This window comes from Sphingomonas sp. LaA6.9 (assembly GCF_022601895.1).
Lineage (GTDB): Bacteria > Pseudomonadota > Alphaproteobacteria > Sphingomonadales > Sphingomonadaceae > Sphingobium_A.
The window spans coordinates 1-55,777 of the sequence record NZ_JAKVIO010000029.1; the positions used below are offsets into that span (position 1 = coordinate 1).

General features: G+C 65.0%; 54 protein-coding genes and 1 tRNA gene. 33 read left to right on the top strand and 22 right to left on the bottom strand.

The window, feature by feature from the left end; genetic code table 11:
- Both MKI88_RS14325 and MKI88_RS14330 read right to left on the bottom strand, forming a co-directional pair.
- Positions 1-550 (bottom strand): SLC13 family permease (locus tag MKI88_RS14325; protein WP_281063743.1); only part of this gene is annotated, 550 nt, incomplete at its 3' end.
- Positions 547-2,040: a DUF389 domain-containing protein gene (locus tag MKI88_RS14330; protein WP_241632074.1), complete on the bottom strand. Its 1,494-nt coding sequence runs from the start codon at positions 2,038-2,040 to the stop codon at positions 547-549. The genes MKI88_RS14330 and MKI88_RS14325, both read right to left, overlap by 4 nt.
- 492 nt (positions 2,041-2,532) lie before the next feature.
- Here MKI88_RS14330 and MKI88_RS14335 point away from each other — a divergent pair, with 492 nt between their 5' ends.
- The 9 genes from MKI88_RS14335 to MKI88_RS14375 all read left to right on the top strand — a co-directional run bounded on the left by MKI88_RS14335 (position 2,533) and on the right by MKI88_RS14375 (position 16,463).
- Complete coding sequence (locus MKI88_RS14335) at positions 2,533-3,246, top strand: DUF6118 family protein (RefSeq protein ID WP_241632075.1); 714 nt, start codon at positions 2,533-2,535, stop codon at positions 3,244-3,246.
- A 334-nt stretch (positions 3,247-3,580) separates the two neighbouring features.
- Positions 3,581-3,991 (top strand): very short patch repair endonuclease, encoded by a 411-nt coding sequence (locus MKI88_RS14340; RefSeq protein WP_241632076.1) that lies wholly within the window; start codon positions 3,581-3,583, stop codon positions 3,989-3,991.
- Positions 3,988-5,469: a DNA cytosine methyltransferase gene (locus tag MKI88_RS14345; protein ID WP_281063744.1), complete on the top strand. Its 1,482-nt coding sequence runs from the start codon at positions 3,988-3,990 to the stop codon at positions 5,467-5,469. Before MKI88_RS14340 ends, MKI88_RS14345 begins: the two co-directional genes overlap by 4 nt.
- Positions 5,470-5,570: 101 nt before the next feature.
- Positions 5,571-7,055, top strand: coding sequence for an ATP-binding protein (locus MKI88_RS14350; RefSeq protein ID WP_241632077.1), 1,485 nt, complete (start codon positions 5,571-5,573; stop codon positions 7,053-7,055).
- Positions 7,048-9,804, top strand: a complete 2,757-nt coding sequence (locus tag MKI88_RS14355; RefSeq protein ID WP_241632078.1) for a Z1 domain-containing protein — start codon at positions 7,048-7,050, stop codon at positions 9,802-9,804. Before MKI88_RS14350 ends, MKI88_RS14355 begins: the two co-directional genes overlap by 8 nt.
- Complete coding sequence (locus MKI88_RS14360) at positions 9,801-10,781, top strand: PD-(D/E)XK motif protein (protein WP_241632079.1); 981 nt, start codon at positions 9,801-9,803, stop codon at positions 10,779-10,781. The genes MKI88_RS14355 and MKI88_RS14360 overlap by 4 nt, the downstream gene beginning before the upstream one ends.
- Complete coding sequence (locus MKI88_RS14365) at positions 10,781-12,886, top strand: AIPR family protein (RefSeq protein ID WP_241632080.1); 2,106 nt, start codon at positions 10,781-10,783, stop codon at positions 12,884-12,886. The genes MKI88_RS14360 and MKI88_RS14365 overlap by 1 nt, the downstream gene beginning before the upstream one ends.
- Positions 12,886-13,725 carry a hypothetical protein gene (locus tag MKI88_RS14370; protein WP_241632081.1) on the top strand — a complete coding sequence of 280 codons (840 nt, stop codon included), beginning with the start codon at positions 12,886-12,888 and terminating at the stop codon, positions 13,723-13,725. The genes MKI88_RS14365 and MKI88_RS14370 overlap by 1 nt, the downstream gene beginning before the upstream one ends.
- Entirely contained in the window at positions 13,722-16,463 is a 2,742-nt protein-coding gene (locus tag MKI88_RS14375) for a hypothetical protein (protein WP_241632082.1), read from the top strand. Before MKI88_RS14370 ends, MKI88_RS14375 begins: the two co-directional genes overlap by 4 nt.
- A gap of 65 nt (positions 16,464-16,528) precedes the next feature.
- Here the strand turns inward: MKI88_RS14375 and MKI88_RS14380 are convergent, their stop codons facing one another.
- The 3 genes from MKI88_RS14380 to MKI88_RS14390 form a co-directional block, all read right to left on the bottom strand.
- Complete coding sequence (locus MKI88_RS14380) at positions 16,529-17,824, bottom strand: phage integrase central domain-containing protein (RefSeq protein ID WP_241632083.1); 1,296 nt, start codon at positions 17,822-17,824, stop codon at positions 16,529-16,531.
- 197 nt (positions 17,825-18,021) lie between these two features.
- Positions 18,022-18,096: transfer RNA gene (locus MKI88_RS14385), tRNA-Gln, on the bottom strand.
- Positions 18,097-18,177: 81 nt separating this feature from the next.
- Complete coding sequence (locus MKI88_RS14390; protein WP_241632084.1) at positions 18,178-19,275, bottom strand: branched-chain amino acid aminotransferase; 1,098 nt, start codon at positions 19,273-19,275, stop codon at positions 18,178-18,180.
- Positions 19,276-19,370: 95 nt separating this feature from the next.
- On the opposite strand from MKI88_RS14390, the gene MKI88_RS14395 reads away from it, so the two are divergent.
- Positions 19,371-19,868, top strand: a complete 498-nt coding sequence (locus MKI88_RS14395; protein ID WP_241632085.1) for a MarR family winged helix-turn-helix transcriptional regulator — start codon at positions 19,371-19,373, stop codon at positions 19,866-19,868.
- On the opposite strand, the gene MKI88_RS14400 is transcribed toward MKI88_RS14395, so the two are convergent.
- A complete protein-coding gene (locus MKI88_RS14400) occupies positions 19,865-20,680 on the bottom strand; it encodes a pyrroline-5-carboxylate reductase (protein WP_241632086.1) in 816 nt (271 codons plus the stop codon). The two genes, MKI88_RS14395 and MKI88_RS14400, sit on opposite strands and share 4 nt — an antisense overlap.
- A gap of 47 nt (positions 20,681-20,727) precedes the next feature.
- Positions 20,728-22,275 carry a M23 family metallopeptidase gene (locus tag MKI88_RS14405; protein ID WP_241632087.1) on the bottom strand — a complete coding sequence of 516 codons (1,548 nt, stop codon included), beginning with the start codon at positions 22,273-22,275 and terminating at the stop codon, positions 20,728-20,730.
- A 201-nt stretch (positions 22,276-22,476) separates the two neighbouring features.
- On the opposite strand from MKI88_RS14405, the gene MKI88_RS14410 reads away from it, so the two are divergent.
- The 6 genes from MKI88_RS14410 (at position 22,477) to MKI88_RS14435 (ending at position 28,153) form a co-directional block, all read left to right on the top strand.
- Positions 22,477-24,966, top strand: a complete 2,490-nt coding sequence (locus MKI88_RS14410) for a helicase-related protein (RefSeq protein ID WP_241632088.1) — start codon at positions 22,477-22,479, stop codon at positions 24,964-24,966.
- The gene (locus MKI88_RS14415) at positions 24,956-25,264 is read left to right on the top strand and encodes an RNA-binding S4 domain-containing protein (protein ID WP_241632089.1); all 309 of its coding nucleotides are present in this window, start codon (positions 24,956-24,958) and stop codon (positions 25,262-25,264) included. Before MKI88_RS14410 ends, MKI88_RS14415 begins: the two co-directional genes overlap by 11 nt.
- Positions 25,265-25,314: 50 nt before the next feature.
- On the top strand, positions 25,315-25,653 hold the full coding sequence (gene fdxA, locus MKI88_RS14420) for a ferredoxin FdxA (RefSeq protein ID WP_241632090.1): 339 nt from the start codon (positions 25,315-25,317) through the stop codon (positions 25,651-25,653).
- Between the two features lie 305 nt (positions 25,654-25,958).
- Entirely contained in the window at positions 25,959-26,489 is a 531-nt protein-coding gene (locus MKI88_RS14425; protein WP_241632091.1) for a CarD family transcriptional regulator, read from the top strand.
- A gap of 146 nt (positions 26,490-26,635) precedes the next feature.
- The gene (locus MKI88_RS14430) at positions 26,636-27,385 is read left to right on the top strand and encodes a head GIN domain-containing protein (protein WP_241632092.1); all 750 of its coding nucleotides are present in this window, start codon (positions 26,636-26,638) and stop codon (positions 27,383-27,385) included.
- Positions 27,386-27,451: 66 nt separating this feature from the next.
- Positions 27,452-28,153, top strand: coding sequence for a head GIN domain-containing protein (locus MKI88_RS14435; RefSeq protein ID WP_241632093.1), 702 nt, complete (start codon positions 27,452-27,454; stop codon positions 28,151-28,153).
- Here the strand turns inward: MKI88_RS14435 and MKI88_RS14440 are convergent.
- The 4 genes from MKI88_RS14440 to ppc all read right to left on the bottom strand — a co-directional run bounded on the left by MKI88_RS14440 (position 28,150) and on the right by ppc (position 32,505).
- Entirely contained in the window at positions 28,150-28,518 is a 369-nt protein-coding gene (locus MKI88_RS14440) for a cupin domain-containing protein (RefSeq protein WP_241632094.1), read from the bottom strand. The two genes, MKI88_RS14435 and MKI88_RS14440, sit on opposite strands and share 4 nt — an antisense overlap.
- Positions 28,515-29,237: a GNAT family N-acetyltransferase gene (locus MKI88_RS14445; protein ID WP_241632095.1), complete on the bottom strand. Its 723-nt coding sequence runs from the start codon at positions 29,235-29,237 to the stop codon at positions 28,515-28,517. The genes MKI88_RS14440 and MKI88_RS14445 overlap by 4 nt, the downstream gene beginning before the upstream one ends.
- Positions 29,234-29,731 (bottom strand): MarR family winged helix-turn-helix transcriptional regulator, encoded by a 498-nt coding sequence (locus MKI88_RS14450; protein WP_241632096.1) that lies wholly within the window; start codon positions 29,729-29,731, stop codon positions 29,234-29,236. Before MKI88_RS14450 ends, MKI88_RS14445 begins: the two co-directional genes overlap by 4 nt.
- 98 nt (positions 29,732-29,829) lie before the next feature.
- The gene (ppc, locus tag MKI88_RS14455; RefSeq protein WP_241632097.1) at positions 29,830-32,505 is read right to left on the bottom strand and encodes a phosphoenolpyruvate carboxylase; all 2,676 of its coding nucleotides are present in this window, start codon (positions 32,503-32,505) and stop codon (positions 29,830-29,832) included.
- A gap of 176 nt (positions 32,506-32,681) precedes the next feature.
- On the opposite strand from ppc, the gene MKI88_RS14460 reads away from it, so the two are divergent.
- The gene (locus MKI88_RS14460) at positions 32,682-33,002 is read left to right on the top strand and encodes a multidrug efflux SMR transporter (RefSeq protein WP_241632098.1); all 321 of its coding nucleotides are present in this window, start codon (positions 32,682-32,684) and stop codon (positions 33,000-33,002) included.
- A 4-nt stretch (positions 33,003-33,006) separates the two neighbouring features.
- Here MKI88_RS14460 and MKI88_RS14465 read toward each other — a convergent pair whose 3' ends face one another.
- Complete coding sequence (locus tag MKI88_RS14465) at positions 33,007-33,573, bottom strand: HNH endonuclease (RefSeq protein WP_241632099.1); 567 nt, start codon at positions 33,571-33,573, stop codon at positions 33,007-33,009.
- 112 nt (positions 33,574-33,685) lie between these two features.
- Here MKI88_RS14465 and gluQRS point away from each other — a divergent pair, with 112 nt between their 5' ends.
- The 6 genes from gluQRS (at position 33,686) to MKI88_RS14495 (ending at position 38,249) form a co-directional block, all read left to right on the top strand.
- Positions 33,686-34,588, top strand: a complete 903-nt coding sequence (gene gluQRS / locus MKI88_RS14470; protein WP_241632100.1) for a tRNA glutamyl-Q(34) synthetase GluQRS — start codon at positions 33,686-33,688, stop codon at positions 34,586-34,588.
- Entirely contained in the window at positions 34,585-34,815 is a 231-nt protein-coding gene (locus MKI88_RS14475; RefSeq protein WP_241632101.1) for a twin transmembrane helix small protein, read from the top strand. The genes gluQRS and MKI88_RS14475 overlap by 4 nt, the downstream gene beginning before the upstream one ends.
- A 4-nt stretch (positions 34,816-34,819) precedes the next feature.
- Entirely contained in the window at positions 34,820-35,389 is a 570-nt protein-coding gene (locus MKI88_RS14480; RefSeq protein WP_241632102.1) for a cob(I)yrinic acid a,c-diamide adenosyltransferase, read from the top strand.
- 76 nt (positions 35,390-35,465) lie between these two features.
- On the top strand, positions 35,466-36,731 hold the full coding sequence (egtB, locus tag MKI88_RS14485) for an ergothioneine biosynthesis protein EgtB (RefSeq protein ID WP_241632103.1): 1,266 nt from the start codon (positions 35,466-35,468) through the stop codon (positions 36,729-36,731).
- A 1-nt stretch (position 36,732) separates the two neighbouring features.
- A complete protein-coding gene (gene egtD / locus MKI88_RS14490; RefSeq protein ID WP_241632104.1) occupies positions 36,733-37,716 on the top strand; it encodes an L-histidine N(alpha)-methyltransferase in 984 nt (327 codons plus the stop codon).
- A gap of 305 nt (positions 37,717-38,021) precedes the next feature.
- On the top strand, positions 38,022-38,249 hold the full coding sequence (locus tag MKI88_RS14495) for a hypothetical protein (protein WP_241632105.1): 228 nt from the start codon (positions 38,022-38,024) through the stop codon (positions 38,247-38,249).
- 69 nt (positions 38,250-38,318) lie between these two features.
- On the opposite strand, the gene MKI88_RS14500 is transcribed toward MKI88_RS14495, so the two are convergent.
- A complete protein-coding gene (locus MKI88_RS14500) occupies positions 38,319-39,659 on the bottom strand; it encodes a dicarboxylate/amino acid:cation symporter (protein WP_241632106.1) in 1,341 nt (446 codons plus the stop codon).
- Positions 39,660-39,954: 295 nt separating this feature from the next.
- Here MKI88_RS14500 and MKI88_RS14505 point away from each other — a divergent pair, with 295 nt between their 5' ends.
- A complete protein-coding gene (locus MKI88_RS14505) occupies positions 39,955-40,623 on the top strand; it encodes an MBL fold metallo-hydrolase (protein ID WP_241632107.1) in 669 nt (222 codons plus the stop codon).
- A gap of 4 nt (positions 40,624-40,627) precedes the next feature.
- Here MKI88_RS14505 and MKI88_RS14510 read toward each other — a convergent pair whose 3' ends face one another.
- Complete coding sequence (locus MKI88_RS14510) at positions 40,628-41,050, bottom strand: MAPEG family protein (protein ID WP_241632108.1); 423 nt, start codon at positions 41,048-41,050, stop codon at positions 40,628-40,630.
- A 15-nt stretch (positions 41,051-41,065) separates the two neighbouring features.
- On the bottom strand, positions 41,066-41,491 hold the full coding sequence (locus MKI88_RS14515) for an MAPEG family protein (protein WP_241632109.1): 426 nt from the start codon (positions 41,489-41,491) through the stop codon (positions 41,066-41,068).
- A gap of 218 nt (positions 41,492-41,709) precedes the next feature.
- Here MKI88_RS14515 and rpmF point away from each other — a divergent pair, with 218 nt between their 5' ends.
- The 6 genes from rpmF (at position 41,710) to MKI88_RS14545 (ending at position 45,241) form a co-directional block, all read left to right on the top strand.
- On the top strand, positions 41,710-41,889 hold the full coding sequence (gene rpmF, locus MKI88_RS14520; RefSeq protein ID WP_241632110.1) for a 50S ribosomal protein L32: 180 nt from the start codon (positions 41,710-41,712) through the stop codon (positions 41,887-41,889).
- A gap of 29 nt (positions 41,890-41,918) precedes the next feature.
- On the top strand, positions 41,919-42,968 hold the full coding sequence (gene plsX, locus MKI88_RS14525) for a phosphate acyltransferase PlsX (protein ID WP_241632111.1): 1,050 nt from the start codon (positions 41,919-41,921) through the stop codon (positions 42,966-42,968).
- Positions 42,965-43,936, top strand: coding sequence for a beta-ketoacyl-ACP synthase III (locus MKI88_RS14530; protein WP_241632112.1), 972 nt, complete (start codon positions 42,965-42,967; stop codon positions 43,934-43,936). Before plsX ends, MKI88_RS14530 begins: the two co-directional genes overlap by 4 nt.
- A gap of 69 nt (positions 43,937-44,005) precedes the next feature.
- Positions 44,006-44,305 carry an integration host factor subunit alpha gene (locus tag MKI88_RS14535; protein WP_241632113.1) on the top strand — a complete coding sequence of 100 codons (300 nt, stop codon included), beginning with the start codon at positions 44,006-44,008 and terminating at the stop codon, positions 44,303-44,305.
- An 8-nt stretch (positions 44,306-44,313) separates the two neighbouring features.
- On the top strand, positions 44,314-44,706 hold the full coding sequence (locus MKI88_RS14540; RefSeq protein WP_241632114.1) for a MerR family transcriptional regulator: 393 nt from the start codon (positions 44,314-44,316) through the stop codon (positions 44,704-44,706).
- A 61-nt stretch (positions 44,707-44,767) separates the two neighbouring features.
- Positions 44,768-45,241 (top strand): nuclear transport factor 2 family protein, encoded by a 474-nt coding sequence (locus MKI88_RS14545; protein WP_241632115.1) that lies wholly within the window; start codon positions 44,768-44,770, stop codon positions 45,239-45,241.
- Positions 45,242-45,251: 10 nt separating this feature from the next.
- Here the strand turns inward: MKI88_RS14545 and MKI88_RS14550 are convergent, their stop codons facing one another.
- Together MKI88_RS14550 and MKI88_RS14555 are read right to left on the bottom strand one after the other, a co-directional pair.
- Positions 45,252-45,800, bottom strand: a complete 549-nt coding sequence (locus tag MKI88_RS14550; RefSeq protein ID WP_241632116.1) for a histidine phosphatase family protein — start codon at positions 45,798-45,800, stop codon at positions 45,252-45,254.
- A complete protein-coding gene (locus MKI88_RS14555) occupies positions 45,797-48,523 on the bottom strand; it encodes an ATP-dependent DNA helicase (protein WP_241632117.1) in 2,727 nt (908 codons plus the stop codon). Before MKI88_RS14555 ends, MKI88_RS14550 begins: the two co-directional genes overlap by 4 nt.
- A gap of 38 nt (positions 48,524-48,561) precedes the next feature.
- On the opposite strand from MKI88_RS14555, the gene MKI88_RS14560 reads away from it, so the two are divergent.
- Positions 48,562-50,136, top strand: a complete 1,575-nt coding sequence (locus MKI88_RS14560) for a lysine--tRNA ligase (RefSeq protein ID WP_241632118.1) — start codon at positions 48,562-48,564, stop codon at positions 50,134-50,136.
- Positions 50,133-50,654 (top strand): GNAT family N-acetyltransferase, encoded by a 522-nt coding sequence (locus MKI88_RS14565; RefSeq protein ID WP_241632119.1) that lies wholly within the window; start codon positions 50,133-50,135, stop codon positions 50,652-50,654. The genes MKI88_RS14560 and MKI88_RS14565 overlap by 4 nt, the downstream gene beginning before the upstream one ends.
- Before the next feature lie 8 nt (positions 50,655-50,662).
- Here the strand turns inward: MKI88_RS14565 and MKI88_RS14570 are convergent, their stop codons facing one another.
- The 3 genes from MKI88_RS14570 to MKI88_RS14580 all read right to left on the bottom strand — a co-directional run bounded on the left by MKI88_RS14570 (position 50,663) and on the right by MKI88_RS14580 (position 54,383).
- Positions 50,663-51,778, bottom strand: coding sequence for a S41 family peptidase (locus MKI88_RS14570; RefSeq protein ID WP_241632120.1), 1,116 nt, complete (start codon positions 51,776-51,778; stop codon positions 50,663-50,665).
- 172 nt (positions 51,779-51,950) lie between these two features.
- A complete protein-coding gene (locus MKI88_RS14575) occupies positions 51,951-53,783 on the bottom strand; it encodes a DUF885 family protein (RefSeq protein WP_241632121.1) in 1,833 nt (610 codons plus the stop codon).
- Positions 53,784-53,879: 96 nt separating this feature from the next.
- Complete coding sequence (locus MKI88_RS14580; RefSeq protein ID WP_241632122.1) at positions 53,880-54,383, bottom strand: RcnB family protein; 504 nt, start codon at positions 54,381-54,383, stop codon at positions 53,880-53,882.
- A 170-nt stretch (positions 54,384-54,553) separates the two neighbouring features.
- Here MKI88_RS14580 and MKI88_RS14585 point away from each other — a divergent pair, with 170 nt between their 5' ends.
- Positions 54,554-54,907, top strand: coding sequence for a DUF427 domain-containing protein (locus tag MKI88_RS14585; protein ID WP_241632123.1), 354 nt, complete (start codon positions 54,554-54,556; stop codon positions 54,905-54,907).
- Here MKI88_RS14585 and MKI88_RS14590 read toward each other — a convergent pair.
- Positions 54,904-55,590 (bottom strand): 2OG-Fe(II) oxygenase, encoded by a 687-nt coding sequence (locus MKI88_RS14590; protein ID WP_241632124.1) that lies wholly within the window; start codon positions 55,588-55,590, stop codon positions 54,904-54,906. The genes MKI88_RS14585 and MKI88_RS14590 overlap by 4 nt on opposite strands.
- The coding region (locus MKI88_RS14595; protein WP_241632125.1) for an amidohydrolase family protein at positions 55,587-55,777 on the bottom strand (191 nt) is incomplete at its 5' end. The genes MKI88_RS14595 and MKI88_RS14590, both read right to left, overlap by 4 nt.

Sequence of the window (55,777 nt, forward strand, 5' to 3'; positions counted from 1 at the left end):
CGACGCCTACTGGCGTCATCGCGAAGAAGGAAAAGGGCTCCCCGAGCTGCTCTTCCCGGATCGACGACAGGATTAGATTGGCTGGCGTGCCGATGAGCGTCGTCATGCCGCCCAGAATGGTGGCGAAGGCAAGCGGCATCAGGACCGCGCCGGGCGGCAGCTTGGTGCGGCGGGCGATCTCGGTCGCAAGCGGCATCGTGATCACGAGCGCCGCGATATTGTTCATGAACGCCGAGAGCAATGCCGCCACGGCCATGAGCGTGGCCAGCTGGATCGCGAATGTTGCACGCGCTGGCACCAGCGCACGCATGAGCGCAGCGGCAATCCCCGTCAGTTCCACCGCGCGTCCGACGATGAGCACAGCTGCGACGGCGATGACTGCCGGGTCGGCGAAGCCGAGCAAGGCCTGGTCGGGCGTGACCAGTCCGGTGATGAGGCACGCAAGCAGCGTGGCCACGGCAATCAGATCGTGCCGGACCTTTTCGGAGACGAACAGGACCAGCGCAAACAACAGGATCGCTGCGCTCAGGGCGGCGTCGCCTGGCATCATGGCCCTGTCGGGGCCAACCAGGTCATATGGACCGTGCCGCCCGATCCACTCTCGACAATTCGCGCCTGAACGCCTGCCTCGACGAGCGCCGCCTCGACGGCCTCGGCGTGCGTCCGGTTCGCCGCGCTCACGCCGACCGGCAGGTTCAGCCGCTTCGCGGCCCAGACCGCCGTTTCGATTGCATCAGCGCCCGCCTCGCTGGGGGTGTCGTCGTCAAATTCCACATCGGGTAAATCGGCCGCAGGTGGCACCAGCGTCACGGTCCAGCCCGGCTCGACCGCGGCAACGCGCGCCTCGAGCGTGCGATAGCTCCCGATATCGGCTCCCGGCAGCGCGGCTGAGCGAACCTGGGCACGTTTCCCGACCCGATCGATCAGCACCGCCTCCTGATCGACCCCGGCCACCAGAGCCAATCGCTCCGCCACCCGACCCGCCGCGCGCTCCGCGATCAGCCCTCTTCCTGCCGTGACCTGCATCGCCTCGGTCTCGCTGTCCTCGGTCCGCACCTGATCGATCTCGGCCCGCACCGGGCGGCCGAGCAAACGCTGCAGCCGCGCGGCCAGAATCTGTTCGGCATCCCGACGATAGCGCGGGGTCAGCACGGTGGCGGACACCGCGATCGGTGTCGCCCGATAGTCGATCTCGACTTCGCTGAGCCGCGCATTTCGCCCGAAATGCGATCCGATCGTCTCGCGCGCTTGCCGGAGCGCAACGGTTTCCCATGCAATCTGCCTCAGCGACAGCGCAAGCGGCACGGCGAGCGCGACCAGCGTGATGATCACAATCGTCGCCTGCAGCCGCGTCTGGGTGGGCGACAGATCAGGCGCAAAGCCATAGAGCCGCGCCAGCATTGCGGCGGCGGCGGCGATGGTCATGAGATTCGTGAAGAACAGCAGCGACGATCCGACGAGTGCCGGGGCGTTCATCGTTGCAAGGCCGAATGCCGTGACACCAAGCGGAGGCATTAGCGCCGTTGCGATCGCCACGCCGACGATCGTTCCGTGGCGCCCCCTGATCATCGCATAGGTCCCGGCGAGACCCGAGAAGAGCGCCACGAGCAGGTCGAAAAGATTGGGGCGCGTGCGCGCCGCGATTTCGGGCGTAACGTTCTGCAGCGGCGAGAGCAGCACGAGTAGGGCGCAAAATCCCACGGCAAGCGCAATTCCGCCGGCCAGTGCGCGCAGCGTTCGGCGCATTTCGACTGAATCGAAGGTTGCGAGCGCAAATCCCAGCCCGATGATGGGACCCATCAATGGCGAGATCAGCATCGCACCGATGACGACGGCGGGTGAGGACAGGAGCAGCCCAAGCACCGCTATCCCCGCCGACATCAGCGTCATGAACGCAAAATGGGGCGACCACCGTGCATCCTCTCGAACCTTTTCGACCACCGCGCGATGATCGATGCCGATGAGGACATGGTTCGCCCACCAACGGCGAAGGAGCACCTGCGCGGAGCCAACGCGTCGGATCGGAATCCTGCTCGTCATTTCTTCGTTCAAGCAAAGCCTCCCGTTGGATGACTGCGATCCAACCGGGTCATAGCGCAATGCCGCCTTCCTCTGCCAATCAAGAGCTAAAAGCGATCGATGAATGCGTCGTTTCGAGCTTGATCAGAGTCCACGGTCAGTAGCGGACATCAATGGTCAGATGAACAGACGTCAACTATTGGGGCACTAAATGGCGCGTCGAACGTCCGAGATGTCGGCGGATGCCGAAGTTTGGCCGGTCTCAGATTCGGCCGTCTGGAGCAACGGGAATTTCAAGTACGTCTCCCAAGCCAGCTGCCCAAGCCTTGTTCGCAATCTCATTTTCCCATTTCAGAAACCAAGCGCGCTTTTCCGCCTCCGGACACAAATCGGTACACAAGAGGCGTCTAATCGGGTCGAATTGAGGCCAACCCGGTCCAACTGTCTGTGCTCGTGATTTCCGGGATCGAGAGGCGACGCGACCGTGGCCTTAGCCGATAAGGAGAAACGATCATGAATGTGAGCGTGCCAGTGCTTCAACCCGAATCCGACCCGGCGGCGCTGGCTTTCACGCGGCTTGGCGAAAAGGTGGATCTGCTCGAGGCCGCCATCACAGGCCTAGCCGCCAAAAGAGAGGCCACCCCCGATTACAGCGAAACCCTGGGGGAGATGGCAGGCCGCCTCGACAGGGTATACAAGGCCATCAACATACTGGGCGACAGACCGGCCATGAGGCTCACGCCTGCGGAGATGGCCAAACAGATCGAAGCGGCTGGGGCGATGGCGCGTACAGCAGATGGCACTACGATCCAACAGGCACGGAATCAGATCGACCACGCGGCGCAGCGCATGAATGCGCTTGCCGGGACAATTGCCACGATCCGCGAGCAGCACGATCACCTAAAATGGACCGCGTGCGGTGGCCTGCTGGCGGGGATGCTGATCTGGTCATTCCTGCCAGGCGTAATCCTGCGTACCATGCCTCAGGGCTGGTATCTGCCTGAGCGCATGGCGGGCCATATGATCGGGGCGCCGACAATGTGGGAGGCCGGAACACGGCTTCTACGCGCGGGCAGCCCGAAGGACTGGAATGCGTTTGTCGAGGCCACCGCGTTGCTGCGCGATAATCGCGAAAAAATCGCGGAATGCGAAAAGGAGGCGCAAGAGGCAAAGAAGCCGGTTCCATGTGCCATCAGGATCGGGTCTAGCGCTGAGCCTGCGAGCTGAATGATTGGGCAGCCTCGTCGAGTATTAGCGACAGCTAATCGGGTGTCGGCACTCGACTGGCGGGTTCAACTGGTCATCGCAACACCTTCTAATCATGCTGATGAACGAGGTGTCCTATGGTGACGTCGCGGATTTGGTTCACGTCAGCGCAGAAGGCAGAGCTATGGGAGCGCGCGGCAAACGACTAACCTTTAATGGGCAACCTCCATTCTCTCGTCAGAAGAAGGGAGTTTCGTACATCTTCAGGTAGATACTTTGATCAAACTAACAACGGGAGGCTAGCGCGACCGCCGCGATGCAGATAGAGCTTCACGGAGCGCCAGGAGAACATGCAATGGACAGTTTGACCAGAGAGCGACGCTCAGAGGTCATGTCCCGAATTCGAGGACGTAATACTAAGCCGGAGATGCTTGTCAGGCGGACTGCCCATGCGCTCGGTCTACGTTTCCGCCTGCATCGCAAAGATCTTCCCGGCACACCGGACTTGGCCTTTCCTGCCAGGAAGACCGCGCTGTTCGTTCATGGGTGCTTTTGGCATCGCCACTACGGATGTAAATTTGCCTACATTCCGAAGTCGAACGAGGTATTCTGGTCGCGGAAGTTCGCTCGGAATGTCGCACGCGACCAGGAGGCGATGAACGGGCTGCGCCGCGCGGGCTGGCGGCCGATCGTGATCTGGGAATGCGAAACAAAGCAGGCGGATCTCGCCGCACGCATCGACCGGCTGCTAAAGGAAGTGGCATGAGCCTGACGATCCGCCGCGCCAAGCTGGAGCGTCTCCGGCTGGGCAATGCACCCCGCGTGCTTGAACTCTGTTCGGGCTGCGGCGGTATGTCGCTTGGGCTGCACGCCGCCGGCTTCGAACTTGTCGGCCATGTCGAAAATGACCCTGTGGCGGCAGAGAGCTATGCGCTGAACTTTTCCTCCCCCGAAGGTGTTGATCGGGAACGTTGGGCGCTTCCGCGCGATATGGTCGAATGCAGCGCGGCCGACCTCGCCGCCGATCTGGATCTTGCGGAAGCCTCGGGCGCATTCGATGTGCTCGCTGCCGGTCTGCCATGTCAGGCCTTCGCTCGGATCGGCCGATCTAAGCTGCGATCGGTCACGGGCGACGACGACGCCTTCCGGAACGATCCGCGGGCCAAGCTCTACCGACGTTTTCTCGAGTATGTCGAAGCAGTCCAGCCGATCGCTATGATCATCGAGAACGTCCCGGACATCCTGAACTTCGGCGGTCACAACATCCCCGAGGAGATCTGCGAGACGCTCGATGCGCTGGGCTATGAGACCAGCTATACGTTGCTCAATGCCGCTTTTTATGGCGTGCCCCAGATGCGCGAGCGGCTGTTCTTGATCGCCTATGACAGGTCGCTCGGGTTGCGGCCAACCTTTCCCGACCCGACGCATGCCGCCGAGCTGCCGTCGGGATATGAAGGTGCGCGCACGGTCGCTCTCAAGTACATCCCGTCGGAAGGCTCTCATTTCCACCCCATCCCCGCACCGGGAACCGATCTTCCGGGAGCCGTGGCGGTCAGGGCGGCCCTCTCGGATCTCCCGTTCATCTCGGAGCATTTCCGCGACCCGAGGACGATGCGGCGACGCAAGCTGACCGAGCAGTTGCCCTATCGCACCAACAATGACCTGTCCGCCTATGCGCGTCGCATGCGCGAATGGGAGGGGTTCGCGACCCGCCGATCAACCGACGGTCACCTAGTGCGCCTCACGCCGCGCGACTTCGCGATCTTCCGGCGCATGCGGGTCGGCGCCGATTATCCGCGCGCCCTGCAGATCGCGGAGGAAATATTCTCCGAGCGCCTCGCCGAGCATCATCCACGGCCCCGCAAGGGCAGCAGAGCGTGGGAGGAAATCCGTAAGAGCTGCGTGCCGCCGTATGACCCCGGCAAGTTCCCGAACAAATGGTGGAAGCTGGAACCGACCTCCCCGTCGCGCACGTTAACCGCGCATCTCGGCAAGGACAGTTACTCGCACATCCACTGGGACAGCCGGCAGCAGCGGATGATCTCCGTGCGTGAGGCCGCCCGGCTTCAATCCTTTCCGGACGGCTTCCGTTTCGCGGGCGCGATGAACGCCGGCTTCCGGCAGATCGGGAATGCCGTCCCGCCGCTGCTTGCGCTGGCAATCGGCAGACATCTGCGGGGCGAGCTGGGTCAGGCACTGATGCGGGATCGACGAGATAATCGGGAGCAGAACGAGGCCGCCTGATCCGAGCACGGCGACCGGCGCGAACAACCAAACGATAGCATCTTGGTTTATTCAGGAGCGGTTCCCGTGCGATGCCGCTTTCCGAGGAGGGGGCGTAAGAGTTGAAGACGATCGAGATCGCGCCCTATGCCGGCGCCTTGCTGAAGTCCCTCCGTGGCTTCGGCTACTCTCCCGAAACCGCGCTGGCCGATCTGGTGGACAATTCCATTTCTGCCGGTGCCGATCACATCGATCTCAGTATCGACTGGAACGAGGGTGAACCCCGCATTGCGGTGCGCGACGACGGGCCGGGCATGTCCCACGATGCCCTTCTCGAGGGCATGCGTTTCGGCGGTGACGAGAACCAAGAGCGCGGCCCGGACGATCTGGGCCGCTTCGGACTCGGCATGAAGACGGCGTCGCTCTCTCAATGCCGGCGGCTCACCGTCGTTAGCCATCATGCCGGCAGCACCAGCAGCATGTGCTGGGACGTCGAGAAGGTGCTGAAGGCGAAGAACTGGTGTGTCGAGACCGGGACTTTCCCGGATCCGTTCGAGCATGTCGCCATTCCGACCGAGACCGAAGGCACACTGATCGCGCTCGAAAAGATGGATGAGCTCGGAGGCCTGTTCGGGCTCGACAAGGAAGCGTTCTTCTCGAAGATAAAGGATGCGCGAGACCATTTCGCCATGGTATTTCATCGCTTCCTCGACGGCGATGCCCGCCGCATCCGGATCACGATCAACGGCCGCGCCGTGGATGGCTGGGATCCCATGCTGCGCACGCATCCGGCAACCCGACCGCTCGGCGCGGGCCGCATCGGAATTGGGGCGCAGGCCGTGCAGGTCACTCCATTCGTTCTGCCCCATCGCGACCGGTTCGCAAACGAGGCGGAGTTCAATGCAGCAGGTGGCCCCGGTGGCTGGGCCGAACGTCAGGGGTTCTACGTCTATCGGGCCAAGCGGCTCGTGGTTGCTGGAAGCTGGCTCGGGCTTGGCGGCCACCGCGAATGGACCAAGGACGAGAGCAGCCGGCTCGCCCGCATCACGATCGATCTGCCTCAAAGCGCTGACGCCCTGTGGCGCATCGACGTGCGGAAGGCTCGCGCCCGCCCGCCTGCCGCACTGCGCGGACGTCTGTCCGCGATGGGAGGTCAGTGCCGCGACCGCGCTCGCGAAGTGTTCGCTTGGCGCGGTGGACAGATCCGCACGATGAAACCCGGGCAGGAGCCGCCGGCACCAGTCTGGAATGAGGAGCATCGATCTGGAAAGCGGAGCTACCGGATCAACCGCGAGCACCCGGTCATTGCCCAGCTGCTCGGGGGTGACGCCTCGACACGTCGCCTCGCCCGCGCCGCCATCAGTTTGATCGAGCGTTCGGTGCCGGTCGAAAGGATCTGGCTGGACATCTCGGAAAATGTCGAAGCTGCGGTCGACCTCGAGGCGGTCGACGGCTTCCTGGTCGATGATCTCGTTGCAGCGATCGGCGCTTCGAAGGCAGGTGCGAGCCCCGAGGAGGCGCTCGATGGACTACTGCGAAGCATTCGGCTGGAAGCACCCGCGCTGCGCAAGGCCGTGCTGAAAAAGCTGGGAAAGAGCGATGAGTGATACCGCCGTCCAGACTCTGACCAACATGGCGCGTCAGCTCCTGACATCGACCGACGAGCGTCCGGAAGACCGGGCCGCGATCCGGGATGCCGTGGATTCCGTCATCCCAATCGTCGCGCGACGGACGGACCATACCTTCACCGAAGACGAGATCGAACAAGCGGTCCGCGTGCTGGAGACTGCCTATGTGGTTCAGCAGGGGCACGCGGTCGCAATCATCGACCGCGAAGTCCCGCTCGAATGGTATGTGGGCGAGCGACGCAGACCCGGCCCGTTTATGGCTCGATATCTGCAGAAGCTGCAGGAGGACGACTGGCCGGTCCGCTCGGTTGAGGAGCTGCGCGACAGCACGGCGCGTGTCGTCGAACTGCTCGACGATCCTCGACGCGACGGCCCTTGGAACTGGCGCGGTCTGGTGGTCGGCGATGTCCAATCGGGCAAAACCGCGCATTATGCGGGCGTGATCAACCGCAGCGTCGACGCAGGCTACAGGGTGATCATCGTTCTCGCAGGCATGCACAATTTGCTGCGGCTACAGACACAAATGCGGCTCGAGCTCGACTTTCTCGGCTATGATACGAAGCCGGATCAGCAAGACGCCGGACGGCTGAAGGCGATAGGCGTCGGCCTCATCCCTCCGGCACTGCCCGCTGGCAGCCTGACGCTCGCTTCGCCAACAGGCGACTTCAACGTCGCGTTCGCGCGTCAGGCCAATTTCGCTCCGCTCGACCAACCATGCCTGTTCGTGGTCAAGAAGAACGCGACCATCATGCGCAACCTCAACGGATGGATTGGAAAACTGCCGGAGGAGTTCCGGCGTGCGCCGCTGCTGCTGATCGATGACGAGGCCGATCAGGCGTCGATCGATACCAAGGATCAGCCGACGCTGCCGGACGGCAGTTTCGACGGAGATTATGACCCGACTCGCATCAACGGCGAGATCCGCAGGATGCTGGGTGCGTTCAAGCGATCAGCCTATGTCGCGTATACCGCGACGCCGTTCGCCAACATCCTGATCCACGACGAACGGGCGGCAGAGAAATACGGGTCCGATCTCTTCCCTTCGACCTTCATCTTCGCGCTGACGCCCCCGGACGACTATTTCGGCCCAGCGGCGGTGTTCGGCACCAACAACGACATGGGCAGTGTCGGACTGCCGCTGACCCGCCATGTCGATCAGGGCACCGAAGGTTGGATCCCCGACCCGCACGACAGGTATCTACGCCCACGCTACCAAGGGGAGGCCGAACTTCCGCCCTCGCTCAAGGAAGCGGTGCGAGCCTTCCTGCTTGCATGCGCTGCACGGGCGGCGCGCGGGCGGCCATCGGCTCACTGCTCCATGCTCATCCACGTCTCCCGTTTCGTCGATGTCCATGATCAGGTGCATTCTCAGGTGGAGCGCTATCTTGACGACATCCGCGCCCGCATCTCCGGAGGCGACGCCGAAACGCTCGCCGAGCTCGAGACACTGTGGCGCGAGGACTTCGTGCCGACGACCGCCGACATCCGCGGCACGGTTTTCGACCGGGGAATGATATCCGTGGGCTGGCCCGAGATCCGGGCCCTCCTGTCCGATTCGAGCGACAAGATCCAGGTCATTGTCGCCAACGGCCGGTCCAAGGCCGCGCTCGACTATGACCGCTATCGTGAGACCGGCCTGTCGGTGATTGCGATCGGCGGTGACAAGCTGTCCCGAGGGCTGACACTCGAGGGCCTGATGGTCAGCTATTTCCTCCGCATCGCCAAACAGTATGACAGCCTGCTGCAGATGGGCCGTTGGTTCGGCTACCGCCGCGGCTTTGCGGACCTCTGCAGGCTCTACACCACGCCGGACATGGAGGACTGGTTCCGACACGTAGCGACCGCCAGTCAGGAACTGCGCGCAGAGCTCGTTCACATGCGACTGATGCTCCAGACCCCCAAGGACTACGGCCTCAAGGTCGAATCACACAGCGTCATGAACGTGACCGCACCCAACAAACAGAGGCATGCGGTGGAACGACCCACGAGCTTCGCAGGCGAAGGCAAGATCCAGACGGTCATGTACGCTGAGCGCGGCCTTCTTGAGCAGAACGCCACGGCCACCGACACCTTCCTCGAATCCCTGGACGCTCCGGAAACAGGCTTCCAGCGCCCCGGCGGCGCTGGAACCGCGGCGGGGCTCGTCTGGCGGAATGTTCCCGGTGATCGGGTTGCCTCCTATCTCCGGACACTTAGCTTCCCGCCCGAAAACCGCGAAATCGAGGCTCCTCGGCTTGCGGGCTATGTCGAGGAACAGCTGCGGCAGCCTACCTCCGAACTGACGACATGGACCGTATTCGTTCCGTCGGGCGACGGCCGCGATGTTCAGATCGCCGGGCAACGGCTCAGAAGCACCATCCGTCGGCCACTCGCGACGCGTCAGGTCGCCGGCCGCTACATCGTGCGATCGATTCTCAACCCACCCGACGAGGCGCTCGACCTCACAGATGCCGAATATGCTGAGGCTCTGGCCGAAACCAACCGCATCCGCGATTTTGTTGGTCAGGGGCCGTCGGACCGCCCGGCGGGCCCGGACATCCGCCGCATCCGTGGTCGCCGCCCGGAGCACGGCATGCTCATTCTTTATCCGCTCGACCCGGCTACGCCGGGAACGGTCGAGACCGAAGGGCCCGTGATCGGGGTGATGATCAGCTTTCCGGAGAGCCCCACCGCGACGCTCAGATATTATGTTGAGAATACCGTGCTGCAGAAGGATCGGCTGCGGTGACCGTCACCCAGGCCGACCTTGCATCACTTTGGTCCCGGCTTGCTGGGGCGGGAGCAGGGCAGCGACGGTTCGTGAGTCTGCGTGTCGATGGTGCGGGAATGCTCGATGTCCATGCGGCGCTGCGCACGGCCGACCACAGTCCTTGCCTCCTGTTCGACGCGCGCGACGGCCTGCCTGACGATGTCGAATTCGAGGTAGGCGGCATGCGCTGCGCACGCGCGGCGACCGATACCGGCCAGAGCTTGGTGTTGTCGCTCGAGGATTCCGGACGGCGCGACCTTTTCGCGACACTCGGCGCCGACGTGATCGGATACGCCGCCAACGTATCGGGGCCGAAGGCGCTGCCCGCCGTGCTGACGCGGCTGGATGCTTGGCGCCTGTTCCTGCGCTCCATCGGCGACGGTATGACCCGAAGCGAAATCATCGGCCTCATCGGCGAGCTTCGGATCCTCAACGATCTTCTCACCGACGATCCATCGCTGCTCACCACCTGGAAGGCACCGGATGACGGGATTCACGACTTCGAACATCTTGGCCAAGCGCTTGAAGTAAAGGCGACGACAGGCCCTGGATCACGCGTGACGATCTCCAGGCTCGATCAGCTAGACGATGGCGGACTCGACCGGCTCGACCTGGTTCATGTCCGCCTCTATGAAACGCCGCAGGGGGAAAGCGTGGACGATCTCGTGGAGCGGATAACGGCGGCGCTGCCGGATGTAGAGGCGAAACGGCAGCTTTCCAATGCACTGCTTCGGCGCGGACTGAGCCCGGACGACCGCCGGGCGCGTTCGGGTCTCCGCACGTCGCTGCAGCAGATCGTCGTCTATCGCGTCGACACAGGCGTTCCACGCATCCGGCGGGGCGACGTGCCGCCCGCCATTCTCGACGTCAGCTATGTGCTGGATCTCGGTCAGCTGGGATCCGCCGCGGAGCCATGGTCCTCGGTGATGGTTTCGCTGGCACGGAGGGGCCACTGATGGACGACCCACTTCACGGCTTTGCCGAGGCATTCGCTGCAGACATTGAGGAGGCCGTTTCCAGCCCGGACGCTCCGACGCTCTTTTCGGGAGAGATGTTCACCAAGCTGGTCCTGGAACGGCTGGAGGACGCCGAACGCCTGGAACAGGCTTTCGATCTCTATCAGGAAGGCCATACCGGCCGCGCCAGCTATCGCATCGACGGCTACGCCATCGATGATGAGCGCGGAGCGCTTGAGCTGTTTACAACGATCCACACCGGAGAGATTCCGCCGGTACGCCTGCCGACGGCCGACATCAGAAGCGCCTACGACCGCGCGCTTCGCTTCGCTCGCGCATCGATGGAAGGTCTCGCCGACAAGCTCGAACCCTCGAACACTGATGCCAGCGACCTCGCGAGACGGATCGAGCGCGAAGCCGACCGCATCAGCTCGATCAGGCTGATTTTGCTCACCGACCAGCTCACTGGCCCAACCCTGCCGGCAGACGGAGAATGGTCGGGGCGGACCATCGAGCATGACGCCTTCGACATGGTCCGTCTTCATCGGATCCTCGGCGAGGGTGAGACCCGCTCGGACATCGCGGTGGACCTGCGACAGCTCGCTGGCGCAGCGCTCCCGTGTCTTCCGGTTCGCCCGCACGCTGGCGGCTACGAAGCCTATCTGACCGTCATGCCGGGCGACATGCTCTCGAAAATCTATCAGCGTTATGGCGTCCGTCTCCTCGAACTCAACGTGCGCGCCTTTCTCGGAATTCAGGGAAGAAAGAGCGTCAACGCGGAGCTCCGGCGGACAATCGCCGACCAGCCCGCGATGTTCCTGGCATACAACAACGGCATCGTCGCGACGGTCGACGAGATCGAGTTCGACGATGACGGAGCCGGCCGGTCGCTCATCACGGGGCTGCGAGGTCTTCAGATCGTCAACGGTGGCCAGACCACGGCTTCACTTCACCGCGCCCGTTTCAAGGATCGTCTATCGCTCGACGGCGTCGAGGTTCCGGTCAAGATCATCCGCGTCACCAGCGGGGACCTTGCCGAGATGGTCGGCTCCGTCTCCCGTGCCGCAAACCGTCAGAACACGGTGCAGCAGGCCGACTTTTCGTCCAACGACCCGTTCCATCAGGAAGTCGAGGCGCTGGCAAATAACTGCTGGATCGATAGCGGTCGCGGCCGCTGGTTCTATGAGCGCGCGCGGGGCTCCTACCTCGCAGCCGAGCAGAAAGCGTCCTACCGCGCCAAGGATGAGCAGGCATTCCGGGTGCAGACCCCACGCACCCGCCGTCTGAGTAAGCTCGATCTCGCCCGATATCTCAATGCGTGGAACGGCCTGCCTTACCGAGTGTGCCTGGGCGGGCAGAAGAACTTCCAGCATTTCATGCAACGCCTGAAGGACCAGCCCCCGCCGCCGCCGGACGAGGCGTGGTTCCGGCGCCTGATTGCCACCGCCATCCTCTACCGCGCGGCGGAACGCATCATTCGTCAGATGGCCTTTCCGGCGTTCCGGTCCCAGATCGTCGCCTATCTCGTCGCAGGTCTCTCGCAGCGGACAGGCGGCCGGATCGACTTCGAGGGAATCTGGCGGCGCCAAGCGATCTCTTCGGAGCTGGAGGATCTCCTTCGAAGCTGGGCACCGAGAATCGACGAGGTCCTGCGTGCGACCGCAGGCCAGCGCAATCCCGGTGAATGGTTCAAGCGGGAAGAATGCTGGAAGGCGGTCCGGGAAGACCTCCCGGATCTTTGCGATCCCCTGCCTTTCGAGCTCGCGAACGCAGCCGCCCGGCCTGCCGGGGATGGCGTCGCAGAGAAGCACGCCGGACCTGCGCTTTCCGTCGAAGATTTCGAGCGCATCCGTCGGTGCATGGAGGTCGACAGCGCAACCTGGATGCAGGCCGCGGAACTTGGTCAGCGTAGCAAGACAATTCACTGGAAGACAGCAGGCATTCTTCGCACGCTTGCGGGATATGCCGCGGGTGGCTGGGACAAACGTCCTTCGACCAAGCAGGCGAAGCCGGCGCTCGACGCTCTGCAGGCTGTCCGGCATGCCGGTCTCCTCGGCTCGGAAGACGAGACGCCGCAATTCGACGCGGATGGAGAGCCCGGCTGATGGCGGGACGCGGCGGAAGGCCGACTTGGCCTGGCGGCATGCGACGGCGCGAAGGAGTCAACTATGACCGGCAGTTGATTCTCCGCTCGGCCCCGGGAGGCCTGCCGGCCGCTCTGCCGCTGGTGCATGTCACGGCTGCATGGCCGGCGAAGGAGATCGTCCGCAGCGGGAAACTAATCACGAAACGCTGCGACGTGTTCGAGGCCGAGCTTCTCTATTTGTTCGTCCTGCGTCCTGCCTATCGTTCGAAATTCGGGGACACGGAATCGCACCAGCTGTCCCGCTTTCCTGTCGTTTTCATTCTGCGGCCGGAAGCTGTTGCCGATCCCCGGCACGTATACCCCTTCGATACCGGCGGCGCGGCAAAGGGGGCCTTTGCCAAGCAGGCCGATCCCTACGTTCCGCTGGAGGACTATGCGGTCGCGCCCAGCCATGCCGGCGCTGTGGGCCATGTCGGATGGGCATTTGGATCCCTTGACGCCTATTTCGAGGGACGTCTCCGAGAAGGGCTGCAAGATGAGGTTCCCGCCGGCGAGAGCGTCACGAGAGGCTTCATCGATGTCGCGCGGATGGGTGTCGAAGGGAGCAACGAGCACGACAAGCGGGCCTCGACGATCGAACTGGCGGCGAGCCACAACATCGATCTGCCGGGCAATGTTGAACTCGTGATCCTGCCAAAGCAGTATCTCGAAGGAAATGTGACCCTGCTCGACGAGATCAAGGCGTTCGGCGCGGATGTTGAACTCTATGACTGGCAGCCGAACCGCGCGCCCGACGAATTCCAGAAGGACATCTTGCGCATCAGCCGAGACTGGTATCAGCACAAGGGCATCATGTGACGGACGAACTGGACGAATTCGAAGACATGCGGCTGTCAGGCTATGTGAAACTGACAGAACAGGGCTTCGCGCTTCCAGCTTACGTCGCCCGGCCGGGAGCGAACGCTTGGTACGCCGCTCTTCCTGCCGTGGAAGGTGATCACGCATCCACCATCGCCAGCTTCGAACTGCTGGACGATGAAGACATAATCCCGCTGCCTGATACCACCATCATCGTCAGTCCGGGGGCACCCTGGCAGGATGTATTCCTCTGGGGAGGACGCGTTTTCGCTGGAACGCCTAGTCAGCTATTCGACGCGTTGGCATTGTACCAGGATCAGCTTCGCGCTCTCGCTCCTCTTTCTTATCTCGATCTGGCGGTCGCCGCGGAATCTCCCGTGTCAGCGGATCTCGCGGCAGGCGCGCTCGCCTTTCTCGAGGGAAAGCTCGGCGGCGCCGCCGGCGCTGCTTCGTTCCGGGAGCTGGTCCTTCGGCCCGGCGTTCTGATCGAACTTCAACGTCAGTATCGAAAGTTTGGACCAGACCGGCTGCCGAGTCCGCTGCGTGACTTCATCCTGCGGGAACATGAACCGGGACGGTTCGAAGTCGAGCTGGTGCCTGGCACCGCGGTCGCGATCGGGGGCGGGCCCGCCGCTGTCGAGCTGCGTGCCTCGATCACCCGGTTCGGTGATATTGTCGGACTGCCACTGCGGACCGCAGGGCTTGACGAGCGCGAGCCCTCGCCGGTGCTTCCCGAGCCTCCGGCCGAGGAGCCATCGCCGCTGCTGGATTATCAGACGGTCGGGCGCAGACCATCAGCCGAGCCTTTTCGGAGCGTTCTGATCATCGCAGCGGATCGGCGCGCGGCGCAGATCGCGCGATATCTCGAGCCTCCGCTTGAGGTTAGTTTCGGTGCACGATCGATATGGGGCGCCCAAACCTACCGCATCGAGCACCTGAGAGAATTCAACGACATCCCCCGAGTCTCGCGTGACGCTGTCATCAGTGTCGTCGGGACCATCGAGCCGGATATGCCGCTGGATGACTTTGCGCTGGTGGTCTGGCTGGCCGGCAACGAAGCACTCCGCGACGATCGCGCCAATGCTGTCCTGGCCGCCGTCCGCTCGCTGAAGCCCGACACACCCTTTCTGATCGCACCGGCGCCGCCGTCCGATGGTCCATCAGTCCTCATGGAGGAGCGTGACAATTCCGAACAGCTCCTGCGGAGGTGCAATGCGATTATCGACACCACCCTTGCTCGCTCGCCGTTTTGGGCCGGCCAACCGCGTCGTTCGGTAGACCGGCGCATGGCGGATATCGTCGCGACCGTAAGCGTGGTCGCAGCGCTGGACAGCAAGCTGCGAGCTCCGCTGAGAGATGCTCGCGGTTCAAAGCAGCCCCGTGCTCTCTCTTTCCTCGGCGGACACGGCAGGTTTGATGTCGAACGAGCCACGGCCTCAGAGCTCAACGCGGCCGGCCTCGCACGCCAGCCGTACGACGAGATCCATGCGCGGGTCGGATTCGAGATGCGCGAACGGTCCAGCAAACGAATCCAGAACGCTTTCCTGGATCTTCAGCCACTTCGACCCGATTTCGAGCAATTTGCCGAGGCGGCGGTGGTCGAGGCCCTCGATCCGGGGAGACCATGGCAAGGGGCGCTCTCGGCAGGACGCGACGTTCCTGCTTCCATTCTCCGGACCATGGATCATCCCGATCTGGCCATAGTCGTTCAACCATCGGACCGGACCGGTCAGCCGATCGTCGTCACGGCGGAAGCGCCGGACCTGCGGACCTTGCGCGAAGCGGAACGCAAGGGAGCATCGGTAGTCCGATACACCGATGTCGATTCGCTGCAGGCATTGGCGGGACGAGATCGCCACATTCCGCTCCCGCGAGAGATGCGACTGCCGACGCTCCATCGCTACCCGAGGAACCGGGGCCTCGCGGCACGTGGTGTCGATACGCGGGACGTGTTCCGGTTGCCCGAAACGCAGTGGATGGAGCTCGTCGCGGCTCATCCCGCTACCGAACTGGAAGGACAGGTCAGACGGTATCTCGCGGCGATCGACACCCGTAGCGCCGAACCGGAGATTGCCTTGCCGGGGCCGGCGGTCTGGAACGCCGCCAATGCGGGCGATACCCTCGCCGAGGAACTGACTGGCAGGCTTGCGTGCTTGAGAAGCGATCGCGCGCTTTCAGGAAAACGGACCGGAGATCTGATCGCCGCGTGGTCACGGCCGGCAGATGGTGCTCGCCGCTGGGTTCTGGAAGATGGTCGCCTGCCTGTGGAAATGACCGCGCTGGATCCCAACGCGGTGCCTGCTCAGCGCCTGTTCTTCATCGACGGCGACGGCGCCGTCCCTGCGTTTCTTCTTTCCCGGCTGTTCGAAGTCTGGGCACGGGCTCTGCTTCCCAGCGCCACCAGCTGGGCCTCACGATTTCAGGTCGGCAAGACTTTTGACGCGTTCCCGTTTCCGTGGAGCTTCGCGATCCGCCCCTCCGAGAACGGCAGCCCTGCTCACCTTCGTTTTTCAGAGAAGAACCGGACTGGAGCAAAGCTTGCGGAACTGGTTGGGCGAAATGCACGCCATGTCGCTGAGGTGTCGGAAGAGTTCGGGCGGGACAAGCGTGGATTGCGCGATCATCCATTGATGCGAGAGGTGGACATGCTGCTACTTGAGGACTTCCATCTTCCGGCGGACGCCAGTGACCTAGACATCATCGAACTACTAGTCGAGCGTAATCAGGAGCGCATGTAGCTGGTCTTTCCTCAAACCTAACCCGGCAAATCAATGGCAATAACCGGTCAGGATGCGGGACCCGGTTAATCATCCCATGGAAGTAGCACCGTCGATTGTGGCTGGCGGGGCCGCGTAATCGCCATAGCTGGAAGCGCCTTGCCCTCAAGGCCGGCTTTTTCGGCCGTGTCGAGATAGTCCGCCCACCACTGCATCATGGGCCGACGGTGCTGAAGGTACAGCGCTGAGTTATAAGCGGCCCTGACGCCGCGTGGCTGATGGGCAAGTTGGTGTTCGATCCAGTCATCTTTGAACAGGCCTGTCTCGTTGAGGACCGTGCTCGCAAGACCTCGAAATCCATGGACGGTGGCTTTTCCCCGCAACCCAAGCCGATACATGATGTGGTGCATTCGATTTTCGCTGATGACCAGTGATTGAGCGCCCGCAACAGGAAAGAGAAAACGGCCGAGCCGCATATTGCCCGCCTTGCGGAAGATGTTGAGCCCATGGATTTCACGGAGCAATGTGACTGCCTGGTGCGACAGTGGCACGAGATGCTCGGAGCGCATCTTCATGCGTTCAGGGGGAATTCTCCACAAGGGTTCGGCACCATCAAGATCCTCGAATTCGGACCATTCAGCAAAGCGCGTTTCCTGGCTGCGCACCATCGTGACCATGGTCCAGCGCAGAGCCAGATGGCTGAGTCGCGAGCCCCCATCGGTACCCAGCCGCTGGAAGAATTCGGGAAGTTCGCGGGCGCTCACCTTTGGGCGGTGCTGCACTGGTTTTGGCTTGGTCATCGCTGCCGACAGATCTCGGCAGGGGTCACTCTCGCAGCGCCCATCGGGTATCGCGAAGCGGAAGATCTCGCTTACATGGTTCTTCACGCGGTGCGCCATTTCCACAGCCCCCCGCGCCTCGATCCTGCGGATCACCTCAAGGATCGTTCTGGGTGTGATCGCGCTGATCTCGGTCTTGCCGATAAAAGGAAAAACGTCGGCCTCGAGCCGGCCAACAACGAGCGCCGCATAGCGCGGTGACCAGCCAAGGGTGCGCGTCTCAAGCCATTCGCGCGCGACATCCTCGAAGCCGTTCGAAACGGGTGCCCGGAGCAGTTCCTTGTCAGCCTTGCGCTCGGCTGATGGGTCGAGCCCTCGCGCGAGTTGTTGTTTCGCCGCATCTCGCCAGGTTCGTGCGGCCTTCAGACCGACCCGGGGATAACGCCCCCCGGAAAGAAGCTTCTGCTTGCCCCCGAAACGGTAGCTGAGGCGCCAGAATTTCTTGCCATCGCATTGGACAAGGATGAAGAGTCCGCCCCCATCGGATTTCTTATAGGGTTTGTCTGCGGGCTTGAGGGCCCTGAGCGCGATGTCGGTCAGCATGGTATCCAGCTTCGAATCCCGCTGGTGGCGGGTGTGTTGGTAGGCGCTGAAATTCTACCAACAAATTGCCATTACTGTAGCTGCGCTGCAAGGGGGTGAGACGAAACGTCATGAGACGTAACTCACCTAAAACTAGCGTTTTTGAGTAGCTAGTTGGGGCCATTTGGGCGGATTTGAAACCGCCTGAAATGGCGCATTGGCTGGGGCGGCAGGATTCGAACCTGCGAATGCCGGTACCAAAAACCGGTGCCTTACCACTTGGCGACGCCCCAGCAGGATGCGAGCCGCGCTTATAGCGACGCGGACGCCGGTGGGAAGGGGGGACCGCGATTTGTGTCCGCCCCTTGTTTCGATCAGGCCACCTGCTCGACCCAGCCGTGCGGATCGGGCGCGTTGCCGCGCTGGATGTCGACGAGTGCTGTGCGCAGTCGCTGGGTAATCGGTCCCGCCGACTGGCCGCCGATCGTGAACTGGCCCTCGGCGCTCTTGACGCTGCCGATCGGCGTCACCACCGCGGCGGTCCCGCAGGCGAAGGCCTCGGTCAGCCGGCCGCTTTCCGCATCGGCGCGCCACTGTTCGATCGAATAGGGTTCCTCGCGCACGGTAATCCCCATGTCGCGTGCGAGCGTCAGCAGCGAATCGCGCGTGATGCCGGGCAGGATCGTGCCCGTGAGCGGGGGTGTCACCATCGTCCCGTCATCGAATACGAAAAAGATGTTCATGCCGCCCAGCTCCTCTACCCAGCGGCGCTCGACCGCATCGAGGAAGACGACCTGATCGCAGCCATTGCGCGTCGCTTCGGCCTGCGCGATCAGGCTGGTGGCGTAGTTGCCGCCGCACTTGGCCGCGCCGGTTCCGCCGGGTGCCGCACGCGTATATTCGCGCGTCACCCAGAGCGAGACGCTGGGTGCACCGCCCTTGAAATAGGCGCCGACCGACGAGGCGATGACCATGTAGAGATATTCGGCCGAGGGCTTCACGCCGAGGAAGACCTCGCTCGCGAACATGAAGGGGCGCAGATAGAGCGCGCCGTCCTCATTGTCGGGAATCCACGCCTTTTCGGTGCGCACCAGCGCGCGGATCGATTCGAGGAACAGTTCCTCGGGCAGATCGGGCATCGCCATGCGCCGCGCCGAGGCGTTGAAGCGACGCGCATTGGCATCGGGGCGAAAGAGTGCAGCACCGCCTTCCGGGCGGCGATAGGCCTTCAGCCCCTCGAATATCTCCTGCGCATAGTGCAGCACCGAGGAAGCGGGATCCATGGCGACGGGCTCGCGCGCGGTAATCTTCGCATCGTGCCAGCCCTTTTCCTCGCTGTAGCGAATCAGCGCCATATGATCGGTGAACACGCGACCGAAGCCGGGGTTCACCAGGCGCTTTGCCCGTTCGTCCGCGGCAACGATATGTGCGCTGGGTTCAAAGGCGAAGGTCGGGGTGGCACCGGATGACATCTGCTTCCTCTCGTCTGGACGCCGCGACTGGCTGCCCGAAAGGACGGTGTCGAACGGCTTGCGTCGGACTAGGGGCTGCGGCTAGATACGTCAATATGGCTGTCCAACCTGCAAGCGCCGCTTCCCCGCTTTTCCTGCGTGGCCCCGAAATCCGTCGCGGCGTCGAGCTGCTCTATTTCGGCTACAGCCATCTGACGCGCTCGATCGACGAACGACTTGCGCAACAGGGGCTTGGCCGCGCGCATCACCGCGCGCTCTATTTCATCGCGCGACAACCCGATCTGAGCGTGAGCGAGCTGCTGCGCTTCCTCGCGATCACGAAACAGTCGCTGGGACGTGTGCTCAATGAACTGACCGCGCGCGGGCTGGTCGAGCAGCGGCCGGGTGTCAACGACCGGCGCCAGCGCCTGCTGCGGCTGACCGAAGAGGGCGCCGCGCTCGAAGCCAGGCTGTTCGAGGCGCTGCGCGAAAAGCTGTCGGCCGCCTATGCGCAGGCGGGTCAGGGCGCAGTCGCCGGATTCTGGCAGGTGCTCGAGGGGCTTATCCCTCCGCGCGAGCGCGAGCGCGTCGCCTCGCTTCACCGCGAATGCTAGCCCTTCCGCGCCTCGGCGGCGAGTTCGACTGCGCGGTCGGCGGCTGCCTTCAATGTGCGGTGGACGAGATCGAAGATCGCGGCCTCGGCGTCGAGCACGTCGAGGCCCGCGCGCGTCGTGCCCCTGGGGCTCGCGACGCGATCGGCGAGCACCGCAGGGCTTTCGTTCGACCGCACCGCGAGCGCGGTTGCGCCTTCGACCGTCGCCAGCGCCAGCCGCGCGGCATCCTCGGATGAGAAGCCCAGCCTTGCGGCTCCGGCGGCCATCGCGTCGATGAAGCGATAGACGAAGGCCGGACCCGATCCCGAAACTGCGGTGCCCGCGTCAATGAGCGCTTCGTCATCAACCCACAGCGCGAGACCGAGGGGGGCCGCCAGCGCATCGACGCGCACGCGGGCTTTCACCGGGCCGAACAGCAGCGCAACGCCCTTGCCCAGCGCGACCGGCAGATTGGGCATCAATCGCACGACCCCGCCTGCATCGGGAAAGGCCTGCGAAAGCGTTGCGGCATCGACGCCTGCCATGATCGAGACGACCATGGTCTGCGGGCCCGTCAGCGCGGCCAGTTGTGGTGCGATCGCGGGAAATGTCTGGGGCTTGGTTCCGAGCAGAAGCGCAGCCGGGGGTGCTTCGCCTGTCGGCGGCGCAGCGAGCAGGCGAATGCCCGCGGGCGCCTCGGCACGATGCGGATCGACGATCGTGACGGCGGCGGGATCGAGCCCGGTTTCGAGCCAGCGCGAAAGCATGGCGCCCGCCATGTTGCCGCAGCCGATCAGCCAGAGCGGTCGTGAAGCATCGAAAGGATAGGTCATGCCAGCCGCTTAGGCCAAAATGAAAGCCCGCGCAAAATGCGGTGCGCTCAGCGCGCCGTTGTGTTCTGCGCCGTCCCGCCCGTGACGGCCGGCGTGGATGTGGCTGCCGTCTTCGCGCCGAGCTTCACGCTCAGCAACTGGGTCAGCCTCGTGCGGAAGCGCGCAAGCTCAGCGCCGGCGAGCTGCGACGTCTGGACGAAGGAGATCGACCTCGGGTTGATCGCGACGCCATTCCTGTAGACCTCGTAATGGAGGTGCGGTCCGGTCGAGAGACCGGTCGAACCGACATAGCCGATCACCTGGCCCTGACGCACGCGCGCACCGCCCGGCACCGCGATCCGGCTCATATGCGCATAGCCCGTGCCGATACCGCCGGAATGATTGATGCGGACATAGTTGCCATGGCCGCCATGTCTTCCGGCGAAGGCGACGATGCCATCGGTCGCCGCGTAGATCGGCGCACCATGGGGGGCACCGAAATCGACCCCCTTGTGCAGCCGCGAATAGCCGAGCAGCGGGTGGCGCCGCATACCGAATCCCGAAGTCATCCGGCCGCTGACGGGCTGCGCCATCACACCGCGCTTCTGGCCGACCCCGGCGGCATCGAACCATTCGGTGCGCCCGTCGATCGTCCACTGGATCATGCGCAGCTGTCGGCGTCCCTGATCGAGCCCCGCATAAAGCAGCTTTCCGGTCTTCGTCTCGCCCGTCTCCGCGCGCGCATGCTCGATAATCAGGTCGAACCGGTCATTGGCGCCGAGATCGTTCATCGAGATCTTGCCGCCGATCGCCTTCAGATAGGCCTCGATCGCGTGCGCGGGGACGCCTGCCGCGCGCGCCGAGGTGACGAAGCTAGCGCCGCGCACGCCCTGGATACGCAGCGGCGTGTTGTCGACCGCGATCGGAATTTGCTTCAGCGTGAGCACGCCATTGATGCGCTCGACCTGAAGGCGCAGGTCGAAACGCGCGCGAAAGGCCAGGAAATCGAGCGGGCGCGCCACGTTTCGATTGGGACGACGCCCCAGCGTCACGTCCATGCGCGTGCCGGACACGATATCGCCGGGCGAGACCACGCCCGCAACCAGGGTGGCAACCTTCGCAGCCTCGCTGTCGGCGACGCCGGCGCGCGTCAGAACGCGGGCGAAGCCGTCGCCGCGGCCGAGCGTCGCGACAAGATCGATCGAAGGGCGCTCGGGCGTGTCGGCCAGTGGCGCAACCGCATCGGTCGCTGCCATGCGACGTCCGGTATCAGCGCCCAGCGCGAGCGGCGCGATCGACAGTGCGCGCGCCTCGCTCCAGGCGTCCTCTGCCATGGCCGGCGGGCTGGCGGCGACGATGGGGTCGAAGCCGGGCGCAAGCGCCCAGGCGGCGGAGATCAGCACGGTGCAGGTGGCGAGGCCGCGGAACCATTCGCGCGATCCGATGCGCGCGCCAAGATCGGGAACGAGTTCGACATCTGCGAGCCGCGCCTCGAGCCGCTGCCATGCGCCCGGGCGCACGATCTTGCGTCCAAAGCCCGCCGGAAGCGCCTGGTCGAGCGACAGCGCGGCCGTACCGACGCCATTGCCGAATCCCTGATCGCTGCGCTGATACAAGGCTGCGCGCCCCCGAAGCCGTGTTTACCCCTCGATCCTCCATAGGACCGACCCGAGCGCCTGTCTGTGGAGCATCATGGTTAAAGTCAAATTAAGAGAGTTAACACGCCCGGCTTTCTGCGGCGAACCGTGCCTGTGGCCGTGTGAACGGCCGCGCAATCGCCGCTTGCGCTCGGCCGCATCATTTCCGATCTAGGACGTATGAGCCGTTTCGCGCGTTCGCCGGTCACCGCCATTCTGGGGCCCACCAACACCGGCAAGACCCATCTCGCCGTCGAGCGGATGTGCGCGCATTCGAGCGGCATAATCGGCTTTCCGCTGCGCCTGCTGGCGCGCGAGGTCTATGAACGCGTCGTCGCGCTCAAGGGGCCGGGCGAAGTCGCGCTGATCACGGGTGAGGAAAAGATCCTGCCCGACAAGGCGCGCTGGTTTCTCTGCACCGCCGAAAGCATGCCGCTCGACCGCGACGTCGCCTTCATGGCCATCGACGAGGCGCAACTCGGCGCCGATCCCGAACGCGGTCACGTCTTCACCGACCGGTTGCTGCGCGCACGCGGGCGCGAGGAAACGATGATCCTCGGTTCGGAAAGCCTGAAGCCGATGGTGCGCACGCTCGTGCCCGATGCCGAGATCATCGGGCGGCCGCGCTTTTCGACGCTCAGCTATGCGGGCGCGAAGAAGCTCTCGCGCCTGCCCAAGCGCTCGGCGATCGTCGCCTTCTCGGCCGAGGAGGTCTATGCGGTGGCCGAGATGCTGCGGCGGCTTCGCGGCGGCGCCGCGGTGGTGATGGGCGCACTCTCCCCGCGGACGCGCAACGCGCAGGTGGCGATGTTCCAGGCGGGCGAAGTCGACTATCTCGTCGCAACCGACGCGATCGGCATGGGACTGAACATGGATGTCGCGCATGTTGCCTTCGCGGGCTTGAGGAAATTCGACGGCCGGCGCAGGCGTCGTCTTACGCTGGCCGAAATGGCGCAGATCGCGGGTCGCGCCGGCCGCCACCAGCGCGACGGAACCTTCGGCACGCTGGGCGCCGATGATGGTGGCATCAGCTTCACGCCCGAAGAAATCGAGCGGATCGAAAACCATCGCTTCCCGCCGCTCGATCATCTCTTCTGGCGTGACGGGGCGCCTGATCTGTCGAGCCTCGACGGTCTGGTCGCCGCGCTCGAGGCGCGGCCCGGTTCGCCCGTGCTGCGCGCCGCTCCGCAGGCGGTCGACCTCGCGGTGCTGAAGCGGCTCGCCGAGGAAGGCTGGGTACGCGAGCGTACGGTGCGGCCGCAGATGGTCGCGCGGCTTTGGGCGGCGTGCGGATTGCCTGATTTCCGCAAGACGGGGGCCGAGCATCATGCGCGGCTGGTCGGCCGTGTCTTCAGGCATCTGAGCGAGGGACAGGGCCATGTCGCCGTCCACTGGTTCGCCGACGAGATCGCGCGGCTCGATACGGTGCAGGGCGATGTCGAGACGCTCTCGGGGCGGATCGCCTCGGTCCGGACCTGGGCCTATATCGCGCACCGTGCCGACTGGCTTGCCGACCCGCAACACTGGGCCGAGCGGACGCGCGCAATCGAGGAACGGCTCTCCGACGCGCTCCATGCCGCGCTGACGCAGCGCTTTGTCGATCGGCGCACGACATTGTTGATGCGCGAGATCGGCGCCGACGCGCACGCGATGCCCGTCACGATTGCGGAGGACGGCGCGGTGTCCGTCGATGACGAGATGATCGGGCGGCTCGATGGCTTCCGTTTCGAAGTCGCACCCGATGCGCGCCATGCCGATCGCAAGAAGCTGCTCGCCATGGCCGAGCGGCGGCTGGGCAGCGAACTCAGGCGGCGCGGCGAGGCGCTGGCGGCGGCCGAGGACGCGGCGTTCGCGCTGGTGACCGAACCGGGCGCGCCGGTGCGTCTGTGCTGGCAAGCCGCGGCCATCGGCACGCTGGCCGGCGGACGCACGCTGCTCAGCCCGCGCTTCGTGCCTGATCGCGCGCTGGCGACGCTCGACGAACGCACGCGCAGGGCCATCGAGACGCGTGCTCAGGCCTGGCTCGATACGCGGATCGCGCGGGTGCTGAAGCCACTGGCCGCTATCGCCGCGGCGGCGGGCAACCCCGCGACGCCGCCGCCATTGCGCGCGCTGCTCGTGCCGCTCGCCGAGGCCGGGGGCGTGATCGGGCGGAGCGCGGTCGATGCGCCGCTCGCCGCGCTTGACAAGGACGCGCGGCATCAGGCCCGCCGGCTGGGGCTGACGATCGGCACGCTCGACATCTTCCACCCGCTGCTGATCAAGCCCGAGGCGATGCGCTGGCGTGCCGCGCTGGTCGCGGTTCGCGCCGGCGGACTGGTGCCCGCGCTGCCCGTCCCCGGCGCGGCGATGCTGACGCACGCGTCGGCAATTCCCGATTTCCGCACGCTTGAAGGTCAGGCGCTGCGCGTCGATCTGGTCGAACGCATTGCCAGGGCGGCGCATGAAGCGCGCGACGGCCGCCGGCCGTTCACGCCCGATCCATCGCTCGCGATCTCACTGGGGCTGAGCGGTGACGCGCTCGCGCGGCTGATGCGGCTCCTCGGCTTTGAAGCCAGGGCCGATGCCTGGGCGTGGCGCGGGCGCGTACGCCGGCGTGAGCCGGCGGCGACACGGACCGATGGCCATTTTGCAGGACTTGCCGAACTGGTCCTGGCGCATGGCCGCTGACAGCCCGGATTCGCAGTCCGGGCAGCGGATCGATCGCTTCCTGTGGTTCGCGCGGCTGGCGAAGACGCGCAGCATTGCCCAGACGATGTGCGAACAGGGCTTCATCCGGCTCGACGGACGACGGATCGACCGCGCACATGCGCTGGTCCGGCCGGGGAATGTGCTGAGCCTTGTCGCGCACGGGTGCGTTCGGGTGTTGCGGGTAGAGGCGCTTCCCGCGCGCAGGGGCCCCGCAAGCGAGGCGGCGACGCTATACCGCGAGCTTACTCCCGCGCGCCCCGCCGAAACGGACGATTGACGCCGGCGAAACGCGGGAATAGCAGGGCCGGTACAGGAGGATTGATCCCAATGACCTATGTCGTCACCGATGCCTGCATCCGCTGCAAATACATGGATTGCGTAGAGGTGTGCCCCGTCGACTGTTTCTACGAGGGCGAGAACATGCTGGTGATCAATCCGAGCGAGTGCATCGACTGCGGTGTTTGCGAGCCCGAATGCCCCGCCGAGGCGATCCTGCCCGACACCGAGAGCGGTCTGGAAAAGTGGCTCGAGCTCAACAACACATTTTCCGCGCAGTGGCCCAATATCACGCGCAAGCGTGAGGCGCCCGAAGATGCCGACACGCACAAGGGCGAAGACGGCAAGTACGACAAGTATTTCTCGCCGGAACCCGGTCAGGGCGATTGAGGCGCAAATCCCGGACACAGTGTAAAAAAAAGTCACGCGTTGCGGCGTCCGCGGCGCGCTGACTACGTAATTTCCCCCGGATTCCGGAGGTTGCGGGCAGTCCGGACAGGCACTCGCAAGAAAAGACTGCGGGCTGGCATTTTTGTTGCGAATCTGTTAAAAGACGGCCGTCGCAAGCGCGTGCGCCGCACGCTGCTATAGGAGAATCTCACCCGCTGATCGCCGCTATGGGCCGTGCCGCCTTGCCTCGTCAGGAACGCATATCCATATTTCGGTGATCTCCCCATGGAAAGGGCCACATCAACATGGCATCCAAGGCTTTGTCCTTCGACGTCGGCGATTATGTCGTATACCCTAAGCATGGCGTTGGTCGCGTCATCGAGCTGCAGAGCACCGATATCGCGGGCATGCAGCTTGAGCTCTATGTGCTGCGCTTCGAAAAGGAGCGGATGACGCTCCGCGTTCCGACCAACAAGGCCGAGAGCGTCGGCATGCGCAAGCTGTCTTCGGACAAGACGCTCAAGGAAGCCATGGACACGCTCAAGGGCAAGCCCAAGGTCAAGCGCACCATGTGGTCGCGTCGTGCCCAGGAATATGAAGCCAAGATCAATTCGGGTGACCTGGTCTCGATCGCCGAAGTGGTGCGCGACCTGTTCCGCGCCGATGATCAGCCCGAACAGAGCTATTCCGAACGTCAGATCTTCGAAGCGGCCACCAGCCGCCTCGCGCGTGAACTCGCCGCGATGGAAGAGACCGACGAGGCGGGCGCGCAGGTGAAGATCCTCGAGGTCCTCAACAAGGCCGCGCCGCTCCACGCCAGGGACAAGTCCGAGTAAGCGGTTTTACCGGCTATGCTCCAACACCGGAAAGGGCGGTCCGAAAGGGCCGCCCTTTTCCTTTGGGCCGATCGCTGATCGGTTCAGGGGCTGGACGGCACGCGTGTTTCACTGTATTGCTGTTGCAACACAGTAGGAGTCCGACGATGCGCATGCTTTTCCTGCTTCCCCCGCTTCTCCTTGCCACCGCCTGTTCCGCCGAGGCCGACAATGGCACCCCGCTGAGCGGCGTTAAGGGCAGCCGCGCCTTTGCCGCCACCGGCTTCGATTCGGTTTCGCTGCGTGGCCCCGACAATGTCGTCGTGAAGGTCGGCGGCGCGGAGTCGGTCACCGCGGCGGGAGATCAGGCGATCCTCGACCGGCTCGAAATCGAGGTTGTTGACGGCACGCTGCGCGTCGACCGCAAGAAGAAATACGGAATGAGCTGGGGCGGAGAAAAGGGCGCGGCGACCGTCACCGTGACGCTCCCCATGCTCAAGGGAGCCAGCGTCGCGGGATCGGGCGACATGGATGTCGACCGCGTCGAATCGCCCAAATTCGATGCCTCGGTTGCGGGTTCGGGCTCGCTCAACATTGGCTCGCTCGCCGCGAGCGCGTTGGACCTTTCGATCGCGGGCTCCGGCAACGCCAACATCGCGGGCGGCAAGACCGAAGCGGTCGATGTCTCGATCGCGGGCTCGGGCAATTTTGACGCACCGGGACTGACCGCGCGCACCGCCGACATCTCGATTGCGGGGTCGGGCGGGGTCAAGGCGAACGTCTCCGAAACCGCGGATGTTTCGATCATCGGATCGGGCGATGTCGAGCTTTACGGCAATCCCAAATGCAATGTGTCGAAGATCGGATCGGGCGACGCGCGCTGCATGCCCGTCCAGTCCGCGAGCACGAAAGAGTAGTCGTCCGGCCATTGCCGCCGGCGACCTGCGATGTCACAATCCCCGGCATCTGAGGGGAGGATGGTCATGGCGCGTCTTCGGCATTGGTTGGCAGTGGCGGTGATGCTGGGAATGACCCCGGCGGCGCACGCAACCGAACGCGGCTTCACCGTCACCGATTTCGACCGCATCCGGATCGACGGACCCTATCAGATCGAGATCACGACGGGACGGAGCACCACGGCGAAGGCCAGCGGCGACAGGGACGCGGTCGAACGCGTCTCGCTCCAGGTCCAGGGCAGGACGTTGATGATCCGGCCCGATCGCAGCATCTGGGGCGCCAATGGCGCTGCCTCAGCCGGCCCTGTCACGATCCGTCTGTCGATGGGCGAACTGCGTACGCTGATGCTCTATGGCAGCGGCAGCGTGCGAATCGATCGCGCGCGCGGGCCCCGGCTCGAGCTCATGATCCAGGGATCGGGGCGGCTCGAGATCGGCGAGGTTGCGACCGATCGGCTCGACATCGGCATGACCGGATCGGGCGCCGCAAAGCTGGCGGGGCATGTAAAGTTGCTCAATGCCGTGGTGCGCGGTTCGGCCGCGCTCGACGGGGGCGCGCTGCTCGCCAACGATCTCGTGCTCAACACCGAGACCGCGAGCGAGGTGACGCTCGGCGCGCGGACCAGCGCCAAGATCCAGTCCACTGGCGCGGGCAATACCAGCATCATCGGCAGGGCTGCCTGCACGGTAACCGCAACCGGCGCAGGCGGGGTCAGCTGCGGCGATTAGTCGGCCAGACGCGCAAGCCTTGTCACCGTGCGATCGCTCGTCACATTGCCGGTGTTGATGGTCGTATTGGGCTCGAGCAGCATGACGTGGCACTCGTCATCCAGCGCTTCGGGCCGATGCTCGACGCCGCGCGGCACGATGATGAATTCGCCGGGATCGAGGTCGACATCGCGATCGCGGAATCCCATGCGCATCCGGCCCGCGATCACGAGGAACAGCTCGTCCTCGATATCGTGGTGATGCCATTCAAAGGCGCCCTTGAGCTTCACGAGCTTGACCTGGCAGTCGTTCAGGTCGCCCGCGATCTTCGGGCTCCAGTAATCGGAGAACCGCGCGAAGGCGTCGGTGAGGTTGACCTTGTTCATGCTGCTTCTCCGCGCTCGCAACCCGGTATCTGCATTCCGTCCTGTGCGCGTAAAACAGTCACGACCACCTCGCTGCGTACCGCAAAGCCCAGCGCTTCATAGAGCCCGATCGCGGCGGTGTTGGCGGCATAGGCGTGCAGAAACGGCACCTCGCCGCGCGCGAAGATACGGGCTGCGGCGGCCGCAGACAATGCCCGGGCATAGCCGCGCCCGCGCGCATCGGGATGCGTGCAGACCCCGCTGACCTCGGTGAATCCGGGCAGCCGCAGCCGCTCGCCCGCCATGGCGACAAGGCGGCCATTCTCCCGCACCCCCCAGAATCCGCCGAGCAGGTGCGTGCGCTGCTCGAAGGGTCCCGGCGCGGTCAGCCGGGCGAGCGCAAGCATTTCGGCTGCGTCGGCTTCACCAAGCGGGACCATCGGCAGATCGGGAACGGACGTGATCGGCGTGTATGCCACCATCTGGACCCCAGCCGCCGTCTTTTCCACGATCGTTCCCGCGGGCGCGGCGCTTTCGCCGGCCTGAAGCAGAAGCGCATTGCCGTGGCGGGTGACGAGCCCGGCGAGCGCGGTGAGCGATTCGGGCGTTTCGTCGCGCGCGGCCGCCAGCGGCGCAATGTCGGGCGCAAAGCTTCGGGCAAGCGCGCTCCCCACGGACAGAGGCGCCTGCAAGGTGTCGAGCGCATGCCAGACCGGGCGGTCGAGCGGATGGGGCATCATCGGTCGCCTGCAGCGTGCATATGGCGACCAGCGCGTCGGTGGAGCGGCACCGCGTCGAGCGCAGTCTCCATCGCGTCGAGCTGCGCCAGCATCGGTCCCGAATGGCCCGCGCACAGCTCCTCGACAGCGGCTTCGATCGACGGCCAGAGATCACGCTTGGAGCGTTCGATCGCCTGCTGTCCCAAGGCGGTCAGTCGTGCGGTCTTGTGCCGCTGATCGCGATGCGCATGGTTCATCTCGACCAGCCCCATGTCCACCAGCCGCGACAGCGCGCGCGTGACGCCGGGCTGGCTGATGCCGACGGCTCCGACCAGCGCGTTGACCGTCAGCGGGCCGGAACGATCGAGCGCCGCCAGCAACGGATACTGGCCGGGCTGAATCGTCAGCCCCGCACTTTCGGTGAGGCGCTGGACATCGCTCTGCAGCCGCTCGCCCAGTCGGCGCAGGCGCGTACCGAGGCAAAGATAGCCGAGCTGCCTGACGATATCGTCCATAATGATCCTTTCATCACGGTTATATATCCGGTTATGTAATCGCGCAAGCCAACGCGTTATGGCGGCGCATTGCAGTGCAGCCGATTTGCGGGGCTGGCTTATCCGCTGTTGCGCAGTGCGGTCGCGATCGCGTTGATCGAAAGCTGGATACCCTCGGCGATGCGCGGATCGCCTTCGCCCGCACGGTGACGCTTCAACAGCTCGATCTGCAGCAGGTTGAGCGGCTCGATATAGGGAAGGCGCAGCCGGATCGACTGATCGAGCGCTGGGTTCTTCTCGAGCAGCCGCGCCTCGCCGGTCGCGGCGAGCAGTCCGTCATGCGCGCGCTGCCAGCCCTCGCGGATACGCCCGAAAATTGCATCGGCGGCGTCGCGATCGGCCACCAGTCCCGCATATTGCGCGGCGATCGCCATGTCCGACTTGGCGAGCACCATCTCCATATTGGCAAGCGTCGCCGTGAGGAAAGGCCAGCTCTGCGCCATTTCGCGGAGCAGCCCCTGATCGTTGAAGCCCGTCAGCGCCTGGCCGACGCCATACCAGCCGGGCAGCATGACGCGCGCCTGCGCCCAGGAAAAGACCCAGGGGATCGCGCGCAGATCCTCGATCGCGTCGGTCTTCTTGCGGCTCGACGGGCGCGAGCCGATCTTGAGCGTCGCGATCTCCGCGATCGGGGTCATCTGGCGGAAAAAGGCCCGGAAACCATCGGTCTCATAGACCAGCCCGCGATAGGCGCGAAAGGCGTCGGCCGAGAGCGTGTCCATCGCCGCGCCGAAGCGTTGCCGGTCCTTTTCCGCAATCGCCTCGGGCGCGAGCGAGGCGAGCAGCGTCGCCGAGGCCATCGCCTCGAGATTGGCCGCGGCGCTTTCGCGCGTGCCATATTTGGCGGCGATCACCTCGCCCTGCTCGGTGATCCGGATGCGCCCGTGCACGGTGCCGCGCGGCTGCGCAAGGATCGCGGCGAAGGACGAGCCGCCCCCGCGCCCGACCGCGCCGCCGCGCCCATGGAACAGCTGCATCGCAACCCCCGCTTCGGCGAAGACGGGCGCGAGCGCGCGGCTCGCGCGGTCGAGGCTCCAGGTCGAGGTCAGATAGCCGCCATCCTTGTTGGAATCGGAATAGCCGATCATGACTTCCTGATGCCCGCGCGCGCGCGCGATCGCCGCAACGCCCGGATCGGAGAACCACCGGGCCATGACGCCGGGCGCATTCTCGAGGTCGCCGATCGTCTCGAACAGCGGCACCGCCATGATATCGGCCTGCGGCGTGTCGCCGGGCCGATACAGGCCGGCTTCCTTGAGCAGGATGTGAACCTCGAGCAGATCCGACACGTCCTGCGTCATCGAGACGATATAGTTCTGGATGCAGTCGCGCCCGAAACGCCGATGCGCCTCGGCGGCCGCGCGCACGATCGCGAGTTCGCCCGCGGTCTCCTCCGAATAGGCGAAGTGCGGGCTCGAGAGTGGCCGCGGCGTCGTCAGTTCGCGGCGCAGCAAGGCGACGCGCGCCTCCTCTCCGAGCGCCGCATAATCGGCTTCGACCCCCGCCACGCGCAGGAGTTCGGCGACGACGCGCTCATGCACCGCGCTGTTCTGGCGCATGTCGAGCGTGGCAAGATGGAAGCCGAAGGTGCCGACCGCGCGGATCAGCCGGCCAAGCGCACCGCCCGAGGAGAGCGCACCGTGGCCGCCTGCGGCAAGGCCGTGCGCCAGCGCCTTCAGATCGGCGCAGAGCGCGTCGGGGCCGTCATAGGGCTGGGCCGCGAGCGCGGCGGGCCGTGGCGGCTGCTTGCCCGTCAGCGCGACATGCGTCGCCGACAGCCGCGCATAGATGCCCGTGATCGCACGCCGATAGGGCTCGTCCTGGCGGCTCGGCGCGGTGTCGCGGCTTGCGTCTGCCAGCGCTGTCACTTCGGGCGTTGCATCGGCGAGTTCGGTCGAGATCGAAAGCTCGGCCCCAAGCATGTGAAGCGCGTCGAGATACCAGGCGATCACGGTTTCCGCCGACCGCGTGATCGCGAGGCTGAGCGAGTCCGCGGTGACGAAGGGGTTGCCGTCGCGATCACCGCCGATCCAGCTTCCCGGGCGCAGGAAGCTTTTGGGGCGATGCCCGAGCGCGCGTTCCCACCGGGCATAGAGCGCGGGGAGCACGGGCAGAAAGGTGTCGCGCAGATAGGCGAGCGCGGTCTCGACCTCGTCCGCGACATAGAGCCGTTCGCGGCGAAGCGTCCGCGTCTGCCAGAGCAGCGCGATCTGGCGATAGATCGCCTCGTCGATCAGGTCGCCTTCGGGGGTCTCGCGCGCGCCGGCGTCCTTCAGCTTCATCAGTTCGGCGATGCGGTTGCGGTGGTCGATCATCGACTTGCGGCGCACCTCGGTCGGATGCGCGGTCAGCACGGGCGCGACGAGCGCGTGCCCAAGCAGATCGAGAACCTTCCCGCTTTCGATTCCCTCCGCCTTCAGCCGTTCGAGCGCGTGCGCGACATCTGCCCCCGGCTCGGTCGCGACACCCTGACGGTCCTCCGCCAGATTGGCGAGCATCGAAAAGAGCATGAAGCCGCGCACGAACTGGAGCGTCTCGTCGAGGCTGAGCGCACCGAGCCCGCTGTCGATCGCATCGGCGCTCGCGACACCGCGGTGCCGGTCGACCGAAGAGGCGCGGATATATTCGGTGCGCCGGAACAGCGTCTCGCCGCCATAGGCGCGAATGACGTCGCCGAGGAGCTTGCCGAGATAGCGGATATCGGGGTTCTGCGTGATGGAGGGTGCGCTGGCCATAGGAAGCGATTGCTGCACCGCAGCGAGAGTTTCGTCAACCGCGCAATTCAGGTAATTTAATTGCGCACACTTGTTCCGCAGCAGGGCGTGTCCCATATGGCTGCGGCGAGGACGACCTCCCCCATTTTCCGGGCTGAAACCGTCGGGACGACCCGGCGTTTTGCAGGAGCCGCATCATGGCATGGGTCTATCTTGTCTTCGCCGGAATCCTCGAAATCGTCTGGGCCTTCGCGATGAAACAGTCGGATGGCTTCACGCGCGCTGGCGCGAGCGCGGTTACGATCGTCGCCATGATCGCCAGCTTCGCTTTGCTCTCCATGTCGATGCGCTCGCTGCCGCTCGGCACCGCCTATACGATTTGGACCGGCATCGGCGCGGTGGGCGCTTTTGTGCTGGGCGTCGTGGCGCTCGGCGAACAGGCGACGCCGCTGCGCATATTCGCGGCCGTGCTGATCGTCGCGGGGCTGGTGCTGATGAAGCTGAGCGCGGGCGAATGAACCTTCAGGCGAGCAGTTCGATGTCCCAGTAGAGCCAGTCGCGCCATGTATCGTGGAGATAGTTGGGCGGGAAGCTGCGGCCATGTTCCTGAAGGAACCAGCTCGTCGGGCGGATCGGGGTGATGTGGAGCTGCATGCCGGCCTGTTTGGGCGTGCGCCCGCCCTTTTTGAGGTTGCACGGCGCGCAGGCGGTGGCGACATTCTCCCAGGTCGTACGCCCGCCTTGCGCGCGGGGGATAACATGGTCGAAGGTGAGATCGCGCGAGACCCCGCAATACTGGCACTGGAAGCGGTCGCGCAGGAAGAGATTGAAGCGGGTGAAGGCGGGATATTCGGAAGGGCGGACATATTGCTTCAGCGCGATGACCGAGGGGAGCTTCATCGCGCTGTTGGGACTTCGAATCTCGCGCTGGTAATGATCGACGATCGTCACCCGGTCGAGGAACACCGCCTTGACCGCGGTCTGCCAGGGCCACAGGCTCAGCGGATAATAGCTCAACGGCTTGAAATCCGCGTTGAGCACGAGCGCGGGGCAACTGTCCGGATGGCGGATCAGATCGGGATGATACATGGCGTCACGCGGCCTCCCTTTGCCACACTCCCCTTGCGGAAAATGATGACATGGTCATGACACCATATGTCGCGACTCGTGGTCAACCCTTGTTTTCGGATTGCAGCGCGGAATGACCGAGATCGCCACCCGCTTCGCGCCGAGCCCGACGGGCAGGCTGCATCTCGGCCATGCCTGGTCGGCGCTGCAGGCGCATGATTTCGCGACCGAAAGGCACGGCCACTTCCTGCTGCGCATCGAGGACATCGATCCGGGCCGCGCGCGCGACGAACATGTTTCGGGAATCCTCGAAGACCTGATCTGGCTTGGCCTCGCATGGGAGGGCGAGATCGTCTTCCAGTCGCAGCGCCTCGCGCTCTACGCGATGGCGCTCGAGGATCTGAAGGAACGCGGCCTCGTCTATCCCTGCTTTTGCACGCGCGCGGAAATCGCGAGGGAGATCGCGGCCAGCGCGTCGGCGCCGCACGGCCCCGACGGGCCGCACTATCCGGGGACCTGTCGTGGCATTCCCGCCACGGTCGCGGACGCGCGCGCGGCGCATGAAGCGCATTGCTGGCGGCTCGACGTGGCGAAGGCCCGCGCCGCGGCAGGGCCGCTTACATGGACGGACGGCAATGGCATGGCACAGCGTGCGCGCCCCGAAATGCACGGCGACGTCGTGCTCGCGCGCAAGGATGCGCCCGTCAGCTATCATCTCGCGGTCACGATCGACGATGCCGAACAGGCGATCAGCCATGTCGTGCGCGGAGTCGATCTCTGGCACGCGACGCATGTCCACCGGCTGCTCCAGGCGCTGCTCGACCTGCCCACGCCCGTCTATATCCACCACGCGCTGATCGGCACGGCATCGGGCGAGCGTCTCGCCAAGCGCAACGGCGCCCCCGCGATCGCCGACCTGCGCGCCGCGGGCGCCGATCCCGGTGAACTGATAGAAGCGATGCGCGCCGGGCGCTTCCCCAACGGCTATCGCTTGTTGGATTTGCCCGATGATGCGCCTAGACAGGGCACGTCATGAGCACCGTCCTAACCATCCTCATCATCGTCGCGATGATCGCCACCATCGTCGCGCTCGTGCGCGGCGTCATCGCATTCCTGCGGACCACCGAAGCGGACCTGAAGGGTACCGGCCCCAGCGCCTCGAGCCTGAAGCAGAACAAGGCGATGCAGATGCGCATCCTGTTCCAGGCGATCGCGATCATCCTCGTCGTGCTGCTCCTGCTCCTTTACAGCGGCGGAAACTGAACGCTTGGTCAGGCTCAACAAGATCTACACGCGGACCGGCGATGACGGGACGACGGGGCTGGTCGACGGGTCGCGCACGGCCAAGCACGATCCGCGCATGCAGGCGATCGGCGATGTCGATGAGGCCAACAGCGCGATCGGCGTCGCGGTCACCGCGATCGGCGCGGGCGATCATGCAACGATGCTCCGGCGCATCCAGAACGACCTGTTCGACCTCGGCGCCGATCTCGCGACGCCCGGAGAGGACTTCACGCCCGGCGAAATGACGCTGCGCATCGTGCCCGCGCAGGTCGCGCGGCTCGAAGCGGAGATCGATGCGATGAACGCCGGTCTTGAACCGCTGCGCAGCTTCATCCTGCCCGGCGGCAATCCGGGCGCGGCCGCGCTGCACCTTGCGCGCGCCATAACGCGCCGCGCCGAACGGACCGCGGTCGCCGCGGCGCAGAGCGTGTCGTTCAATCCGCAGGCGCTCGCCTATCTCAACCGGCTGTCCGACCATCTGTTCGTGATGTGCCGGGCGTTAAACGCGGCGGGCGAAGGCGACATACTTTGGGTGCCCGGCGCATCGCGCTGAACCGTTTTACTGCTGACACGTATTGACACTGGGCATCCTTGACCCGGCACAAGATATCGCGATGCTGGAGAACATTATGGCAACACGGCTGAACCCGACCGCGCCCGATGCGCTTCCCAAGCTGTTCCGCGATGTCCGTGCGCTCAGCGAGGCGCTGGTCGCGCCGCTTTCGGATGCCGACGCCACGGTGCAGGCGATGGACGACGCTTCGCCTGCAAAATGGCACCTGGCGCACACGACATGGTTCTTCGAAACCTTCGTGCTGCGCGACCATGTGGCGGGCTACAGGCTTTACGACGATCGCTGGCCCTTCCTGTTCAACAGCTATTATGAGGCCGAAGGGCCCCGTTACGCGCGTCCGCGCCGCGGGATGATCACGCGCCCGTCGCTCGACGAGGTGCGCGGCTGGCGCGCGCACGTGAACAGCGCGCTGGCCGATGCGCTGCCCGCGCTGGGGCCGGAGGCGCGCGCGCTCGTCGAACTGGGCTGTCATCATGAGCAGCAGCATCAGGAACTGTTGCTGACCGACATATTGAGCCTGTTCGCGCTCAACCCGCTCGCCCCCGCTATCTGGGATACACCACGCGACGCCCCGGCTCCGGCGCCCGAGCCGATCCAATGGATCGAGGGCGCGCACGGCATCGTCGAGATCGGGCATGACGGAGCCAGCTTCGGCTTCGACTGCGAAGGGCCGCGCCACCCCGTGCTGCTCGCGCGCCACGCGCTCGCCGATCGCCCCGTCACCAATGCAGAGTGGCAGGATTTTATCCACGATGGCGGCTATCAGCGGCCCGATTTCTGGCTCTCGGACGGCTGGACCTGGGTCCAGCACGAAGGCGTGGAGGCACCGCTATACTGGCAGCGGCAGGACGGCGATTGGGCGCAGTTCGCGCTCGACGGGCTGCACCCCGTCCGCCCCGCCGCGCCGGTCACGCATATCAGCTATTACGAGGCCGACGCCTTTGCGCGCTGGGCCGGGGCACGGCTTCCGACCGAGGCCGAATGGGAAAGCGCCGCCGCCGCGCTCGATCCGCTGGGCGGCAACCAGCTCGATGCCGCCGGCCCCGTGCGCCCGCGCGCGGCGCGCGATGGCTCGGGGCTCAGGCAGATGTTCGGCGATGTCTGGGAATGGACCGCGAGCGCCTATCTCGCATATCCCGGCTTCCGCCCCGCCACGGGCGCGGTCGGCGAATATAACGGCAAGTTCATGAGCGGGCAGTTCGTGCTCAGGGGCGCGAGCTGCGCCACACCGCGCGGCCATGCGCGCGCCAGCTACCGCAACTTCTTCTATCCGCATCAGCGCTGGCAATTCACCGGGCTGAGGCTGGCAAAGGACATTTGAGATGCTGCTTGAGCAGGACGCCCCCGCGCTCCCCGCCGAAAAGGCCGATCCCGCGTTCCGCGCCGATGTGCTGAAGGGGTTTGCCGATACGCGCAGGCGTGCCATCCCCGCGCGATGGTTCTACGACAAGGCGGGTTCGGAGCTGTTCGAGGAGATCACCGGGCTCCCCGAATATTATCCGACGCGCGTCGAGACCGCGCTGCTGGCAAAGCACTCGGTCGAGGTCGGCGAGATTGCGGGCCCCGGTCGCGCGGTGGTCGAGTTCGGATCGGGCTCCTCGGTCAAGACGCCGCACCTTCTCCGGTCGGTGAACCCTGCGGTCTATGTGCCGATCGACATTTCGGGCGATTTCCTGCGCGAATCCGCCGCCGCGCTCGCCGCGGACTTTCCGGGCCTGAAGGTCGAGCCGGTCGAGGCCGATTTCATGCACCCGATCGACCTGCCCTTGAGCGTCGGCGCGCTCCCCAAGCTCGGTTTCTTCCCCGGCTCGACGATTGGCAACATGATCGCGCGCACCTCGGTCGACCTCTTGCGCGCGATGCGCGAATCGCTCGGCGTCGGATCGCTGCTGCTCATCGGGATGGACCGCGTGAAGGATCCCGAGATTCTCGAGCGCGCCTATGACGACGCCGCCGGCGTCACCGCGCGATTCAACCTCAACCTGCTCCACCGCATCAATCGCGAACTGGGCGGCACGATCCCCGTCGAAGCCTTCCGCCACAGGGCGATCTGGAACGATCTCTACGCGCGGATCGAGATGCACCTCGAGGCGATCCGCGACGTGACCTTCACGATCGAGGGCGCGAGTTTCTCGATGGCGCGCGGCGAGACGATCCACACCGAGAACAGTCACAAATACGGCCAGCGCGACGCGCGCCTGCTGCTCCGCGCGGGCGGCTGGACGCCGCTTCGCGAATGGACCGACCCCGACGACATGTTCGCGCTGATCCTCGCGGGCGCGCACCCGCTCAGGACGGCGCCGTAGGGGTGTTCGAGAGGCCGCTGTTGAGTCATTCCCCTCCCTTCAAGGGAGGGATTAGGGGTGGGTGTCGCCGTCAGGCGATCAAAACACGGGCTTTGAATGGCTCGCTCCGCTCGCTACCCACCCCCAGTCCCTCCCTAAAAGGGAGGGGAGGAACTCCGCTCCCCTCCGGCAAATCGCATCATTCGCTAAACAATGCACCATGAGCCAAAGCCATCAGTCGGAACACAACGCGGTTGCAGATATAGACGCTGGCATTCATTGTGAGCGGGATGGAAGCAATTGAGAACGCAGATTGGGGACGCCGAGTGGCATTTGCTGTCGCGTTGGTCAGTCTGTTGCTGTCGATCCTCACGCTTTATGTGAAGCTATATTTTTGGGGCGGGACAGAGTACGCGCCGTTCTATGTCAAAGCCGGTTTTTGGTTTTTGGTTGCCGCTGGTCCGTTAGCACTGTGGCAATCCGTGAAGCGGCCTTTCGTGTCGCTCGCTGTCGTCGTCCTTCAGCTGGGCCTGATCGGCGTCGCTTCGATCTAGCAGCACCTTAGAGGCCAAGGTCTGCTAAACACGAAATTCCGGATATCATCCCAGCGCCCCGGCCCCACCTCACTCCGCCGCCACAATCCCCTTCGGCAGATCCTCCACCCGAGGCATCTTGCCCGCGAGCGCCGCGTCGAACTGCGGCTTGTCGAGCGCGCCCTCCCATTTCGACACCACCACCGTCGCCACCGCATTGCCGATGAAGTTGGTGAGGCTGCGGCATTCGGACATGAAGCGGTCGATGCCGAGGATCAGCGCCATCCCTGCCACCGGGATCGAGGGCACGATGGAGAGCGTTGCGGCGAGCGTGATGAAGCCCGCGCCCGTCACCCCCGCCGCGCCCTTGGACGAGATCATCGCGACGCCGAGCAGCAGCAGTTGCTGGCCGATGGTGAGCTCGACATTGCACGCCTGCGCGATGAACAGCGCGGCGAGCGTCATGTAGATATTGGTCCCGTCGAGGTTGAAGCTGTAGCCCGTGGGCACGACGAGCCCGACGATCGACTTGGGGCAGCCCGCGCGCTCCATCTTCTCGATCAGGCTCGGCAGCGCGCTTTCCGACGAGGAGGTGCCCAGCACGAGCAGCAGCTCGGCCTTGAGATACGCGATCAGCCTGAAGATCGAGAAGCCGCACAGCTTCGCGACGAGCCCGAGCACGACGATCACGAACAGCAGCGAGGTGAGGTAGAAGGTGCCGACCAGCGCCGCGAGATTGGCGAGCGTGCCGACGCCGTATTTGCCGATCGTGAAGGCCATCGCGCCGAACGCGCCGATCGGCGCGACCCGCATCACGATCGCGACGAGCTTGAAGAAGGCGATCGAGACATCCTCGAGCAGGTCGAGCAGCTTTGCACCGCGATCGCCGATGAGCGCGAGGCTGATCCCGAACAGGATCGACACGAACAGCACCTGGAGCAGGTTGCCGCCGGTGATCGCCGCCAGAAAGGTGTCGGGGATGATCGCGCTCAGGAAGCCGGTGACCGTGCTGTCATGCGCCTTGGCCGCGAACTCGCTGACCTTTGAGGTGTCGAGCGTTGCGGGGTCGATGTTGAGCCCCGCGCCCGGGCGCACGACATTGCCGACGATCAGGCCGATGATCAGCGCCAGGGTCGAGAAGAACAGGAAATAGGCAAAGGCCTTGCCCGCGACACGCCCGATCGCGGCGAGGTCGCGCATCCCCGCGATCCCCGTGACGATCGTCAGGAAGATGACGGGCGCGATCACCATCTTGACCAGCTTGATGAAGGCGTCGCCGAGCGGTTTGAGCGCCTCGCCCGTCGCGGGTGCGAAATGGCCGAGCAGCACCCCCGCGGCGATCGCGACCAGCACCTGCAGATAAAGCTGCGCATACCATGGCTTGCGGGCCGGAGGCGGTGGCAGAACCTCCGCATCGGGAGCGATGATCATGTGCGTGTGCCTTTCATCCTCATCGTCGTTCCCCGGAGCATCCTACGCTGCATGAGACCCGCTCATCCTGAGGAGCCGTTGAGCCTGGCGAAACGGCATCTCGAAGGATCCTTCGAGACGGGCCTTCGCCTTCGCTCAGCCCCTCCTCAGGATGAGCGGAGAGCATTGCCGATCTCGCGCACAACGCTCTAGCCAGCGCTGCGCCGTTCGAAAAGCGGCCAATCGGCGATGCCTCGCCCACACCTCGCCGCGCCGGGCTTGCATCTGCCCGTCCGCGCCGCCATGTCCTGCCTCCATGGACAAGCCCACGCCCCCACTGAAGGCCGCGATCATCCCGGTCACGCCGCTCCAGCAGAATTGCACGCTGCTCTGGTGCACCGAGACCAACAAGGGTGCCTTTGTCGATCCCGGCGGCGACCTCGACAAGCTGAAGGACGCACTGAAACAGACCGGGGTCGAGATCGAGAAGATCCTGATCACCCACGGCCATATCGATCACTGCGGGCAGGCGGGAACGCTGGCCAAGGAGCTGGGCGTGCCGATCGAGGGGCCGCACGAGGCCGATCGCTTCTGGATCGCGCGGCTCGAGGATGACGGGCGCAAATATGGCGTCGACGGCCGCGTGTTCGAGCCCGACCGCTGGCTCGACGATGGCGACACCGTCACCGTCGGCAATCGCACCTTCGACGTGATTCATTGCCCCGGTCACACCCCCGGCCATGTCGTCTTCCACCATCCCGAATCGAAGCTCGCGATCGTGGGCGACGTGCTCTTCCAGGGCTCGATCGGGCGGACCGACTTCCCGATGGGCAATCATCAGGATCTGCTCGACGCGATCACGGGCAAGCTCTGGCCGCTGGGCGGCGACACCGCCTTCGTCCCCGGCCACGGACCGATGAGCAATTTCGCGCACGAGCGTCGTACCAACCCGTTCGTCAGCGATTCGGCGATGGCGCGCGCCTGAGAGATCAGGCGAAACGCGGATCGATCGGTGCCCCTGAAGGCTGGAAGACCACATAGATCGCCCAGAGGATCAGCGCGATCGTGACGAGATAGGTGACGAGGATCCCCCCGGCGCGTAGCGCATTGGGTGCGGGGCGCTCCATGCCGAAGGGATGCGCCAGCCGCGCGAGCGCGAGCAGCCCGCCGAGAACCCACAGTCCCAGCGCCGGGCCGGCATGAAATTCGATCAACGCCATCAGGATGAGTGCCAGCGGCACATATTCGTTGAAATTGGCGTGCGCGCGCATCCGCGCGCGCAGCAGTTCGTTGCCGCCGTCGCCGATCATGATCTTGTCGCTGACGCGCACCTTGCCCGCGCGCCACGACAGCCAGAGATTGATGATGCCGAGAATCGCGGCGTAGAGCAGCGTGACCTTGAGCATGGGCATGGTGCGTCCTTTCGTTCAGCCGACCGCCTGGATGTCCGTGACCACGGGGTCGGTGCCCCCCGCGAGATAGGGAATCGCGATCGCGTAGAGCCCGAGCCCCAGCAGCGTGAGAAAGGTGACAAGCGTGCCGACCATCCGCGCCTTGCCGACGCCGTCCATGCCAAAGGCGTGCGCGACGCGCGCCAGTATATAAAGTGCGCCGACTCCCCACAGCCAGAGCGTGGTGCCGTTGGCGAACTCGATCAGGCCGATCAGGATCAGCACGAAGGGCGTATATTCGACGAAGTTTGCGTGCGCGCGCATCCGCGCGGTGAGCTGCGGGTTGCCGCCATCGCCGATCGACACCTTCTCCGCGGTGCGCACCCGCCCCACGCGCATCGCCAGCCAGATATTGACGACCGCGGCGGCCCCCGCGATCGTAAGCGTGATCGGCAAAATCATGACGTCCCCCCTGAGTTTCGTTGCGGCTGGAAACTGTCATGCTTGCCCGTCCCAAGCAACGGCCTTGCAACTCCGCGGAGAATCGCTATACGCCCGGCTTCGCTCGCGATGAGCCCGGCCGCGATGGTCCGCGGCCTTACTAGGCTGTCGGTTGCCAGCAAGGCATCAAGGGCGTAACCGCAGATTTGTATTTTTGAAGAACTGGAACAGGTGCCGGAATGGCTGTCCCCAAGAGAAAAACCTCGCCGTCCAAGCGCGGCATGCGTCGTAGCCATGATGCGCTCAGCGTCGAGAGCTTTCAGGAATGCCCGAACTGCGGCGAACTGAAGCGCCCGCACAATCTGTGCCCGTCTTGTGGCCATTATAACGGCCGCGAGATCGTTTCGGCCGAAGGCTGACACAAACGCTTTCCGAGGAGTCGGTACCGGTGGGCAGTTCGCCGCGGATCGCAGTCGACGCGATGGGCGGCGATGAGGGCCTGGCGGTCATGCTGGCTGGCGTCGCGCGTGCGCGGCGCCAGAATGACGGCATGCGCTTCCTGCTCGTCGGCGACGAGGCACAGATCAGGGCGGGGCTCGAAAAACACCCCAATCTGAGTGCGGCCTCCGAAATCCTGCACGCGCCCGAGGTGGTAGCCGCCACCGACAAGCCGAGCCAGGCGATCAGGCGCGCCAAGACGACCTCGATGGGGCTCGCGATCGACGCGGTGAAACGCGGCGATGCGGGCGCTGCCGTGTCTTCGGGCAATACGGGCGCGCTGATGGCGATGTCCAAGCTCTCGCTCAGGACGATGCCCGGCATCGACCGGCCCGCGCTCGCGGCCTTGCTCCCCAGCCTTGGCGAAAATGACTTCGTCATGCTCGACCTCGGCGCCAATACCGAGTGCGATGCGCAGAACCTCATCCAGTTCGCGGTGATGGGCGCTGCCTATGCGCGCACCGTGCTCGAACTCGAACGCCCGCGCGTCGCGCTGCTCAACATCGGCACCGAGGAGCTGAAGGGCACCGACGAAATCCGCGATGCTTCGTCGGCGTTGCGCGAGGCGACCTATCTGCCGATGCAGTTCAACGGCTTCATCGAGGGCGACCGGCTCTCGCGCGGCGAAGTCGACGTGATCGTCTGCGACGGCTTTTCGGGCAATATCGCCCTGAAGACCGCCGAAGGCACCGCGCGCTTCGTCGGCGACCTTCTCAAGCGTGCCTTCACCAGCTCGCTGCGCTCCAAGATCGGCTTCCTGATCTCACGCCCCGCGACCGAGCTGCTCAAACACCATCTCGATCCCAACAACCATAATGGCGCGGTGTTCCTTGGCCTCAACGGCCTGATCGTGAAGAGCCATGGCAGCGCCAATGAAATTGGCGTCGCGAACGCGATCAACGTCGCGGCCAAGCTGGTGCGCGACGAGCTGACGCGCCGAATCACCGACGATCTTGACAATTTCAGAGCCCATTTGCGGCCAGAGGTAATACAGGCATGACGCGGCGCGCGGCGATTTCGGGTACAGGTTCGGCGCTCCCGGCGCGGCGGGTGTCCAATCAGGAACTGGCCGAGCAGGTCGACACCTCCGACGAATGGATCGTCGAACGCACCGGCATCCGCTTCCGCCATATCGCGGGCCCCGACGAGACGACCTCGACCCTCGCCACCGCCGCCGCGCAGCACGCGCTCGACGCCGCGGGGATGGAAGCGGGCCAGATCGACCTGATCGTGCTGGCCACCGCGACTCCCGACCAGACCTTCCCCGCGACTGCCACGCGCGTCCAGGCCGCGCTTGGCATCGACGACTGCGTCGCCTTTGACGTCCAGGCGGTCTGTTCGGGCTTTCTTTATGCGGTCTCGGTCGCTGACAGCATGATCCGCGCGGGTGCCGCGACCAACGCGCTCGTGATCGGCGCCGAAACCTTCAGCCGCATCCTCGACTGGGAGGATCGCAACACCTGCGTGCTGTTCGGCGACGGTGCGGGCGCGGTCGTGCTCACCGCCGAAGAGGGGGGCGAGCAGACCGGGCGCGGCGTGCTTGCAACCAAGCTGCACGCCGATGGCCGGCACAACGAGCTGCTCTATGTCGATGGCGGCCCGTCGACCACAGGCACCGTCGGCAAGGTGCGCATGAAGGGCCGCGAGGTCTTCAGGCACGCGGTCGTTAATCTGGCAAATGTCCTGGGCGAGTCGCTTTCGGCCGCGGGGCTCGCGCCCGAGGACATCGACTGGCTTGTCCCGCATCAGGCCAATGCGCGCATTCTCGACGCCACCGCGCGCAAGCTCGGGCTCGACCCGTCCAAGGTCGTCGTGACGGTCGACCAGCACGCAAACACCTCTGCGGCATCGGTGCCGCTGGCGCTTGACCAAGCCGTCCGCGACGGGCGGATCAAAAAGAACGACATAGTGGTGCTCGAAGCCATGGGCGGCGGCTTTACGTGGGGAGCCGCGGTGTTACGCTATTGATCTCCGTCAATTGAATCTTCGGTCACGAAACGATAGAGTGTTTTCAAAGCCGTAGAGAAGGGGATGAATATGGCTTCCGCACCGACATTGACGCGCGCCGATCTGGCAGATTCGGTCCATCGGGAGATCGGCCTTTCTCGCGCCGAATCTTCCAAGCTCGTCGAGCAGATTCTGGACCATATGTGTAACGCTCTGGCCGGGGGGCAGAACGTCAAGATCTCGGGCTTCGGCAGCTTCGTTCTGCGCGACAAGGGCGAGCGGATCGGCCGCAACCCCAAGACGGGCGTCGAGGTTCCGATCGCGCCCAGACGCGTGCTGACCTTCCGCGCCAGCCAGATGTTGCGCGATCGTATCGTCAAGGCGGGCTGATCGCGGGCATGGCGGACAAGGCCGAGGGCGCGTTTCTGACGATCGGCGAACTCGCCGACGAACTCGGCCTGCCGCAGCATATCCTGCGCTATTGGGAAAGCCGTTTTCCCCAGTTGCGCCCGCTGCAGCGCGCGGGCAAGCGGCGCTATTACCGACCCGATGACGTGGCGCTCGTACGCCGGATCAACCAGCTGCTCAACCATGAGGGCTATACCATCAAGGGCGTGCAGAAACTCCTGAGCGCGCGTGCACCCGATCAGTTCGATGCTGCGCCTGTGGTCCCTGCCGAGCGCACGCCAACCCCGGTGACGCCGATCACCGCGACGCCGATGACGCCCGAGATACTCGCCGAGCTGACCCATATGCGCGCCAGTCTTGCGCGGGCGCTCGCTGCGGCCTGACACCTGCTTCCGGTGCCGGGAGCCCCGGCCTCGCTCGCCCCCCGCCAAAGGAAGGTAGCCCGTGCGTTTTCTCATACCCCTGTTGACTGCAATGCTTCTCGTCGCGCCCGCGCGTGCCGCGGCCGATCTGGACACCGCCACCGTGCAGGCGATTGAGGCGGCTGCACGAGATTATATCGACGGCCAGCTTGATGGCGACGCGGCACGCGTAAAGCGTGGACTGCACCCCGACATGGCCAAGCGCGCAATTCGGCCCGAAAGCGCCGAGGAGAAGTTCGCGCTGCGGCGGATGACGACCGACGAGCTCGTCGAGCTCACGCAGCAGGGCGCGCTCAAGACGCCGCGCGAGCAATGGGATCGCACCATCCGGATCCTCGATGTTGCAGGCAATATTGCGACGGTGCGTGTCGAGGCGCCTTGGTTTATAGACCATCTTCAGCTGGGCAATTTCAATGGTCGCTGGATGGTGGTGAACGCGCTCTATTATCCCAAGCCCAACCGGCCGGCGCTGTCCGCGGCACCGACGCAGCGCTGAATCGGCTGAGCTAGTGACCGTGGGGCACGGGCCCCAGTTCGGCATCGAGATCGCGCGGGCGCACGAAGCGGAGCAGCCTGCCGCCATTGCTCGCGACATCGCTCCAATGTTCGACGTCGAAAGCGATCTCGGCGAGCGCGGCGGTCGGGAACTTCTCCTCGACCGCGTCGCGCAGCGCGTCACCCTGCCGGTCGGGTACGAGCATCAGCGCCAGATCCTCGAAGCCGGGATTGTGCCCGCACATCAGCAGCGCCTCCGCCCGGTCGGGCGCATCATGGACGACATCGAGCAATGTCGCCGCCGAAGCGAGATAGATGCGCCGATCCCAACTCGGCGTCATGCTGCGGCCCATGCCCTCCCACAGATAGTCGAGCGTCTCGGTGCAACGGATCGCGGGTGACGAGAGGAGATGGTCAAAGACAAGGCCTTCGTCGCGCAGATAGCGACCCATTCGCTTCGCACCCCGGATTCCGCGCGCATTGAGCGGCCGATCGAAATCGCGCGCTACGGGATCGTCCCAGCTCGATTTCGCGTGGCGCAGCAATGTCAGCGTCTTCATGCCTTCTCCGTTGGTGCGGTACCTGCGGTCTCCTGCCCCGATAGGATGACAGGGCCAAGACGGTCTTTAACGTGCGCGACCGCTTCGTCCAGCGTGACGCGGTGGATGGGCGTCCCGGGCGGAAAGGCCGAGAGCAGCCGCGAGGGCATCGCTGCCGACAGCATGACGAAAAGCCCCCGGTCATCGGCGCGCCGGATCAGCCGGCCGAACGCCTGTGCGAGTCGCGCGCGGATGATCTGGTCGTCATAGGCACTGCCCCCACCCGCAAGCCGGCGCGCCGCATGGAGCACGGTGGGCTTGGGCCAGGGCACGCCCTCCATCAGCACGAGGCGCAGCGAATGGCCGGGGACGTCGACGCCGTCTCTCAGCGCATCGGTGCCGAGCAGCGAAGCGCGCGGATCGTCGCGGAAGATGTCGACGAGCGTGCCGGTATCCATCGGGTCGACATGCTGCGCGTAGAGCGGAAGCCCCTCGCGCGCCAGGCGGTCGGCGATCCGCGCATGGACCGCGCGCAGCCGCCTTATCGCGGTGAACAGGCCGAGGGTGCCGCCTTCCGCGGCCATCACCAGTCGGCCATAAGCGCCCGCAAGCGCAGCGATGTCCCCCTTCTTGACATCGGTGACGATCAGCACCTCGGCCTGGGCGGCATAGTCGAACGGGCTCGGCGCCTCGAAGCGTGTCGCGGGCTGCGCCAGATGGAGCGCGCCGCTGCGCGCCTCGGCCACCTGCCAGTCACCGCCCCCCTTGAGTGTCGCCGACGTTACAAGCACGCCGTGTGCGGGCTTGAGCACGACCTCGGCCACGGGACGTGTCGGATCGAGCCAGTGGCGGTGGAGTCCAACATCATAGTCGCGCCCCTCGATCCGATCGACCGCGAGCCAGTCGACGAAATCGGGATCGGCGGGCCCGCCGATGCGCGAAAGCAGCGACAGCCAGCCCGAGAGCGCATCGGTGCGCCAGCCAAGGCTCGCGATCGCGCCCTCGACGCGCGCGCGCGCCTGTCCGTCGAGCCAGTCAGGGCCGTCCTCGACCAGCGCTTCCAGCCGACGGCCCAGGCGGACAAGTGGGCGCAGCAGCGCGTCGAGCGCCTCGGCCGCGGGCTGCGCTGCGGAGACGAGCGCGCCGTCGAGCTCGGCCATCTCGGTCTCGAGGCCATAGCCCGCATCTTCGCCGGCGCCGCGCGCATAGGTGGTGCCGCGCACCGCTGCGAGCAACGCCTCGATCGGCCCGAACGGAGCGCCCTCGGCAAGCCTCTGGAGCCAGCCGTCGGAGGGCAGTGCCTGCGCGGCATTGGTCGCCTCGGCGATCGCCTGACCGCCCTCCGTGTCGTAGCTCGCGACGTCGGACAATCGCGCCGAAAGCCCGCGTCGGCGCCCGCGCGACTTGCCCTCAGGGCCCGTCACCCAGCGACGGAGCTCGATCGCCTCCTGACCCGTCAGCGCGGTCGCGAACATTGAATCGGCCGCGTCGAACAGGTGATGCCCCTCGTCGAACACCAGCCGCGTCGGCCGATTGGCCGCCTCGCGTCCCCGCGCGGCATTGACCATGACGAGCGCGTGGTTTGCGATGACGATATCGGCATCGGCGCTGGCGCGGCTCGCGCGCTCGATGAAGCATTTGCGGTAATGCGGGCAGCCCGCATAGATGCACTCGCCGCGCCGGTCGGTGAGCGCGGTCGCGCCCGCACGACGGAACAGCGTGGGGAGCCAGCCGGGCAGGTCACCCCCCACCATGTCGCCATCGGCACTATAGGCCGCCCAGCGCGCGACCAGTTGCGCGAGGATCGCGGCGCGCCCGGCAAAGCCGCCCTGCAGCGCATCCTCGAGGTTGAGCAGGCAGAGATAATTTTCGCGCCCCTTGCGCAGCACGACTTTTTTGCGTCGCACGCGCGGATCGGGAAAGAGCCGTTCGCTTTCCCTGGCGAGCTGGCGCTGGAGCGTCTTGGTATAGGTCGAGATCCAGACGGGCCCGTCGGCGCGCTCGGCCCAGAGCGAGGCGGGCGCGAGATACCCCAGCGTCTTGCCGATGCCCGTTCCCGCCTCGGCGAGGATCAGTTGCGGTTCGTCCTTGCGCACGCGCGGCGTGAATGCCTGCGCCGCCGCCGCGGCGTAATCCTGCTGGCCGGGGCGGATCTCGGCGCCATGGCCGGTGAGATCGTCGAGCCGCTCGGCCACGTCTGCAGGTTCGAGCACGACCGTGCGTGGCGGCGTGCGCGGCGGTGCGTCCTCCCATTCGGGGAGCCGGGAAAACAGCCAGCGTTCGGCGCGCGCGGGTGCTTCGAGACGTTCGGCGATCACCGCGGCCCAGGGCCAGCGCATCCGAACAAGCGTCTGCGCCGCGGTCCAGGCGCCCTCGCGCTCGGTCCAGTGCGGATCGTCGCTGCGTTCCAACAGGGCTTCTGCGGCGTTGCGCAGGAAATCCGCGACCGCCGAATCGGTCTGGGGTGGCGCCAGCCCGATCGCTCGTGCGAGTCCTTTGGGCGTCGGCACCGCGAAGCGCGCGGGATGAATGAAGGCGAACAGTTCGAGCAGGTCGAGCCCCGACAGTTCGGGATAGCCCAGCCGCTGCCCGACCAGCGGCGCGTTGAGCACGATCAGCGGGGTTTCGGCGGCCAGCGCGATCGCCTCTCCACGCCCGACACCGCGCGTTTCTCCATCGGGCGTGGCGATCCAGATGCCGCCATGGCTTGCATAGAGCGCGGGATAGGGCAAAGAGGCCGCCATCCCTCCCGTTAAGCCTACACGGAACGAAAGAGCAACAGATGAGCGACCTGCGTGCAACCGCGATGGAATCAAAGGCCTGGCCTTTCGAGGAAGCGCGCAAGCTGCTCAAACGCTATGCAAACGGCGCGCCCGACAAGGGGCATGTGCTGTTCGAGACGGGCTATGGCCCCTCGGGCCTGCCGCATATCGGCACGTTCAACGAGGTGCTGCGCACGACGATGGTGCGTCAGGCCTTCGAGGCGCTGTCGGATATCCCGACGCGGCTGATCGCCTTTTCGGACGACATGGACGGCTTGCGCAAGGTGCCCGACAATGTTCCCAACAAGGATATGCTGGCAGAGCATCTGGGCAAGCCGCTGACGCGCATCCCCGATCCCTTTGGCAAGTTCGAGAGCTTCGCGCACCACAACAACGCCATCCTGCGCGACTTTCTCGACCGCTACGGTTTCGAATATGAATTCCTGTCGGCGACCGAATGCTACGCCTCGGGGCGTTTCGACGACGCACTGAAGCTCGTTCTCGGGCATTATGACGACATCATGGGGATCATGCTGCCGACGCTCCGCAAGGAGCGGCAGGCGACCTATTCGCCCGTGCTGCCGATCTCGAAAAAGTCGGGGATCGTGCTGCAGGTGCCCGTCACCGTGGTCGACGCCGGTGCCGGCATCGTGCGCTTCGAGGATGAGGGCGAGACCGTAGAGCAGTCGATCCTGTCGGGCGCGGCCAAGCTGCAATGGAAGGTCGACTGGGCGATGCGCTGGGTCGCGCTGGGCGTCGACTACGAGATGTCGGGCAAGGACCTGATCGATTCGGTGACGCAGTCTTCGCGGATCTGCCGCGCGCTCGGCGCCCGCCCGCCCGAGGGCTTCAACTACGAGATGTTCCTCGACGAAAAGGGCGAGAAGATCTCCAAGTCGAAGGGCAACGGCCTGTCGATGGAGCAGTGGCTCACCTATGGCCCCGAGGAAAGCCTCGCCTTCTACGCCTATCGCGAGCCCAAAAAGGCCAAGTCGCTCCACATGGGCGTGATCCCGCGCGCGATCGACGAATATTGGCAGTTCCGCGGCAACTGGAAGGATCAGGCGCTCAAGGAGAAGCTTGGTAATCCCGTCCACCATATCCATAACGGCCAGGTGCCCGAGGAAGCGCTCCCCGTGACCTTCGGGCTGCTGCTCAACCTCGTCGGCGTGATGGGCGAGGCGCGCAAGGAACAGGTCTGGGGCTATCTCGCCAATTACGTGGCCGACGCTGACCCTGCCAAATATCCCGCGCTCGATCGGCTGATCGACTATGCGCTCGCCTATCACCGCGACTTCATCGCACCGACGCTCAAGCGCCGTGCGCCGACCGCAAGTGAGACCGAGGCGCTGAAGGATCTCGACGCGCGCCTCGCTGCGCTGCCGGGCGATGCCGATGCCGAGACCATCCAGAACGAAGTCTACGCTGTCGGCAAGGTCGAGGGCTATGGCTTCGAATCCTTACGCGACTGGTTCAAGGCGCTTTACGAGACGCTGCTGGGGCAGGAACAGGGGCCGCGCATGGGCAGCTTCATCGCGCTCTACGGGATCGAGAACAGCCGCCGGCTGATTGCCGAGGCGCTGGCGGCGGCATGACGATCCGCGTCGCGCGCATCGACGCCGACGCACTCGACGCGCACGCCCCCGCGCTTGGGGCGATATTGCTCGATTGCGTGGCGGGCGGCGCGTCGGTCAGCTTCATGGCCGATCTGACGCGCGAACGCGCGGAAGCGTTCTGGCGTGCCAAGGCACGGCCAATCGGCGATGACGCCATCCGCCTGCTCGTCGCCGAGGCGGATGGCGAAATGCTCGGGACGGTGACCGTCGCGCGCGCAGGCGCCGACAATCAACCTCACCGTGGCGATGTGGCCAAGATGCTCGTCCATAGCCGCGCGCGCCGGCGCGGCATCGCGCGGTTACTGATGGAAGCGGCCGAGCACGAGGCGCGCGCGATGGGGCTGAGCGTGCTCGTGCTCGACACGGTGACGGGAAGCGCCGCGGAAAGCCTGTATGTAGGGCTGGGCTGGCAGCGCGTCGGCGAGATACCCGATTTCGCGCTCTATCCCGACGGCGCGCTGTGCCCGACCACCTTCTTCTACAAGCGGATCGCCTGAGCAGCCTTTCAGCGTGCCGCGGCGCGGACGCGGCGGTGCATCCGACCCTGAGGCGCGAGTTGGGCGGACAGCCGCTCTGCGTCAGCGGATGCGACGCCGGCGCGCTTCAGTGCCTCGATCAGCGCCTGCTCGGGGGCCACGGCGATATCGGGCGCAACGCCCGGACCTTCCCAGCCCTGGCCGGTGTCGGGATCATAGGTGCGTCCGACGGGAATGAATGCACTAAAGCCGGCGGGCAGCGGCACCATACCGCCAAAATGCCCCGCGCCCGCGGTCGGTTCGCCGATCAGCGTTGCGCGATGCGTGCGCTTCATCGTCAGCGCAAAATGCTCGGCGGCCGACGCGCTGCCGCCCGAGGTCAACACGTAGATTTTGGCGGAGGCCAGGGGGCTCGCCGGGCTCGTGGGCAATGCCCAGTGATCCTCGCGGACGACTTCAGGCGCGGATGCGACGCGTTTGAGCGTTGCGCGATCGTCCAGCGGCTCGTTGCCAGCCGCAACCACCGCTGCGCGCGTCTCCATAGCGACGAGCTGGGTCGGTTGCGCGAACAGCAGCGGGAACATCACGTCCATTTCGTCGAGGCCGCCGCCGCGATGCGTCCGGACGTCGATGATGAGCGTCTTCGCCGCCGCATAGTCACGGACAAATTGCCGGGTCGCGGCGACCGATTCCGGCGAGCCTGGAAAGCCATTGAAGCGGACAAACGCGACGCCGGGCGCAACCCAGCGCCCTTTTTCGACGGCGGGCGACTGAGCGGGAGCCGGCGTGGCGCCCGGCTGCGAAGCAGGGCGTGGACGATCAGGCGCGCTCGCAAAGACCCGAAGATGACCATCGGGCGCAATCGCCTGGACATCGTCGGTCATCATTTCGGCCAGCGCCTCGCGGCTCGCGAGCTTGTCATATCCCCCCGCCGCCGCTTTGGCGCGAAGCGCTGCGGCATAGCGCTTGCCCGTTTCCGGAAAGACGAAGTTTGCCTCGAGCTTCGCGGCGAATTCCTCGGCGAGCTTGCGCGCCTCAGCCGCAGTCGGCGCGGGGGCGGGTGTCTCGGCCGGCGCGACCTGCGCAACGAGCGAGGTGCCGGAGAGCGCGGCGAAGGACAGGACAAGTGGCAGGGCGAAGCGCATCAATTATTCCCCAACAGGTTGGTTACATGTTACCTATCTGCTCTGGCGCAGGGCGGCGCGCGTCCCCATCCTTTTTCCATAAACGATCAACGCGCTTCGACGAGCGGCAATCCGTCGTCGCCAGCCGTGCGGGCCGCGGGGCAACTTGCTGCCACCCCGCGGCACCATCTGCTCACTGTTTCGACGCGATCCAGTCGTCGATCTTCTTCTCGAGCACGGTCATCGGAAGTGCGCCCGTCATCAGCACCTGCGCGTGGAATTCGCGCGGATCGAACTTGCTGCCGAGCTTGTCCTGCGCGCGCTTCTTGAGCTCGGAGAATTTGAGCTGGCCGACCTTGTAGGCGAGCGCCTGACCAGGCCATGCGATATAGCGCTCGACCTCGGCGGTGGCATCGGTCCTGCCCATGCTCGAATTGTCGAGCATATACTGGATCGCCTGGTCGCGGCCCCAGCCCTTGGCATGGATGCCGCTGTCGACAACCAGCCGCATCGCGCGCAGCATCTCGTCGTCGAGACCGCCAAAGCGCTGATAGGGATCGGTCTCCATACCCAGCTCCTTCCAGAGCGTCTCGGCATAAAGGCCCCAGCCTTCTGCAAAGGCGGTGTTGCCGCCAAAGCGCATGAAGGCAGGAAGCGCCTCGTTTTCCTGCGCAAGGCTGATCTGGAAATGGTGCCCCGGCGCGCCTTCGTGGAGATAGAGCGTCTCCATGCCGGGCGTGGTGCGCGACGGCAGGTCATAGGTGTTGAAGTAGAAGATGCCCGGACGCGTCCTGGCCGGGTTCTTGGGATCGTACATTCCCTGCTCGTACGATCCGCCGGCCGCGTTCTTCTCGCGATAGGGCTCGTAAAAGCGGATTTCCAGCGGAGTCTTCGGGATCGTCGAGAACTGTTCGCCGATCCGTGCATCGACCTTCTTGCCGATCGCATAATAGCCGTCGACCAGATCCTGCTTGGTCTTGGGTTTGAACCTGGGATCGGTGCGCAGATACTGGAAGAACTCGCCCAGCGTTCCCTTGAAACCGACCTGGTTCTTGATCGCCTCCATCTCGCCGCGGATCCGCGCGACTTCGCTTAGCCCAAGATTGTGCACATAATCGGCGGTAAGTGGCAGCGTCGTGAGCTGCTCGATCGCCGACTGGTAGACCTTGTCGCCGCCCTTCATGCCGAGCATGCCGACGCTGTCACGTGCCACCGGCAGATATTCGTTCTTGAGGAAATCGCGCAGCCGCGTGTGTGCGGGGTTGATATCGTCGCGAATGATCGCGGCATATGCGCTGGTGAGACGCGCCTGGTCGGCGGCCGAAATAGCTTCGGGGAATTTCTTGACCGGGCCATAGAAGACCGAACCCTCGACGCCCTGCGCGATCAGCGTGTCGAGTTGGCCGATGACGTTGTTGACGACGAGCTTGGGCTGGACGACGCCTGACTTCATGCCTTCGCGAAAGCGCCCGATCGAGCGGTCGATCGCGACGACATATTCCTTATGGCGTTTCAGGTTGTTCTCATAGTCCGCAACCGTCTTGAAGGGCGCTGCACCCGAACCCGAGGCGAAGCCGGGATAGAAGGTGTGGAAGCCCGTGAAATGATCGATGGGGCGCACTGCGGTCAGCGCGAGCATGTCCGGAGAAAGGTTTTTCAGCCCGAGCTGGGTCTGCCATTCGAACACGTCATAGGCGATCTGGTCGGTGGGATTGAGCTTCGACCGATCGATTGCGTGAAGCCGGCGGAGATCGTCCTCAGCCGCATTACGCTCCGCGTCGAAATAGGCGTCGGTGATATAGTCGCCGAGCCGATCAGCATAACGCATGTCGCCTCGGAACAACGCGCTGATCGGGTTGCGCTTGAGGCTGGCCTCGTCGCTGTCCGCGAAAAGCTTGTGAAGCTGGGTGTGGGCATCGTTCGCAGGTGCGGCGGGCGCTGCCTGCTGAGCCGCGGCGGGGGTCACCGGCGCCAGCGCGGCGACCGAAAGCAACAGCGCGGCGCGAAGCGTATTCGAGAAAGACATTCTGTTCTCCGATCTTACCTGTGTTATCGGAGTATAACAGCGACCTGTACATGGCAAGCGGCCCCGACACATGTGCTGTGCCAGGGCCGCGGTGTATCACCAGTAGAAGTTGCGGATCACGTCCGTGACGATTCCGCGCCGGATATCGACGAGCAGGAGATCGTCATAGTTGCGCACCCAGCGCTGATAGCCGGCGGGCTTGGGCAGCCGGTAGCGCCAGGGATCGGCGATCCAGGAACGCTGCGCGTAATAGGCGGGCTTGATCCGGGTGCCGGGCCGGAAGCTCTGATAACGATAGGGCGCATGCCAGTTGCCGCGGGCGTAGAGCGCGCGATTGCTGTTCCGGTAAGTGCGCCAGTCACCCCGGCCCCAGTTGCGGTCGCGCAGATCCGCGCGATATTCGCGCCGCGCCTCCTGCACGTCGCGGCGTTCGTCGCGAACCTCGCGCGGGCTTTCGCCGCGACGGACGCTGCGGTTCAGCTCGCGCTGCTCCTCGCGAATGTCCTGGCGATCGCGCCGCAGCTCTGCCTGCGACTGCGCCATGGCGGCCGACGGCATCACGGTCGCGACCATCAGCGCTGCAATGATGAACTTACGCATGTGAAACTCCTGTCACTGTCCGGCAGCAGGTGTTGCCGTCATGGACAGGAATGCGCGATTCGACCTGAATCGGCGGCGAACGGTTTCGTCAGCGATATGAAAGCCTGTGTCGCAAATTGTAACACGCGAACAGCTACCTATATCGCGGGCTCAAGCGAAGGAGCGCGGCGATGAAAGTGCCCGGACCCGATCACCCCATCACCATCACTCCCTTTGCGGGACGCGTCCGCGTGATCGCCCAGGGCAATGTCATCGCGGATACCAGCCACGCGCTGTCGCTTGCCGAAGCCGACTATCCGGTGGCGCTCTATGTTCCGCGCGGTGACACACACATGGCTGCACTCACACCGTCGAGCCATCACACCAGTTGCCCCTACAAGGGCGAGGCCAGCTATTTCGATATCGGCGAGGCGAAAAATGCCGTCTGGAGCTACGAGGCGCCTTATCCCGCAGTGGCGGCGATCGCGGGCCATCTGGCCTTCTATCCCGACAAGGTGAAGATCGAGCGGCTGCCTCCCGGCTAGATCCAGGGCCGCTCGCGAAACCATTTGGTGACGATATATTTCGTCCCGGCGGCGACCGGGCTGCCCGCATGCAGTGTGCGCAGGTTGGGCGCACCGTCAGGGCCCATATTGTTCCATGCGAGCAGCAGTCCCGGGCGCGGATTGACCGAGATGCCCGCCATCGGAAAGTCGGTCGCGCCGCCGGCTTCGGGCATGTTGAGATAGATCATCGCGGTCCAGCTCCGCTGGCCTCCGCTCGCCTCCATCTCGGCCCAATAGGGCTGGTCGACGTGGAAGAAATCGTGGTGCGGCTTGAATTCCTGCCCCACCCGGTAGCGCTGGCCCTGGAGCGTCTCGCCATGGCGCGGATCGATTCCCAGCAGCAGGCAGACCTTGTTGTCGATCGCCTCGACCTCGTCGTCCCAGCGATCCAGGTTGCAGCTATGGCTGGTACGATAGCTGTTGTCCGCGCCTTCCGAGAACAGTGCCGAGGGCTGGCTGCCGGCGTCGATCATCGCAATGAGCCGCGCGCATTCCCCGGCGGGCAGGAAATCGGGGTACACGAACATCGCGATTCCATCGACGGGGATCGTCTGCACGCCGTGCGTCGCCGCCAGCCGCGCGGCCACGATCTCGCCGATCCGCGCGAGCCGCTGCGAAGGCGGCCCCGCCTGATAGTGGCTGTCTTCTGCCGCCGCGGTCACGGAATGCGCTTTCCCCGTACCATCACGAAATCGACCTTTTCGAGCGCGCGGACATCGGTCAGCGGATCGCCCGCGACCGCGATGATATCCGCCGAATAGCCGGGTGCAATCCGGCCGATCTCGCTCTCCATATCGAGCAGTTTCGCCGCCGTGGTGGTCGCGCTCGCCAGCGCTTCGGCCGGGGTCA

Excerpts from the sequence above, each read along its gene's own strand:
- MKI88_RS14330 (WP_241632074.1), bottom strand. The coding sequence starts at position 2,040 with ATGACGAGCAGGATTCCGATCCGACGCGTTGGCTCCGCGCAGGTGCTC.
- MKI88_RS14335 (WP_241632075.1), top strand. The coding sequence starts at position 2,533 with ATGAATGTGAGCGTGCCAGTGCTTCAACCCGAATCCGACCCGGCGGCG.
- MKI88_RS14340 (WP_241632076.1), top strand. The coding sequence starts at position 3,581 with ATGGACAGTTTGACCAGAGAGCGACGCTCAGAGGTCATGTCCCGAATT.
- MKI88_RS14345 (WP_281063744.1), top strand. The coding sequence starts at position 3,988 with ATGAGCCTGACGATCCGCCGCGCCAAGCTGGAGCGTCTCCGGCTGGGC.
- MKI88_RS14355 (WP_241632078.1), top strand. The coding sequence starts at position 7,048 with ATGAGTGATACCGCCGTCCAGACTCTGACCAACATGGCGCGTCAGCTC.
- MKI88_RS14365 (WP_241632080.1), top strand. The coding sequence starts at position 10,781 with ATGGACGACCCACTTCACGGCTTTGCCGAGGCATTCGCTGCAGACATT.
- MKI88_RS14370 (WP_241632081.1), top strand. The coding sequence starts at position 12,886 with ATGGCGGGACGCGGCGGAAGGCCGACTTGGCCTGGCGGCATGCGACGG.
- MKI88_RS14380 (WP_241632083.1), bottom strand. The coding sequence starts at position 17,824 with ATGCTGACCGACATCGCGCTCAGGGCCCTCAAGCCCGCAGACAAACCC.
- MKI88_RS14390 (WP_241632084.1), bottom strand. The coding sequence starts at position 19,275 with ATGTCATCCGGTGCCACCCCGACCTTCGCCTTTGAACCCAGCGCACAT.
- MKI88_RS14395 (WP_241632085.1), top strand. The coding sequence starts at position 19,371 with ATGGCTGTCCAACCTGCAAGCGCCGCTTCCCCGCTTTTCCTGCGTGGC.
- MKI88_RS14400 (WP_241632086.1), bottom strand. The coding sequence starts at position 20,680 with ATGACCTATCCTTTCGATGCTTCACGACCGCTCTGGCTGATCGGCTGC.
- MKI88_RS14410 (WP_241632088.1), top strand. The coding sequence starts at position 22,477 with ATGAGCCGTTTCGCGCGTTCGCCGGTCACCGCCATTCTGGGGCCCACC.
- MKI88_RS14415 (WP_241632089.1), top strand. The coding sequence starts at position 24,956 with ATGGCCGCTGACAGCCCGGATTCGCAGTCCGGGCAGCGGATCGATCGC.
- fdxA (WP_241632090.1), top strand. The coding sequence starts at position 25,315 with ATGACCTATGTCGTCACCGATGCCTGCATCCGCTGCAAATACATGGAT.
- MKI88_RS14425 (WP_241632091.1), top strand. The coding sequence starts at position 25,959 with ATGGCATCCAAGGCTTTGTCCTTCGACGTCGGCGATTATGTCGTATAC.
- MKI88_RS14430 (WP_241632092.1), top strand. The coding sequence starts at position 26,636 with ATGCGCATGCTTTTCCTGCTTCCCCCGCTTCTCCTTGCCACCGCCTGT.
- MKI88_RS14435 (WP_241632093.1), top strand. The coding sequence starts at position 27,452 with ATGGCGCGTCTTCGGCATTGGTTGGCAGTGGCGGTGATGCTGGGAATG.
- MKI88_RS14440 (WP_241632094.1), bottom strand. The coding sequence starts at position 28,518 with ATGAACAAGGTCAACCTCACCGACGCCTTCGCGCGGTTCTCCGATTAC.
- MKI88_RS14445 (WP_241632095.1), bottom strand. The coding sequence starts at position 29,237 with ATGATGCCCCATCCGCTCGACCGCCCGGTCTGGCATGCGCTCGACACC.
- MKI88_RS14450 (WP_241632096.1), bottom strand. The coding sequence starts at position 29,731 with ATGGACGATATCGTCAGGCAGCTCGGCTATCTTTGCCTCGGTACGCGC.
- ppc (WP_241632097.1), bottom strand. The coding sequence starts at position 32,505 with ATGGCCAGCGCACCCTCCATCACGCAGAACCCCGATATCCGCTATCTC.
- MKI88_RS14460 (WP_241632098.1), top strand. The coding sequence starts at position 32,682 with ATGGCATGGGTCTATCTTGTCTTCGCCGGAATCCTCGAAATCGTCTGG.
- MKI88_RS14465 (WP_241632099.1), bottom strand. The coding sequence starts at position 33,573 with ATGTATCATCCCGATCTGATCCGCCATCCGGACAGTTGCCCCGCGCTC.
- gluQRS (WP_241632100.1), top strand. The coding sequence starts at position 33,686 with ATGACCGAGATCGCCACCCGCTTCGCGCCGAGCCCGACGGGCAGGCTG.
- MKI88_RS14475 (WP_241632101.1), top strand. The coding sequence starts at position 34,585 with ATGAGCACCGTCCTAACCATCCTCATCATCGTCGCGATGATCGCCACC.
- egtB (WP_241632103.1), top strand. The coding sequence starts at position 35,466 with ATGGCAACACGGCTGAACCCGACCGCGCCCGATGCGCTTCCCAAGCTG.
- egtD (WP_241632104.1), top strand. The coding sequence starts at position 36,733 with ATGCTGCTTGAGCAGGACGCCCCCGCGCTCCCCGCCGAAAAGGCCGAT.
- MKI88_RS14500 (WP_241632106.1), bottom strand. The coding sequence starts at position 39,659 with ATGATCATCGCTCCCGATGCGGAGGTTCTGCCACCGCCTCCGGCCCGC.
- MKI88_RS14505 (WP_241632107.1), top strand. The coding sequence starts at position 39,955 with ATGGACAAGCCCACGCCCCCACTGAAGGCCGCGATCATCCCGGTCACG.
- MKI88_RS14510 (WP_241632108.1), bottom strand. The coding sequence starts at position 41,050 with ATGCCCATGCTCAAGGTCACGCTGCTCTACGCCGCGATTCTCGGCATC.
- MKI88_RS14515 (WP_241632109.1), bottom strand. The coding sequence starts at position 41,491 with ATGATTTTGCCGATCACGCTTACGATCGCGGGGGCCGCCGCGGTCGTC.
- rpmF (WP_241632110.1), top strand. The coding sequence starts at position 41,710 with ATGGCTGTCCCCAAGAGAAAAACCTCGCCGTCCAAGCGCGGCATGCGT.
- MKI88_RS14530 (WP_241632112.1), top strand. The coding sequence starts at position 42,965 with ATGACGCGGCGCGCGGCGATTTCGGGTACAGGTTCGGCGCTCCCGGCG.
- MKI88_RS14535 (WP_241632113.1), top strand. The coding sequence starts at position 44,006 with ATGGCTTCCGCACCGACATTGACGCGCGCCGATCTGGCAGATTCGGTC.
- MKI88_RS14540 (WP_241632114.1), top strand. The coding sequence starts at position 44,314 with ATGGCGGACAAGGCCGAGGGCGCGTTTCTGACGATCGGCGAACTCGCC.
- MKI88_RS14550 (WP_241632116.1), bottom strand. The coding sequence starts at position 45,800 with ATGAAGACGCTGACATTGCTGCGCCACGCGAAATCGAGCTGGGACGAT.
- MKI88_RS14555 (WP_241632117.1), bottom strand. The coding sequence starts at position 48,523 with ATGGCGGCCTCTTTGCCCTATCCCGCGCTCTATGCAAGCCATGGCGGC.
- MKI88_RS14560 (WP_241632118.1), top strand. The coding sequence starts at position 48,562 with ATGAGCGACCTGCGTGCAACCGCGATGGAATCAAAGGCCTGGCCTTTC.
- MKI88_RS14565 (WP_241632119.1), top strand. The coding sequence starts at position 50,133 with ATGACGATCCGCGTCGCGCGCATCGACGCCGACGCACTCGACGCGCAC.
- MKI88_RS14570 (WP_241632120.1), bottom strand. The coding sequence starts at position 51,778 with ATGCGCTTCGCCCTGCCACTTGTCCTGTCCTTCGCCGCGCTCTCCGGC.
- MKI88_RS14575 (WP_241632121.1), bottom strand. The coding sequence starts at position 53,783 with ATGTCTTTCTCGAATACGCTTCGCGCCGCGCTGTTGCTTTCGGTCGCC.
- MKI88_RS14580 (WP_241632122.1), bottom strand. The coding sequence starts at position 54,383 with ATGCGTAAGTTCATCATTGCAGCGCTGATGGTCGCGACCGTGATGCCG.
- MKI88_RS14585 (WP_241632123.1), top strand. The coding sequence starts at position 54,554 with ATGAAAGTGCCCGGACCCGATCACCCCATCACCATCACTCCCTTTGCG.